General features: G+C 59.5%; 61 protein-coding genes (2 of these 61 only partly in view). 37 read left to right on the top strand and 24 right to left on the bottom strand.

What is annotated here, in order from left to right:
• From LOY68_RS00560 to LOY68_RS00535, 6 genes are all read left to right on the top strand, one after another.
• On the top strand, positions 1–1,454 hold the 3' portion of the coding sequence (locus LOY68_RS00560) for an acetyl-CoA hydrolase/transferase family protein (protein ID WP_054047914.1). The gene continues 40 nt to the left of window position 1, outside the view; only the last 1,454 of its 1,494 coding nucleotides appear in the window; its start codon lies off the left edge, out of view; it ends in the stop codon at positions 1,452–1,454.
• Between the two features lie 319 nt (positions 1,455–1,773).
• Complete coding sequence (locus LOY68_RS00555) at positions 1,774–1,989, top strand: DUF1127 domain-containing protein (RefSeq protein ID WP_030129620.1); 216 nt, start codon at positions 1,774–1,776, stop codon at positions 1,987–1,989.
• 300 nt (positions 1,990–2,289) lie between these two features.
• Complete coding sequence (locus LOY68_RS00550; protein WP_054047916.1) at positions 2,290–2,607, top strand: DUF2388 domain-containing protein; 318 nt, start codon at positions 2,290–2,292, stop codon at positions 2,605–2,607.
• Positions 2,608–2,714: 107 nt separating this feature from the next.
• Positions 2,715–3,032, top strand: coding sequence for a DUF2388 domain-containing protein (locus LOY68_RS00545; protein WP_163910464.1), 318 nt, complete (start codon positions 2,715–2,717; stop codon positions 3,030–3,032).
• Positions 3,033–3,059: 27 nt separating this feature from the next.
• Entirely contained in the window at positions 3,060–3,380 is a 321-nt protein-coding gene (locus LOY68_RS00540) for a DUF2388 domain-containing protein (RefSeq protein ID WP_265042405.1), read from the top strand.
• Complete coding sequence (locus LOY68_RS00535) at positions 3,377–5,338, top strand: DUF4105 domain-containing protein (RefSeq protein WP_265042404.1); 1,962 nt, start codon at positions 3,377–3,379, stop codon at positions 5,336–5,338. The genes LOY68_RS00540 and LOY68_RS00535 overlap by 4 nt, the downstream gene beginning before the upstream one ends.
• A 123-nt stretch (positions 5,339–5,461) precedes the next feature.
• On the opposite strand, the gene LOY68_RS00530 is transcribed toward LOY68_RS00535, so the two are convergent.
• From LOY68_RS00530 to trpB, 3 genes are all read right to left on the bottom strand, one after another.
• A complete protein-coding gene (locus tag LOY68_RS00530) occupies positions 5,462–5,920 on the bottom strand; it encodes an RcnB family protein (protein ID WP_265042403.1) in 459 nt (152 codons plus the stop codon).
• A 121-nt stretch (positions 5,921–6,041) separates the two neighbouring features.
• Positions 6,042–6,854: a tryptophan synthase subunit alpha gene (gene trpA / locus LOY68_RS00525; protein WP_133835136.1), complete on the bottom strand. Its 813-nt coding sequence runs from the start codon at positions 6,852–6,854 to the stop codon at positions 6,042–6,044.
• Complete coding sequence (gene trpB, locus LOY68_RS00520) at positions 6,854–8,089, bottom strand: tryptophan synthase subunit beta (RefSeq protein ID WP_265042402.1); 1,236 nt, start codon at positions 8,087–8,089, stop codon at positions 6,854–6,856. Before trpB ends, trpA begins: the two co-directional genes overlap by 1 nt.
• Before the next feature lie 112 nt (positions 8,090–8,201).
• On the opposite strand from trpB, the gene LOY68_RS00515 reads away from it, so the two are divergent.
• The gene (locus LOY68_RS00515) at positions 8,202–9,095 is read left to right on the top strand and encodes a LysR family transcriptional regulator (protein ID WP_054617210.1); all 894 of its coding nucleotides are present in this window, start codon (positions 8,202–8,204) and stop codon (positions 9,093–9,095) included.
• Here LOY68_RS00515 and LOY68_RS00510 read toward each other — a convergent pair.
• Positions 9,092–9,418: a DUF883 family protein gene (locus LOY68_RS00510; protein ID WP_054047930.1), complete on the bottom strand. Its 327-nt coding sequence runs from the start codon at positions 9,416–9,418 to the stop codon at positions 9,092–9,094. The genes LOY68_RS00515 and LOY68_RS00510 overlap by 4 nt on opposite strands.
• A 157-nt stretch (positions 9,419–9,575) precedes the next feature.
• On the opposite strand from LOY68_RS00510, the gene LOY68_RS00505 reads away from it, so the two are divergent.
• Both LOY68_RS00505 and LOY68_RS00500 read left to right on the top strand, forming a co-directional pair.
• Positions 9,576–9,791 (top strand): dodecin, encoded by a 216-nt coding sequence (locus LOY68_RS00505; protein ID WP_054047931.1) that lies wholly within the window; start codon positions 9,576–9,578, stop codon positions 9,789–9,791.
• A gap of 122 nt (positions 9,792–9,913) precedes the next feature.
• On the top strand, positions 9,914–10,135 hold the full coding sequence (locus tag LOY68_RS00500; protein ID WP_163910467.1) for a DUF1161 domain-containing protein: 222 nt from the start codon (positions 9,914–9,916) through the stop codon (positions 10,133–10,135).
• Between the two features lie 68 nt (positions 10,136–10,203).
• Here the strand turns inward: LOY68_RS00500 and LOY68_RS00495 are convergent, their stop codons facing one another.
• Complete coding sequence (locus LOY68_RS00495) at positions 10,204–11,205, bottom strand: LLM class flavin-dependent oxidoreductase (RefSeq protein ID WP_163910468.1); 1,002 nt, start codon at positions 11,203–11,205, stop codon at positions 10,204–10,206.
• A 240-nt stretch (positions 11,206–11,445) separates the two neighbouring features.
• On the opposite strand from LOY68_RS00495, the gene LOY68_RS00490 reads away from it, so the two are divergent.
• Together LOY68_RS00490 and LOY68_RS00485 are read left to right on the top strand one after the other, a co-directional pair.
• A complete protein-coding gene (locus LOY68_RS00490; protein ID WP_046044847.1) occupies positions 11,446–11,877 on the top strand; it encodes an OsmC family protein in 432 nt (143 codons plus the stop codon).
• Positions 11,878–12,126: 249 nt separating this feature from the next.
• Complete coding sequence (locus LOY68_RS00485) at positions 12,127–12,366, top strand: DUF1161 domain-containing protein (RefSeq protein WP_054617208.1); 240 nt, start codon at positions 12,127–12,129, stop codon at positions 12,364–12,366.
• Between the two features lie 6 nt (positions 12,367–12,372).
• On the opposite strand, the gene LOY68_RS00480 is transcribed toward LOY68_RS00485, so the two are convergent.
• Together LOY68_RS00480 and LOY68_RS00475 are read right to left on the bottom strand one after the other, a co-directional pair.
• Complete coding sequence (locus LOY68_RS00480) at positions 12,373–12,792, bottom strand: hypothetical protein (protein ID WP_163910469.1); 420 nt, start codon at positions 12,790–12,792, stop codon at positions 12,373–12,375.
• 40 nt (positions 12,793–12,832) lie between these two features.
• Positions 12,833–13,255 carry a hypothetical protein gene (locus LOY68_RS00475; protein ID WP_054047941.1) on the bottom strand — a complete coding sequence of 141 codons (423 nt, stop codon included), beginning with the start codon at positions 13,253–13,255 and terminating at the stop codon, positions 12,833–12,835.
• Positions 13,256–13,316: 61 nt separating this feature from the next.
• On the opposite strand from LOY68_RS00475, the gene LOY68_RS00470 reads away from it, so the two are divergent.
• A complete protein-coding gene (locus tag LOY68_RS00470; RefSeq protein WP_265042401.1) occupies positions 13,317–14,393 on the top strand; it encodes an aminopeptidase in 1,077 nt (358 codons plus the stop codon).
• A 100-nt stretch (positions 14,394–14,493) separates the two neighbouring features.
• Here the strand turns inward: LOY68_RS00470 and LOY68_RS00465 are convergent, their stop codons facing one another.
• The 3 genes from LOY68_RS00465 to LOY68_RS00455 form a co-directional block, all read right to left on the bottom strand.
• Positions 14,494–14,952, bottom strand: a complete 459-nt coding sequence (locus LOY68_RS00465; protein WP_265042400.1) for an REP-associated tyrosine transposase — start codon at positions 14,950–14,952, stop codon at positions 14,494–14,496.
• A gap of 171 nt (positions 14,953–15,123) precedes the next feature.
• Positions 15,124–15,774 carry an HAD family hydrolase gene (locus LOY68_RS00460; RefSeq protein ID WP_265042399.1) on the bottom strand — a complete coding sequence of 217 codons (651 nt, stop codon included), beginning with the start codon at positions 15,772–15,774 and terminating at the stop codon, positions 15,124–15,126.
• 28 nt (positions 15,775–15,802) lie between these two features.
• On the bottom strand, positions 15,803–16,348 hold the full coding sequence (locus tag LOY68_RS00455) for a gamma carbonic anhydrase family protein (protein ID WP_265042398.1): 546 nt from the start codon (positions 16,346–16,348) through the stop codon (positions 15,803–15,805).
• 62 nt (positions 16,349–16,410) lie between these two features.
• Here LOY68_RS00455 and prlC point away from each other — a divergent pair, with 62 nt between their 5' ends.
• Positions 16,411–18,489: an oligopeptidase A gene (gene prlC / locus LOY68_RS00450; protein ID WP_265042397.1), complete on the top strand. Its 2,079-nt coding sequence runs from the start codon at positions 16,411–16,413 to the stop codon at positions 18,487–18,489.
• Positions 18,486–18,773, top strand: coding sequence for a YheV family putative zinc ribbon protein (locus LOY68_RS00445; RefSeq protein WP_054047949.1), 288 nt, complete (start codon positions 18,486–18,488; stop codon positions 18,771–18,773). The genes prlC and LOY68_RS00445 overlap by 4 nt, the downstream gene beginning before the upstream one ends.
• A 136-nt stretch (positions 18,774–18,909) precedes the next feature.
• Here LOY68_RS00445 and LOY68_RS00440 read toward each other — a convergent pair whose 3' ends face one another.
• Positions 18,910–19,557: a tyrosine-protein phosphatase gene (locus LOY68_RS00440; protein ID WP_265042396.1), complete on the bottom strand. Its 648-nt coding sequence runs from the start codon at positions 19,555–19,557 to the stop codon at positions 18,910–18,912.
• A gap of 297 nt (positions 19,558–19,854) precedes the next feature.
• On the opposite strand from LOY68_RS00440, the gene LOY68_RS00435 reads away from it, so the two are divergent.
• Genes LOY68_RS00435 through LOY68_RS00425 form a run of 3 tightly spaced genes read left to right on the top strand, consistent with a single transcriptional unit; the run spans position 19,855 to position 23,699 of the window.
• Positions 19,855–20,595, top strand: a complete 741-nt coding sequence (locus tag LOY68_RS00435; protein WP_265042395.1) for a gluconate 2-dehydrogenase subunit 3 family protein — start codon at positions 19,855–19,857, stop codon at positions 20,593–20,595.
• 2 nt (positions 20,596–20,597) lie between these two features.
• Entirely contained in the window at positions 20,598–22,382 is a 1,785-nt protein-coding gene (locus LOY68_RS00430; protein WP_054617203.1) for a GMC family oxidoreductase, read from the top strand.
• A 12-nt stretch (positions 22,383–22,394) separates the two neighbouring features.
• The gene (locus LOY68_RS00425; RefSeq protein WP_265042394.1) at positions 22,395–23,699 is read left to right on the top strand and encodes a c-type cytochrome; all 1,305 of its coding nucleotides are present in this window, start codon (positions 22,395–22,397) and stop codon (positions 23,697–23,699) included.
• Between the two features lie 60 nt (positions 23,700–23,759).
• Here LOY68_RS00425 and LOY68_RS00420 read toward each other — a convergent pair whose 3' ends face one another.
• The gene (locus LOY68_RS00420) at positions 23,760–24,065 is read right to left on the bottom strand and encodes a hypothetical protein (RefSeq protein WP_163910476.1); all 306 of its coding nucleotides are present in this window, start codon (positions 24,063–24,065) and stop codon (positions 23,760–23,762) included.
• A 228-nt stretch (positions 24,066–24,293) separates the two neighbouring features.
• On the opposite strand from LOY68_RS00420, the gene LOY68_RS00415 reads away from it, so the two are divergent.
• From LOY68_RS00415 to LOY68_RS00405, 3 genes are all read left to right on the top strand, one after another.
• Complete coding sequence (locus LOY68_RS00415; protein WP_265042392.1) at positions 24,294–25,352, top strand: PA0069 family radical SAM protein; 1,059 nt, start codon at positions 24,294–24,296, stop codon at positions 25,350–25,352.
• A 242-nt stretch (positions 25,353–25,594) separates the two neighbouring features.
• On the top strand, positions 25,595–26,326 hold the full coding sequence (locus tag LOY68_RS00410; RefSeq protein ID WP_163910478.1) for a carbonic anhydrase: 732 nt from the start codon (positions 25,595–25,597) through the stop codon (positions 26,324–26,326).
• 89 nt (positions 26,327–26,415) lie between these two features.
• Entirely contained in the window at positions 26,416–27,942 is a 1,527-nt protein-coding gene (locus LOY68_RS00405; RefSeq protein WP_265042390.1) for a SulP family inorganic anion transporter, read from the top strand.
• A 94-nt stretch (positions 27,943–28,036) separates the two neighbouring features.
• Here LOY68_RS00405 and LOY68_RS00400 read toward each other — a convergent pair whose 3' ends face one another.
• The gene (locus LOY68_RS00400) at positions 28,037–28,687 is read right to left on the bottom strand and encodes a hypothetical protein (RefSeq protein WP_054047968.1); all 651 of its coding nucleotides are present in this window, start codon (positions 28,685–28,687) and stop codon (positions 28,037–28,039) included.
• Between the two features lie 372 nt (positions 28,688–29,059).
• Between LOY68_RS00400 and coxB the strand changes: the two genes are divergently transcribed.
• From coxB to LOY68_RS00380, 4 genes are all read left to right on the top strand, one after another.
• On the top strand, positions 29,060–30,187 hold the full coding sequence (gene coxB / locus LOY68_RS00395) for a cytochrome c oxidase subunit II (RefSeq protein ID WP_265042388.1): 1,128 nt from the start codon (positions 29,060–29,062) through the stop codon (positions 30,185–30,187).
• Positions 30,188–30,269: 82 nt separating this feature from the next.
• Positions 30,270–31,859, top strand: coding sequence for a cytochrome c oxidase subunit I (gene ctaD, locus LOY68_RS00390; RefSeq protein ID WP_163910481.1), 1,590 nt, complete (start codon positions 30,270–30,272; stop codon positions 31,857–31,859).
• A gap of 126 nt (positions 31,860–31,985) precedes the next feature.
• Positions 31,986–32,543, top strand: coding sequence for a cytochrome c oxidase assembly protein (locus LOY68_RS00385; RefSeq protein WP_054617196.1), 558 nt, complete (start codon positions 31,986–31,988; stop codon positions 32,541–32,543).
• Positions 32,544–32,575: 32 nt separating this feature from the next.
• The gene (locus LOY68_RS00380) at positions 32,576–33,463 is read left to right on the top strand and encodes a cytochrome c oxidase subunit 3 (protein ID WP_163910482.1); all 888 of its coding nucleotides are present in this window, start codon (positions 32,576–32,578) and stop codon (positions 33,461–33,463) included.
• A gap of 4 nt (positions 33,464–33,467) precedes the next feature.
• Here the strand turns inward: LOY68_RS00380 and LOY68_RS00375 are convergent, their stop codons facing one another.
• Positions 33,468–33,671, bottom strand: coding sequence for a twin transmembrane helix small protein (locus tag LOY68_RS00375; RefSeq protein ID WP_133835164.1), 204 nt, complete (start codon positions 33,669–33,671; stop codon positions 33,468–33,470).
• A 70-nt stretch (positions 33,672–33,741) separates the two neighbouring features.
• Between LOY68_RS00375 and LOY68_RS00370 the strand changes: the two genes are divergently transcribed.
• The 5 genes from LOY68_RS00370 to LOY68_RS00350 are packed head-to-tail and all read left to right on the top strand — an operon-like array spanning position 33,742 to position 37,650.
• Positions 33,742–34,482 carry an SURF1 family protein gene (locus LOY68_RS00370; protein WP_265042383.1) on the top strand — a complete coding sequence of 247 codons (741 nt, stop codon included), beginning with the start codon at positions 33,742–33,744 and terminating at the stop codon, positions 34,480–34,482.
• On the top strand, positions 34,448–35,041 hold the full coding sequence (locus LOY68_RS00365; RefSeq protein WP_054048727.1) for a hypothetical protein: 594 nt from the start codon (positions 34,448–34,450) through the stop codon (positions 35,039–35,041). Before LOY68_RS00370 ends, LOY68_RS00365 begins: the two co-directional genes overlap by 35 nt.
• Positions 35,042–35,051: 10 nt before the next feature.
• Positions 35,052–36,131, top strand: coding sequence for a COX15/CtaA family protein (locus tag LOY68_RS00360; protein WP_054047982.1), 1,080 nt, complete (start codon positions 35,052–35,054; stop codon positions 36,129–36,131).
• Positions 36,119–37,018: a heme o synthase gene (gene cyoE, locus LOY68_RS00355; RefSeq protein WP_054047984.1), complete on the top strand. Its 900-nt coding sequence runs from the start codon at positions 36,119–36,121 to the stop codon at positions 37,016–37,018. The genes LOY68_RS00360 and cyoE overlap by 13 nt, the downstream gene beginning before the upstream one ends.
• Positions 37,015–37,650 carry an SCO family protein gene (locus LOY68_RS00350; RefSeq protein ID WP_163910484.1) on the top strand — a complete coding sequence of 212 codons (636 nt, stop codon included), beginning with the start codon at positions 37,015–37,017 and terminating at the stop codon, positions 37,648–37,650. The genes cyoE and LOY68_RS00350 overlap by 4 nt, the downstream gene beginning before the upstream one ends.
• A 149-nt stretch (positions 37,651–37,799) precedes the next feature.
• Here the strand turns inward: LOY68_RS00350 and LOY68_RS00345 are convergent, their stop codons facing one another.
• The 3 genes from LOY68_RS00345 to LOY68_RS00335 form a co-directional block, all read right to left on the bottom strand.
• Positions 37,800–38,573 (bottom strand): MetQ/NlpA family ABC transporter substrate-binding protein, encoded by a 774-nt coding sequence (locus tag LOY68_RS00345; protein WP_265042378.1) that lies wholly within the window; start codon positions 38,571–38,573, stop codon positions 37,800–37,802.
• Positions 38,574–38,650: 77 nt separating this feature from the next.
• A complete protein-coding gene (locus LOY68_RS00340; protein ID WP_265042377.1) occupies positions 38,651–39,325 on the bottom strand; it encodes a methionine ABC transporter permease in 675 nt (224 codons plus the stop codon).
• Positions 39,325–40,332 (bottom strand): methionine ABC transporter ATP-binding protein, encoded by a 1,008-nt coding sequence (locus LOY68_RS00335; protein WP_054047992.1) that lies wholly within the window; start codon positions 40,330–40,332, stop codon positions 39,325–39,327. The genes LOY68_RS00340 and LOY68_RS00335 overlap by 1 nt, the downstream gene beginning before the upstream one ends.
• A 264-nt stretch (positions 40,333–40,596) precedes the next feature.
• Between LOY68_RS00335 and katE the strand changes: the two genes are divergently transcribed.
• On the top strand, positions 40,597–42,735 hold the full coding sequence (gene katE / locus LOY68_RS00330) for a catalase HPII (protein ID WP_265042374.1): 2,139 nt from the start codon (positions 40,597–40,599) through the stop codon (positions 42,733–42,735).
• Between the two features lie 96 nt (positions 42,736–42,831).
• On the opposite strand, the gene LOY68_RS00325 is transcribed toward katE, so the two are convergent.
• The 4 genes from LOY68_RS00325 to zur are packed head-to-tail and all read right to left on the bottom strand — an operon-like array spanning position 42,832 to position 45,634.
• The gene (locus tag LOY68_RS00325; protein WP_265042372.1) at positions 42,832–43,548 is read right to left on the bottom strand and encodes a PA5502 family lipoprotein; all 717 of its coding nucleotides are present in this window, start codon (positions 43,546–43,548) and stop codon (positions 42,832–42,834) included.
• Between the two features lie 37 nt (positions 43,549–43,585).
• Positions 43,586–44,374, bottom strand: coding sequence for a zinc ABC transporter permease subunit ZnuB (gene znuB, locus LOY68_RS00320; RefSeq protein WP_054047998.1), 789 nt, complete (start codon positions 44,372–44,374; stop codon positions 43,586–43,588).
• Complete coding sequence (gene znuC, locus LOY68_RS00315; RefSeq protein WP_163910488.1) at positions 44,367–45,152, bottom strand: zinc ABC transporter ATP-binding protein ZnuC; 786 nt, start codon at positions 45,150–45,152, stop codon at positions 44,367–44,369. Before znuC ends, znuB begins: the two co-directional genes overlap by 8 nt.
• On the bottom strand, positions 45,152–45,634 hold the full coding sequence (zur, locus tag LOY68_RS00310) for a zinc uptake transcriptional repressor Zur (RefSeq protein ID WP_123408492.1): 483 nt from the start codon (positions 45,632–45,634) through the stop codon (positions 45,152–45,154). Before zur ends, znuC begins: the two co-directional genes overlap by 1 nt.
• Before the next feature lie 66 nt (positions 45,635–45,700).
• On the opposite strand from zur, the gene znuA reads away from it, so the two are divergent.
• Positions 45,701–46,621: a zinc ABC transporter substrate-binding protein ZnuA gene (znuA, locus tag LOY68_RS00305; RefSeq protein WP_265042369.1), complete on the top strand. Its 921-nt coding sequence runs from the start codon at positions 45,701–45,703 to the stop codon at positions 46,619–46,621.
• 93 nt (positions 46,622–46,714) lie between these two features.
• On the opposite strand, the gene LOY68_RS00300 is transcribed toward znuA, so the two are convergent.
• A complete protein-coding gene (locus LOY68_RS00300) occupies positions 46,715–47,665 on the bottom strand; it encodes a homoserine kinase (RefSeq protein ID WP_265042368.1) in 951 nt (316 codons plus the stop codon).
• Positions 47,666–47,727: 62 nt separating this feature from the next.
• Positions 47,728–48,024 (bottom strand): DUF2782 domain-containing protein, encoded by a 297-nt coding sequence (locus tag LOY68_RS00295; protein ID WP_163910491.1) that lies wholly within the window; start codon positions 48,022–48,024, stop codon positions 47,728–47,730.
• A gap of 74 nt (positions 48,025–48,098) precedes the next feature.
• Between LOY68_RS00295 and polA the strand changes: the two genes are divergently transcribed.
• Complete coding sequence (gene polA, locus LOY68_RS00290; protein WP_265042366.1) at positions 48,099–50,870, top strand: DNA polymerase I; 2,772 nt, start codon at positions 48,099–48,101, stop codon at positions 50,868–50,870.
• A gap of 290 nt (positions 50,871–51,160) precedes the next feature.
• Here polA and yihA read toward each other — a convergent pair whose 3' ends face one another.
• Entirely contained in the window at positions 51,161–51,811 is a 651-nt protein-coding gene (gene yihA / locus LOY68_RS00285) for a ribosome biogenesis GTP-binding protein YihA/YsxC (protein WP_265042364.1), read from the bottom strand.
• Between the two features lie 191 nt (positions 51,812–52,002).
• Here yihA and LOY68_RS00280 point away from each other — a divergent pair, with 191 nt between their 5' ends.
• From LOY68_RS00280 to LOY68_RS00260, 5 genes are all read left to right on the top strand, one after another.
• Positions 52,003–52,293 carry a c-type cytochrome gene (locus tag LOY68_RS00280; protein ID WP_054048012.1) on the top strand — a complete coding sequence of 97 codons (291 nt, stop codon included), beginning with the start codon at positions 52,003–52,005 and terminating at the stop codon, positions 52,291–52,293.
• Positions 52,294–52,339: 46 nt separating this feature from the next.
• The gene (locus LOY68_RS00275) at positions 52,340–52,951 is read left to right on the top strand and encodes a c-type cytochrome (RefSeq protein ID WP_054048014.1); all 612 of its coding nucleotides are present in this window, start codon (positions 52,340–52,342) and stop codon (positions 52,949–52,951) included.
• A gap of 200 nt (positions 52,952–53,151) precedes the next feature.
• The gene (locus LOY68_RS00270; protein WP_054048016.1) at positions 53,152–53,793 is read left to right on the top strand and encodes a thiol:disulfide interchange protein DsbA/DsbL; all 642 of its coding nucleotides are present in this window, start codon (positions 53,152–53,154) and stop codon (positions 53,791–53,793) included.
• Positions 53,794–53,807: 14 nt separating this feature from the next.
• Entirely contained in the window at positions 53,808–54,686 is an 879-nt protein-coding gene (locus LOY68_RS00265; protein ID WP_163910493.1) for an endonuclease/exonuclease/phosphatase family protein, read from the top strand.
• Positions 54,683–54,769 carry the 5' end (the start) of a diguanylate cyclase gene (locus tag LOY68_RS00260; protein WP_265042359.1) on the top strand. The gene runs 1,977 nt beyond the window's last position, so 87 of the gene's 2,064 nt are visible here — the first part of the coding sequence; its start codon is at positions 54,683–54,685; its stop codon lies beyond the right edge, outside the window. Before LOY68_RS00265 ends, LOY68_RS00260 begins: the two co-directional genes overlap by 4 nt.

Genomic DNA, 54,769 nt, shown 5'->3' with positions numbered 1-54,769 from the left:
AGGTGATGAGCGCCGCTGACGCTGCCGCTCTGATTGAGGACGGCATGACCGTCGGCATGAGCGGTTTCACCCGCGCCGGCGAAGCCAAGGCTGTGCCGCACGCATTGGCCGAGCGCGCCAAAATCACTCCGCTGAAAATCACCTTGATGACCGGCGCGAGCCTGGGCAACGACCTCGATAAACAGCTGACCGAAGCCGGCGTCCTGTCGCGGCGCATGCCGTTCCAGGTCGACAGCACCCTGCGCAAGGCGATCAACGCCGGCGAAGTCATGTTCATCGACCAGCATTTGTCGGAAACCGTTGAGATGCTGCGCAACCAGCAACTCACACGACCGGACATCGCGGTGATTGAAGCCGTGGCGATTACCGAGCAGGGCCATATCGTGCCGACTACGTCGGTGGGCAACTCGGCCAGCTTCGCGATCTTCGCCAAGCACGTCATCGTCGAGATCAACATGGCGCATAACCCGAACCTCGAAGGGTTGCACGACATCTATATCCCGACCTACCGCCCGACCCGCACGCCGATTCCACTGGTGAAGGTCGACGATCGCATTGGCAGCACTGCCATCCCGATCCCGCCGGAGAAGATTGTTGCGATCGTGATCACCAACCAATCCGACTCGCCATCTACCGTGCTGCCACCGGACACTGACACCCAGGCCATCGCCGATCACCTGATCGACTTCTTCAAACAGGAAGTGGCTGCCGGGCGCATGACCAACAAGCTGGGGCCGTTGCAGGCCGGGATCGGCACCATCGCCAACTCGGTGATGTGTGGCTTGATCGACTCGCCGTTCGAAGACCTGACGATGTATTCGGAAGTGTTGCAGGATTCGACGTTCGACCTGATCGATGCCGGCAAGCTGAGTTTTGCCTCGGGCAGTTCGATCACTCTGTCGGCGCGGCGCAATGCTGATGTGTTCGGCAATCTGGAGCATTACAAAGACAAGCTTGTGTTGCGCCCTCAGGAAATATCCAACCATCCGGAAGTGGTGCGGCGCCTGGGCATCATCGGCATTAATACGGCGCTGGAGTTCGACCTGTACGGCAACGTCAACTCCACCCATGTCTGCGGCACGCGGATGATGAACGGCATTGGCGGTTCGGGTGACTTCGCGCGCAATGCGCACCTGTCGATCTTCGTCACCAAGTCGATCGCCAAGGGCGGCGCGATTTCCAGCGTGGTGCCGATGGTCAGCCACGTCGACCACACCGAGCATGACGTTGACATCCTGGTGACCGAGATCGGCCTGGCCGACCTGAGAGGCCTGGCGCCGCGGGAGCGAGCCCGGGTGGTCATCGACAACTGTGTGCACCCGGACTATCGCGAAGCCCTGAATAACTACTTCACAGCCGCCTGTGCCATTGGCGGACACACCCCGCACATCCTGCGTGATGCCCTGAGCTGGCACATCAACCTGGAAGAAACCGGGCGGATGCTGGCGGTCTGATCGACCCAAATAACAGCTGACGCAAACACAGTTGCGTCAGTTGCTACTCGCAACACCCTTTCCTGTCGAAAACTGTACTGCTGTACTGGTCTTTTCCTACCGTAATCTCCTACATTTCCGAGTCGATACGCCTAAAATGCACCTATTTAGTGCGGACAAGTACAGTTGCCTCAATTTCGACCAGTACACCCCCTATAAACAGTTAATTGATCCCTCACAATACAAGTGAACTGTATCTAGAGGGACTGGCTAAACAGGAGGATCATTGGCATCAGTTAAACCACTACCTAATCCCGCCACAAGCGGAAGGATGTCAACCATGGAACGTACACTCAGTTCCGAACTGTTCTTCGAAGATACCGCTGCAAAAACCCAGGCTTCCATGCCTCTTCGCGTTATCGCCAACCTGATGTTGTGGCAGCGCCGCATTACCAGCCGCCATCAACTGGCTCGTCTGGATTCGCGTCTGCTGGCTGATGCCGGGATTAGCGAAGCACAACGCTACGAAGAGCTGAGCAAGCCGTTCTGGCGCTAAGTAGCGTCGCTGGCTCTGACCTGTAGGGTCCACCGCCAGCAACCCGAATTGAACAAACAAGACCCGTCGTGGGAAACCACGACGGGTTTTGTCGTTTCAGAGTCCTTGAAAAGCCAAACCAGTACAGTTTTATTAAAAATGGAATAGACCAGTACACTGTCATTTCATCCATCTGCGCTGTTCCATTCCCTGCGCACCAGCCTAATATCCAATCAGAACGTGGCGAACGCCGTATGACAGGCGTCTGACCTTTCAGACACTGCGCCACCTCTCAATCGGTTTATCCAAAGGAGCTACCCCATGTCCCGTCTTCGTCTGCTGAGCGCTGCAGCCCTGCTCGCCGTGGCTGCCAACGCCAACGCCACCAGCTTTATCGTGACCACCGACGCCGTCGTTGGCGCGCTCAAATCCAGTTCCGACGCAACTTCCGATGTCTCCTCTTCGCTGCGCGACAACAAGATCGTGCGTGCCGCTCGTGATGACGCCGCCAGCTTCGTTGCCAGCAACGGCGATATTCGCGGCGTGAAACTGGAAAGCGCATTCGACGAGATCCGCCACCAGGCACCTCAGTTGAACGCGACTGACGCACAGTTGGCCCAAGCCATTCTGGCGATCTAAGCATCAGCGCAACGGCGGGACACGCCCATCGTGTCCCAATGTTTCGGCGCTGGCTCTAGTCCGGGCATTGCGCTAGCCTTGGGACTCGTTTCCAGCTATCGAGTCTCATGCGTTTTCTTTCGAATCTGTTGCTCACGCAAGCGATGTTCGTGGCCTGCTGGTCGGGATCGGCCCATGCCTTCGACGCTTTCAATCTCTCGACACAAGGCACTGTGGTCAGCGGTTATGCCACAAGCATGGTGACCTCCGCGCCCTTCGACCATAAACTGCTGATCGCCGCTCAGGATGACGCCGCGGCGTTCATTGCCAGTGACGGCCAACTGCGAGGAGCGCAACTGGAATCCGCCCTGGATTATCTGCGTCGGACCCAGCCAAAACTTCATGCCAGCGACCTTGAACTGGCACAGGCAATTCTCGTCCAATAGTTACCATCGTTCCTCCGGAGTCGTTCCATGCGTAGCCCGCTGATTGCTGCCACCCTTGGCCTGCTGTTGTTGGCCGACATGGCCCAGGCGCACACCCTGGTTGCCACCAGTAACATGATCATCCGTGCCACCCAGCGCACGCTTGATTTCACATCCGACACCACCACCTCCATTCGCGATTCGAAAATCGTCCGCGAAGCCCATGACGACGCCGCCAGTTTTGTCGCCAGCGATGGCGAGATTCGTGGTGCGCACCTGGAAGCGGCCATCAACACCTTGCGCACCCGCGTACCGGAAGCCCGCGACGCCAGTGATCAGGTTCTCGCCGAAGCCATCCTCGCACTGTGAGGCGGCTTAGTGCCTGGCTGCTGGCCGGGGTGGTGTTGCTGCTTGGCAACACCGCCCAGGCCGGCCTGCAATTACGCCTCAAGACCGACGGTCTGAGCCCCGCGCAAGTGCAGGCCAGCCAGGCGCTACTCGATGAAGCCATGCAGGCATTGCCGCCGCGCTTCGTCGAGCAACTGGATCGGCGCATCGATGTCGGCTGGACCGACGAAATGCCCAGCAACGCTTACGGCCAGGCGTCGCTGGTGTCCGAACTCGATCTGAATCGCAACTTGCTCGCCAGCCTCACCGATGGCAGCGCTGCGACCAAAAAGACCTACCGCCCCCACGGCACCGTGCGCCGGGAAATGCTGGCCACGGTCCTGCACGAACTCACCCATATTTATGATCGCTCGCGTCTGTGGCCAGATGCCGAGCGCACGCTGATCCAGCGCTGCACCCAACGCAACAGCAGCTCCGGGCTGATCGGCATCCCCGACCAGTGCCGCGGCCAGACCACACGACGCTTTACCCTCAGCGACGACCCACGCCTGCTGGACCTGGCCGGCTGGCCGCAATACGTCGGCCGGCGTGGCGAGCGCGAACAGCACAACCGGCAAGTCGCCCGCAGCCCGGACATCTACGAGACCACCAATCCCAAGGAATTCGTCGCGGTCAACATGGAGTATTTCCTCCTCGACCCGAGCTACGCCTGCCGACGTCCTGCGCTGTACCGCTACTACAAGGACCATTTCGGCTGGGCGCCCGCCGCCAAAGACACCTGCGCCAAGACCTTCGCGTTCCTGAATGCCGGCAACGACTTCGCCAAGACACCCTTGGGCCAGGTCGACCCGGAGCGGGTCTATGCCGTGGACTACCTGCTGGCCGAAGCCAACCAGAACTGGGTCAGCCGCTGGGGCCACAGCATGTTGCGTCTGGTGATTTGCGCGCCGGGCCGTCCACGTGGACCGGATTGTCGCTTGGATCTGGACCAACACCTGGTGCTGTCCTACCGCGCCTTCGTCGGCGACGTACAGCTATCGAGTTGGGACGGATTGGTCGGCAAATACCCATCGCGCCTGTTTGTCTTGCCGTTGGCCCAAGTCATCGATGAATACACCAAGACCGAACTGCGCAGCCTCGCCTCGGTGCCGTTAAACCTGTCGCGCACCGAAATCGAAGAAGTGGTGGAACACGCCGCGGAAATGCACTGGAGTTACGACGGCAACTACTTCTTCCTGTCCAACAACTGTGCGGTGGAAAGCCTGAAACTGCTGCGCAGCGGCAGCAACAATGCGCAACTGACCGGGCTGGACAGCATCATGCCCAACGGCTTGTTAGAAGTGCTCAAGGGTCGCGGACTGGCGGACACCAGCGTGCTGGACGATCCACGCGAGGCTCTGCGGCTGGGTTATCGCTTCGACTCCTTCCGCGATCGCTATCAAGCGATGTTCGAAGTGTTGAAGAAACACTTGCCGATCAAGCAGGCCACCGTCGAAGACTGGTTGTCATTGAGCGCTGAAGAACGGCGTAAATGGATCGATCAGGCTGATTTGCGCACCAGCGCGGCATTGCTGTTGCTGGAGCAGGCCAGTTTCCGTCGACAGCTACAGTTGGCCCAGGATGAAGTGAAGCAGCGCTATCTGGGCGCTCGTGAACTGAAGAACGGCGGCATGGACAAGGCCAACGCGACCTTGCAGCAGATTCTCGCCAACAGCGGCTTCCTCAGTCGCCCCGCCGAATTGCTCGGCTCAGGTGGTTATGGTTTGCCACAGCCGAGCGAGTCGGCGCGACTGGAGTCGGAAACCAGCCTGCGCCAGAAACAGCTGCAATCGCTGACCGGGGATCTGGATAAGGAAGTGCGAGCGTTGCTGGAACCGAGCCGTGCGGCGGAGATTGCAGCTAACGAAGCCAATTTGAAGCAGGTTGGCGAGCATTTGCGGGCGCTGCATAAAGCGGCGGGCGGGTTGGAGTTGCCTTGACATAAAAGCAAAAGATCGCAGCCTTCGGCAGCTCCTACATGGGAATACGTACCCCGTAGGAGCTGCCGAAGGCTGCGATCTTTTTTGTGGCACAGCGCGCAATGCGCTGTGCCGATGCAGTCCTTAATTCAACACGTTATCCAAAATCTCATAAACAATCCCGGTCCCCACGGCGATCAGCACGATATCGCTACCGGCCCGACGCCACTCGTAACCCTGATATTGCGGCAACCGGCCCAGCGCTCGGCCATCCAGGCGTTCGCCGTAATAACCGTGAGGCAATGGGCGACCACGCTCAAGTCGAATGCCTGGAGGCGGCGGCGCACCGCGTACGAAATAACCATGATTGTCACGAATGGTCTGGCGCACCGGGCCAAAATCGCGTGGCGGAGGGCCACCGCGATGGTTGTCCTGCGGGCCACGGTGATCGTCGCCACGATTGTCACCACGGTTATCGTGTTGGCCCTGCTGCGGGCCGCCGTGGTCGTGATCGTCGCGCTGGTCGGCGCTGGCGTGCAGCAACGGGGTCGCACTGAGCATCAGTACGCCCAGGCTGGCAATCAGACGTTTCGGCATTTTCATCGGGGGTTTCCTCACTGCACAAACAGCAAAAAGGGATTCAGAACGGTGTCCTGAATCCCTCGGTCTTGCTGTTTAGTGTGTGGGGCGAGGCGCTAATTCCTCTGTATCAAGAACTTTACCTTCAGCTGACCCGGGCCTTACGCACGCCCTCGGAAAGCGCGGCGCAAAGGCTCAGCACGCCGTCGATGGCCTGGTCCGGCGTCGAGGCATTGGCGATGTGATCGATCAGTGCCGAACCCACCACCACACCGTCTGCCAGACGCGCGATGGACGCCGCTTGCTCCGGAGTACGAATCCCGAAACCAATGCTGATCGGCAGGTCGGTGTGGCGACGCAAACGCGCAACCGCTTCCTCTACGTGTTCCAGCGTTGCCGCACCCGCACCGGTCACACCGGCAACGGACACGTAGTAGACGAAGCCGGAGCTGCCATTCAAAACGGTCGGCAGGCGCACATCATCGGTGGTCGGCGTGGTCAGGCGAATGAAGTCCAGGCCCGCGGCTTGAGCCGGATCGCACAGCTCGCCGTTATGTTCCGGCGGCAGATCCACAACGATCAGACCGTCAACGCCGGCCTCTTTGGCGTCGGCGATGAAGCGCGGCACGCCGTACATGTGGATCGGGTTGAAGTAACCCATCAGCACCAGCGGCGTCTCGGTGTTGCCTTCACGGAACTCGCGAACCATTTGCAGGGTTTTCGCCAGGTTCTGCTTGGCGCCCAAGGCGCGGATGTTGGCCAACTGGATCGCCGGGCCGTCGGCCATCGGGTCGGTGAAGGGCATGCCCAGCTCGATCACGTCGGCGCCAGCGCCCGGCAAGCCTTTGAGGATGGCGAGCGAGGTGTCATAGCTCGGGTCGCCGGCGGTGACGAAGGTCACCAGGGCGGCGCGGTTCTGTTCCTTGAGTTCGGCAAAGCGCGTTTGCAGGCGGCTCATCAGTGTTTCTCCTGCTTAGACTGCACTTGTTGGGAGTTTTCCATGTGGTGCATCACGGTTTGCATGTCTTTGTCGCCACGGCCGGACAGGTTGACCACCATCAGGTGATCCTTCGGCAGGTTCGGTGCGCGTTTGAACACTTCGGCCAGGGCGTGGGCGCTTTCCAGTGCAGGAATAATCCCTTCCAGGCGGCAGCATTTGTGGAACGCATCAAGGGCTTCGTCGTCGGTCACCGAGGTGTATTGGACGCGGCCGATGTCATGCAACCAGGCGTGTTCAGGGCCGATACCCGGGTAATCGAGGCCGGCGGAGATCGAATGCGCGTCGATGATCTGGCCGTCGTCGTCCTGCAACAGGAACGTGCGGTTGCCGTGCAACACACCCGGTACGCCGCCGTTCAGGCTGGCCGCATGTTTGCCGGTTTCGATACCGTAACCAGCCGCTTCGACACCGATGATTTCCACGCTCTTGTCGTCGAGGAACGGGTGGAACAAGCCCATCGCGTTAGAACCACCGCCGATGCACGCCACCAGGGAGTCCGGCAGGCGGCCTTCCTGATCTTGCAATTGGGTACGGGTTTCCTTGCCGATCACGGCCTGGAAGTCGCGAACCATGGCTGGATACGGATGCGGACCGGCGACGGTGCCGATCAGGTAGAAGGTGCTGTCGACGTTGGTCACCCAGTCACGCAGCGCTTCGTTCATTGCATCTTTCAGCGTGCCGGTGCCGGCCACTACCGGGATCACTTCAGCGCCCAGCAGCTTCATGCGGAACACGTTGGCCTGCTGACGCTCGATGTCAGTGGTGCCCATGTAGATCACGCAGTCCAGACCGAAACGTGCGGCCACGGTGGCGGTCGCCACGCCGTGCATGCCAGCGCCGGTCTCGGCGATGATGCGTTTCTTACCCATGCGCCGCGCCAGCAGGATCTGGCCGATGCAGTTGTTGATCTTGTGCGCGCCGGTGTGGTTCAGCTCTTCGCGCTTGAGGTAAATCTTCGCGCCGCCGCAGAATTCGGTCAGACGCTCAGCGTAATAAAGCGGACTTGGACGACCGACATAGTCGCGCTGGAAGTAGGCCAATTCTTCTTTGAATGCCGGATCTTCCTTGGCCAATTCGTATTCACGGGCCAGGTCGAGGATCAACGGCATCAGGGTTTCGGCGACGTAACGGCCGCCGAACGAGCCAAACAGGCCGTTGGCATCGGGGCCGTTGCGCAGATTAGTCTGGGTCATGGGTCGCTCCAGTTGGATTCGTGTGATGACAATGACGCTCACTCTACCCCTGACGTTGCACCCTGAAAACCGATAAGATCGCCGAAACCTGTCAGGAAAACTCACAGATCCCATGAGCCACGACCTCCCCCCGCTGAACGCCCTTCGCGCTTTCGAAGCCACTGCCCGCCTGAACAGCGTCAGTCAGGCTGCTGAACAGCTGCACGTCACCCATGGCGCGGTCAGCCGGCAACTCAAGGTGCTTGAAGAACACCTTGGCGTTGCCCTGTTCATCAAGGACGGACGTGGCCTTAAACTCACAGATGCCGGGATTCGTTTACGCGATGCCAGTGCCGAGGCCTTCGAGCGATTGCGCACCGTTTGCGCCGAACTGACCCAAAGCACCGCCGATGCGCCCTTCGTACTTGGTTGCTCGGGGAGTTTGTTGGCGCGCTGGTTTATTCCGCGCCTCGGGCGGCTGAATGCGGACCTGCCGGACCTGCGCCTGCACCTTTCGGCCGGAGAAGGTGATCTCGATCCGCGCCGCCCGGGACTGGACGCCTTGCTGGTGTTTGCCGAACCGCCGTGGCCAGCGGACATGCAAGTCTATGAACTGGCCAGCGAACGTATCGGCCCGGTCATGAGCCCACGCTTCGCCGGTTTCGAAAGACTGCAACAGGCGCCGGCCAGCGCACTATTGACCGAACCACTGCTGCACACCACCTCACGCCCGCAAGCCTGGCCAAGTTGGGCACAGCAAAGCGGCCTCGACGCCAAGGCGTTGAAGTACGGTCAGGGTTTCGAGCATTTGTATTATTTGCTGGAAGCGGCGGTGGCAGGGCTGGGTGTGGCGATTGCCCCTGAGCCGCTGGTGGCCGAGGATTTGAAGGCCGGCCGCCTGGTCGCGCCGTGGGGTTTCAGTGAAACCCCGGCGCAACTGGCGTTGTGGCTACCCAAGCGCGCCGCGGACGGGCGCGCTCGGCAGTTGGCGCAGTGGCTCAAGAATGAGCTGCGCCAAGCGGATTAGTCGCCGCGTTTGCACAACAGGTAAGCCGCGAGCAGACCCAGTGCACCAACGGCGACACCGGCTGTAGTCCAAGGGTGTTCCTGGGCGTAGTCCCGGGTTGCGATCCCGGTTTCGCGGGTTTTCACTTTGACTTCTTCGTAGGCATCGCTCAGCAGGTGGCGAGAATGTTTCAGCGCGTTCTCGGCATTGCTTTTCAGGGCCTTGAGGGTTTTACGCGACTCGTCCGAGGCGTCGTCCTTCAGGTTTTCCAGCGACTTGAGAAGACTCTCGATCTCGGCTTCCATGCTTTGCAATGAGGCTTTACGTAAAGAGGTGTTGGCCATGGTGGCTCTCCTTCATTGGTGATGAGTAGCGTGTGTTGGTTGGGACTTCAGGGGTTTGAGAAAGTGCAGTAAATCTGAACTTTGCTGTGGGAATAGCCGACAGAAGTAATACGAAAAATCACTGCTAGGCTGTATTTCATACCCCAAGGAGAACGCTATGACTGATCACCACACCTACAAGAAAGTCGAGCTGGTCGGCTCGTCCCCTACCAGCATCGAAGATGCGATCAACAACGCGCTGGCCGAAGCCAGCAAAAGCCTCAAGCATCTGGAATGGTTCGAAGTGACCGAGACCCGCGGCCACATCAAGGACGGCAAGGCAGCCCATTTCCAGGTGACCTTGAAAGTCGGGTTCCGGATTGCCAGCAGCTGAGTTTGAGCTAGTCTTCTGAACTTGCGCGCTGGCCGAGTGCCATAGGGAATGGCAAAGCGCTACATGTGTGCACCCGGCTGCTTGCCGGGTGCCCCTATTGATCCGACCAGGGAATGCGACCGATGAAGAAGTTTATTTTGGCAGTAGGTTTGTTGAGCCTTGCAGGAACGGCCTTTGCTGACGGCAAGTCGTGTGAAGAGCTGAAAGCGGAAATTGCCGCGAAACTGGACGCCAAGGGCGTTGCCGGTTATTCGCTGGAAATCGCCGATAAAGGCGCGGAAGCTGGCGGCAAAGTCGTCGGTACCTGTGAGAAAGGCACCAAAGTCATCGTCTACACCAAGTAGGCTGATTCCTGCTCAAATGAAAAAGCCGACGCATTGGCGTCGGCTTTTTTGTGCCCGCGAATTACGCGTCAGCCCTTCATGACCTGCGCCAGCAACTCGTAGGAATGTATGCGATCGGCGTGTTCGTACAGGTCGCTGGTAAAGATCAACTCGTCAGCCTGGGTCTGCTCGATCAGCACTTCCAGCTTGGCGCGGATTTTCTGCGGGCTGCCGACCATCGCCAGACCAAGGAAATCGCCCACCGCTTCTTTCTCGTGCGGCAACCACAGGCCATCCATGGTTTTCACTGGTGGACGTTGCACCAGGCTCTGGCCGCGCATCAACGCCAGGATGCGTTGGTAGACCGAGGTCGCCAGATAATCGGCCTGTTCGTCGGTGTCGGCCGCCACCAATGGCACGCCGAGCATCACGTAGGGCTTGTCCAAAACCGCCGACGGCTTGAAGTGATTGCGATAGACGCGAATCGCCTCATGCATGAAACGCGGTGCGAAATGCGAGGCGAAGGCGTAGGGCAAACCGCGTTCACCCGCCAGTTGCGCACTGAACAGGCTCGAACCCAACAACCACACCGGGACATTGGTACCGGTGCCGGGCATCGCGATGATCCGTTGATCCGGCGTGCGCGGGCCGAGGTAGCGCACCAGCTCTGCAACGTCTTCGGGGAAGTCATCAGCACTGCCGGAGCGTTCACGGCGCAGCGCGCGGGCGGTCATCTGATCGGAACCCGGCGCACGGCCGAGGCCCAGGTCGATACGGCCGGGGTACAGGCTTTCCAGAGTACCGAACTGTTCGGCGATCACCAACGGCGCGTGGTTGGGCAGCATCACACCACCGGAACCGACGCGAATCGTCGAAGTGCCGCCGGCCAGATAACCGAGCAACACCGAGGTCGCGGAACTGGCGATGCCGTCCATGTTGTGGTGTTCAGCCACCCAAAAGCGGGTGTAGCCGAATTTTTCGACGTGCTGCGCCAGGTCCAGGGAATTGCGCAGCGACTGGGCTGCGCTGCCGTTCTCCCGCACGGGCACCAAGTCGAGGGTGGAGTACTTGATTTCGGACAATCGTTTCATAAACCTGCTTCTCCAATGGGCCGCAGGTTTTTTTCACGAGTGAAAACCTGCCGAGTCTAAAAGCGTTACCTATGCAATGAGGGCATATACCCGAGTTTCAATAGCAGAGACGAATTTGCTTACCAGATAAGCGGTTTGATCCGACAAGGTGAACTTTGCCAAGTCTTCTATCCTCAGAACCCTTAGCAACCGAAAACCACGAAGGCGCGACATTCCGCGCCGGATCTTGAGGAGGCAGACATGGCTATCACGAAGAAAGCATCGGCTCATTGGGAAGGTGACCTGAAAACCGGCATCGGTTCGATTTCCACGGAAACCGGTGTTCTCAGAGAAGCACCCTATGGCTTCAAGGCCCGTTTCGAAGGCGGCAAAGGCACCAATCCGGAAGAGCTGATCGGCGCAGCCCACGCGGGTTGTTTCTCCATGGCGTTCTCGATGATCCTCGGCGATGCGGGCCTCAAGGCTGACAGCATCGATACCAATGCCGAAGTTACGCTGGATCAGGTCGACGGTGGTTTTGCGATTACCGCGGTGAAACTGATTCTCAAGGCAAAAATCCCCGGGGCGACCCAGGCGCAGTTTGAAGAGCTGAGCAACAAGGCCAAAGAAGGCTGCCCGGTGTCCAAGGTGCTGAATGCCAAGATCAGCCTGGATGCTACGTTGATTAGCTGATCTTGATATGGCTTTGAATCGGCGCTGATTGCACTGGCGCCTTCGCGAGCAAGCCCGCTCCCACATTTGGAATGCATTTCAAATGTGGGAGCGGGCTTGCTCGCGAAGGTGACCTCATAAACGACACAACTCCACGGCTGAAACGGTAGGTTGTGACTGATATCAGAACTCCCCTCGCAAAACTGTGGTCGAATAAATGACAGCAGCTTCAGCGCATAGACATGCGCGCTGCCTCAAGGGAGCTTCACCATGAAACGTTTTGCCTTGGCGATTATCTGTTGCGCGCTGGCCACTTCGGCACTGGCCGCGACCAAAGACTGCGAAGAACTCAAGAATGAGATCGAGATCAAGATTCAGGCCAACGCGGTGCCTTCCTACACCCTGGAAATCGTCACCAAGGAAGAAGCCGCCAAGCACGACGTAGCGATGATCGTTGGTACTTGCGAAAACGGCACCAAAGCCATCATCTACCAAAAGAACGATCGTTGATCCGACTCAGATGATGCAGAGGACCTCCCGGTCTTCAGCCACGATCTCCCGCTTGGCGTTGTACAGCCGGGCGCTGGGGGTAAAGGCCAGGGAGCGACCTTCCAGCGTGTAACGCTGGCCGGCTTCGAACTGGTCGTAGCGAATGGTCAGGTAGCACAGCCGCTCCGAAGAGTCGTTCAAGAACCCCGATCCACCCGTGAACACTTCAAAGTCGAAGCGCACCTTCAGCTCATGGCTGCCGGGAGTAACCTGAAAGAAGCGCCCGTCTGTCAGTCGCTGGTTATCCAGGCGCTCAGCCATCATCAACTTGCCACCGGGGGTCGGTGTCGACATGTCGACCCAGGCCATCTGCGGGTCGACGGCCGGCAGCGGACTCAGGCAACCGGAAAGAGCGCTCGCCCCGAGCAACAGCAATAACCTGCGCATGATGAATGTCCCGATGATTGGTCATTCAGCATAACGCCGATCACGTGCGTTGGCAGCCTGCGGGTGTGGCTTGCCCAATGACTTTTCGCTGCTGGTCGTAGAGTTTTGCCCACGGCCGGAAACCGATATTCCCCGCTTGCAGCTGATAACGCTGACCGGCGTTGAAGTCCTTGAATTTCACACTGAGCTGGCAATCACGCCACAACGGCTCGGAATCAGGGCCGATATTGGTGGGTTCGACGGCGAACTGGTAACGAACCTTCAATTCATGGCTACCAGGTTGCACTTCAAAGAAGCGCTTGTCGGTGGCGGCCTTGTCATCGACCTTCAACGCTTGCAACGCCGAATCTTCCTGCTTTGAAGCCAGGTCGATCCACGCCTGGGACGGGTCAGGATCGGGCATTCCGAATCCGGCACAACCGGCCAGCGTCAACAGGCCTCCTGTCAGCATCAACTTGCGCATAGCGGAGCTCCAGTGTGGCGGGATAGTCTTGTGGGCAGACTTTCCAGGGATGTTTTTTATTGTGATCAGGCCGTTTTCAAGCCTTGGGTTACTTGATCGCGTTTTGCGCGTTTTGTTTCCGGGTGTGTTGTTTTTGTTGCTCAACGGTTGCGCCAGCGTCAGCTACTACAGCCAGTTGGCCAATGGTCAGCTGCAATTGCTGCGGGCCCGAGAGCCGGTGACCAAGGTGATTGCCGATCCCCAACGCGATCCGAAACTGCGTGCGCACCTGACCCAGTCGCAAAAGGCCCGGGTGTTTGCCAGCCAGCAGTTGCACCTGCCGGATAACCAGAGCTATCGCCTGTACGCCGACATTGGCCGGCCCTATGTAGTCTGGAATGTCTTTGTCACGCCGGAATTTTCCCTGAAGCCGCAAAACCATTGCTTCCCCATCGCCGGTTGCGTCGCCTATCGCGGTTACTACAGCCAGAGCGCGGCCCGTGGCGAAGCAGCGTTGCAGCGACTGCAAGGCATGGACGTGTCGATCGGCGGGGTCGAGGCCTACTCGACGCTGGGCTGGTTCAACGACCCGATCATCAGCTCGATGATGAATTGGGGCGATGAGCGACTGGCGACGCTGATCTTTCATGAACTGGCGCATCAACGTTTTTATGTGAAGGACGACACCGAGTTCAACGAATCCTTTGCCACGTTCGTCGAGCAGGAAGGCACCCGGCAATGGCGCGCCAGCCGTGGGCTTGCCCCGGAAAACGGCGCGACGCTGCAACAACGCGATCAGCTCACTCAACTGGTTCTGGACACCCGCACACGCCTTGAACGCCTGTACGCCCAACCCCTGCCGGTCGAGCAGATGCGCCAGCGCAAAGCCGAAGAATTCGAACGAATGCGCAGCGACTATCGGGCGATGCGTGACAGCCAATGGAACGGGGACAAACGCTATGACGCGTGGATCAACGCACCATTGAACAATGCCAAGCTGCTGCCGTTTGGTTTGTACGACCAATGGGTACCGGCGTTTGCGGCGTTGTTCAAGCAGGTTGGTGGGGATTGGGTGAGGTTTTATGCCGAGGTGGAGAAGCTGGGCGGGTTGTCGGTTGTTGAGCGCAAGGCGGCGTTGAAAGAGTTGGCAGAGTCGTAGATTAGCGGTGGCTGATCCGGCCTCTTCGCGGGCAAGCCTCGCTCCTACAAATGAATGAAACCTGTAGGAGCGAGGCTTGCCCGCGAAGGCGTCGTTAATGTCACAACCAAATCGCATCCCACAACGGGTAATCCCCAGCCTTCGAGACCAATCCCGCACGTATAGGGTTGCAAACGATATATCGAGCAACTGCCTGCAAATCCTCTTCCTTGCGAATGGCGCGATCATGATAGCCATGCTGCCAAACCGGCCCCTGGCGCCCTATCGCGCGATTTAGCGTCACAGCGATGCGTGATTTGGTCCGAGCCATCAATGTGGGCAGTTGAGTGTTCTGCAACTCGATGAGCCAATGGAAATGATCGGGCATGACGACCCAGGCTAATGACGTCGCGAACCCTTCTCGCTCAGCCGTTCTAAAGGCGTCTATCACCAAACGCCCGCACTTGAAGTCATGAAACAACGGCTCTCGATTGAGAATTACGGCCGTCAGTAGATAAATCTGCCCGGACTCCGAATGTCGTCCAGCGCGTAATCGACGGGCATGTTTGAGCTCTGGCAATGCTGATCCTCCTTGATCGTGGCCTGAGCCTCGAAGGCTAGAACGATAAGAAGGGATTGGAGTGAAAACAGTTGCTCAGGATGTGTCTGGGAGGACGCCTTCGCGGGCAAGCCTCGCTCCTACAGTCCACGTGATCTGTAGGAGCGAGGCTTGCCCGCGAAAGAGCTTTATCTAACGCTGCAAAAACGCCTGATGCATCTCTTCCAGCGTTTCGAAGTGATACGCCGGTGCTTCGGCGCTCAGTTCTTCGCGGCTGCCGAAGCCGTACCCCACGGCCGCTGCGTCCAGGCTGTTGCTCCGGGCGCCGATCAAGTCGTGTTTGCGATCGCCGATCATCAGGGTGCTGGCCGGGTCCAGGCCTTCTTCGGCGATCAAATGGGCAATCAGCTCGACCTTGTTGGTCCGCGTGCCGTCCAGTTCGCTGCCGTAAATCACTTTGAAGTGTTTGGCGAAGTCGAAGTGGCGGGCGATCTCGCGGGCGAATACCCAGGGTTTGGAGGTGGCGATATACAGCTGTCGTCCTTGCCCGCTCAGGGTTTCCAGCAGCGGTGTCACGCCTTCAAACACGCGGTTTTCATACAGGCCGGTAACTTTGAAACGCTCACGATAGAAATTCACCGCTTCCCAGGCCTTGGGTTCGTCGAACCCGTAGAACTGCATGAACGCCTGCAACAGCGGTGGGCCGATGAAGTGCTCCAGTTTGGTCAGGTCGGGCTCATCGATGCCCAGTTTGGCCAAGGCAAATTGAATCGAGCGGGTAATGCCCTCGCGTGGGTCGGTCAGGGTGCCATCGAGGTCGAACAAAACAGTTTGGTAATGCATGAAAATTCCTGGGCTAGAGTGAGACGCTTCAGACCTTGTCGTAGCCTTCGGCCAGATGCAGGTCCTTGAGCTTCACGTAGTTCGCCGCGCTGTAGGTGAAAAAGGCGTTTTCCTTGTCAGTCAGTGGCCGGATCTGTTTCACCGGGCTGCCGACATACAGGAAACCGCTTTCCAGACGCTTGCCCGGCGGCACCAGGCTGCCGGCGCCGATGATCACATCGTCTTCGACCACCGCACCGTCCATGACGATGCTGCCCATGCCGATCAACACTCGGCTGCCCACCGAACAACCGTGCAGCATGACCTTGTGCGCGATGGTCACGTCATCACCGATCAAGCACGGAAAGCCATCGGGATTGAACGGCCCGGCGTGGGTGATGTGCAGCACGCAGCCATCCTGGACGCTGGTGCGCGCACCGACGCGGATGCGGTGCATGTCGCCGCGGATCACTGTCAGCGGCCAGACGGAGCTGTCTTCGCCGATTTCTACGTCGCCGATTACCACCGCCGAACCGTCGACAAAAGCGCCTTTGCCCAGTAGCGGCGTGTGGTTCAGATACTTGCGAAGGGACACGATAGGTTCTCTCTCTGTCGCTGATAGCTGCGGTGAGTGTCGATTGTAATTAAGATGGGGCAATGTTTCTTCCAGCCAAGGTGCCAACCGTGAGCGTGAACAACCCTCTTTTGCAGTCCTACGACCTGCCGCCGTTCTCGGCGATCCGTGCCGAACACGTGCAACCGGCGATTGAACAGATCCTGGCTGACAACCGCGCCGCCATTATCGAGATCCTCAAAACCCAGGGCAAACAACCGACCTGGGCCGGCCTGGTGCTGGCGATGGACGAACTCAATGATCGCCTGGGCGCGGCCTGGAGCCCGGTCAGCCACTTGAACGCCGTGTGCAACAGCGCTGAATTGCGTGAAGCCTACGAGTCCTGCCTGCCGGCCTTGAGCGCCTACTCCACCGAGATGGGCCAGAACCGCGAACTGTTCCAGGCTTTCGAAGCCCTGGCCAACAGCCCGGAAGCGGCCGGTTTCGATGTGGCGCAAAAAACTATCCTGGAACACGCCCTGCGTGACTTCCGCCTGTCGGGTATCGACCTGCCGGAAGCCGAACAGAAGCGTTACGCCGAAGTGCAGAGCAAGCTCTCGGAACTGGGCAGCCGCTTCTCCAACCAGTTGCTCGACGCGACTCAAGCCTGGACCAAGCACGTCACCGACGAAGCGACCCTCGCCGGCCTGACCGATTCGGCCAAGGCGCAAATGGCTGCCGCAGCACAGGCCAAAGGTCTGGAAGGTTTCCTGATTACCCTGGAATTCCCGAGCTACTACGCGGTGATGACCTACGCCCAGGACCGCGCCCTGCGCGAAGAAGTCTACGCCGCCTACTGCACCCGTGCATCGGACCAAGGCCCGAATGCCGGTCAGAACGACAACAGCCCGGTGATGGAAGAAATCCTCGACCTGCGTCAGGAACTGGCCAAGCTGCTGGGTTTCGCCAGCTTTTCGGAACTGAGTCTGGCCACCAAAATGGCCGAATCCAGCGATCAGGTTCTAAGTTTCCTACGTGACCTGGCCAAGCGCAGCAAACCGTTTGCCGCTCAGGACCTGGAACAGCTCAAGGCCTACGCCGCCGAACAAGGCTGCCCGGACCTGCAAAGCTGGGACAGCGGTTTCTACGGTGAAAAACTCCGTGAACAGCGCTACAGCGTTGCCCAGGAAGCACTGCGCGCCTACTTCCCGATCGACAAAGTGCTGGGCGGCCTGTTCGCCATCGTTCAGCGCCTGTACGGCATCGAGATCGCCGAGCAGCAAGGCTTCGACACCTGGCACCCGGATGTTCGCCTGTTCGAAATCAAGGAAAACGGCCAGCACGTCGGCCGCTTCTTCTTCGACCTTTATGCCCGCGCCAACAAGCGCGGCGGTGCGTGGATGGACGGCGCCCGTGACCGTCGTCGCAATGCCGCAGGTGCGCTGCAAAGCCCGGTGGCCAATCTGGTGTGCAACTTCACCCCGGCGGACAGCGGCAAGCCTGCGCTGCTGACCCACGATGAAGTCACCACTCTGTTCCACGAATTCGGCCATGGCCTGCATCACCTGCTGACCCGCGTCGAGCATGCCGGCGTATCCGGCATCAACGGCGTGGCGTGGGATGCGGTCGAGTTGCCAAGCCAGTTCATGGAAAACTGGTGCTGGGAGCCTGAAGGCCTGGCGCTGATTTCCGGTCACTACGAAACCGGCGAACCACTGCCGCAAGACCTGTTGGGCAAAATGCTCGCGGCGAAGAACTTCCAGTCCGGCCTGATGATGGTGCGCCAACTGGAGTTTTCGCTGTTCGACTTCGAACTGCACGCCACTCACGGCGACGGTCGTAGCGTGTTGCAAGTGCTTGAAGGCGTGCGCGACGAGGTGTCGGTCATGCGTCCGCCGGCTTACAACCGCTTCCCGAACAGCTTCGCGCACATCTTTGCCGGCGGTTACGCGGCGGGTTACTACAGCTACAAGTGGGCTGAAGTGCTGTCGGCCGATGCCTTCTCGAAGTTCGAAGAAGACGGCGTGCTCAATGCCGAAACCGGTCGCGCGTTCCGCGAAGCGATCCTGGCGCGCGGCGGTTCTCAGGAACCGATGGTGCTGTTCGTCGACTTCCGTGGCCGTGCGCCAACGATTGACGCACTCTTGCGCCACAGCGGCCTGAGTGAGGACGCGGCAGCATGAGCGAGGGGCCTGTGATCACGAAAAAACGCTTTATCGCCGGGGCGGTCTGCCCGGCGTGCAGCGAGCCGGACAAATTGATGATGTGGAACGAAGACGAGGTCCCGCACCGTGAGTGCGTGGCCTGCGGTTATTCCGACACGCTCAATGAACAAGGTTTATCGGTGCCCAAGGAATTGGGCACGCGGGTCAACGTTTCGGCACTGAAAGCGCCGGACGCCAAGGTTCAGGCAGTGCAATTCTTCCCGAACCCGAAGCTGAAGAAAAAGCCTGACGAGCAACATTGAGTGATCCCCATGTGGGAGCGGCGGTGCGACGATTCGACTTGCTCGCGAAGGCGGTGTGTCATCCAGCATTGATGTTGACTGACACACCGCCTTCGCGAGCAAGCCCGCTCCCACAGGGTTGCAGCATTGAAATTTCCTACTTTTCGACATTCGCCGATTTAAACCAGCTCTGCATCGAGCACATGGCGAACGGGCTGGTGCTGCAATCACCGTTGGCCAACGCCGTGCGCAATTTGTCGGCATCGGCCTGCATCATGTAGCGAACGCCGTCCTTGAAGTGAGTGCTGTCACCAAAACCGCCCTCGGTCATTTCATTCAGGGCGTCTTCCTTGCTCCAGCCCTGCACCACCACCCGGTACATCGCCGCCATCAGGCCAGTGCGATCGGAACCGTGTTTGCAATGCATCAGCACCGGGCCTTTGGCTTCGGCGGCCTGAATCGCGCGAAGCGCGGCGATCACCTGCGCGTCATCCACGTGATTGGTGCGATATGGCAGTTGGACCAGGTTGATGCCAGGCGAGGATAGCCAGCTCTTGTCTGACTCCGGCAAGAAGCTGATGACGGTGCCTACCTTGAGTTTTTCCAGCAGCGGCACGACCCCGCTGTCCGGCAATGCGCTGCGGTAGAGGGTCGGTGACATCTGGTAGAGGTTGTATTTCGCGTCCACCGACTGCGCCCATTCAGCAGGTCGCGGCGATGTGGCGTCGTCGGCAAAGGCCAATGACAGATTGAAAAACGCAATCAACGACAGGCACATCGCTGGGACAAGACGGGTGTTGGGCATGCTGGGCGACCGTAAAGGAAGAAGCGGATTAATGACACTCAGCTTCAGCCTTGAGCGGTCAAAGCGCTGTGAGCCGCCTGTCAAAGAATCGTGAATCCATCGACTTTCGTCGCAAAAGCCCGGTTTATTTCGGCTGAATCGGTTCAACCTGATACTTAGCCTGCTACCATTTGTTACCAAAGTTTGCAGAGATACGGCGTTTCTCACCGATCGCCGAGGTCCGCATTCCTGCCAAAACGAAAAGCCATTCGCCGAAATGGCTAAAAAACCATCAATGCCTGATGAGGTGCACCTCCCATGTCTGATCAAGATCGAGACAACCCGCGGCGTGAGTTTTTGCGCAAATCCCTGACCTTGATCCCGGTGGTCACCGTCGCCAGCACCGCGCTGGGCAGCTCCGTACTGCTCGCCGCGCCAGAATCGGCGCCGGCCAATCCTGGCAAAACACCCGTCAGCACCAGCACCTATGAACCGACCTACTTCACCGCCGAAGAATGGACGTTCATCAAGGCTGCCGTCGCTCAACTGATCCCGAGCGATGCCCAAGGGCCAGGCGCCCTGGAAGCCGGCGTGCCGGAATACATCGACCGGCAGATGAACACCCCGTACGCCGCCGGCGCCCTGTGGTTCATGCAAGGACCGTTCAACGCCGACGCTCCGGCGGAGATGGGCTGGCAGAGCAAACTTGTACCCAAAGAGATCTATCGCTTGGGCATTGCCGCTGCGGATGCTTGGTCGAAAGCCTTCAACGGTAAAGTATTTGCCGAGCAAGACAGCGCTACCCGAGACGATTTGCTCAAGCAACTCGAAGCCGGGAAGCCTGAGTTCGACAGCGTCCCGTCGAAGATTTTCTTCAACTTGCTGCTGCAAAACACCAAGGAAGGGTTCTTCTGCGACCCGATCCACGGCGGCAACAAAGGCATGGTCGGCTGGACCATGATCGGCTTCCCCGGCGCCCGCGCCGATTTCATGGATTGGGTGGAACGCAACGAGCAATACCCCTTCCCGGCAGTTTCGATTCGCGGCGAGAGGGCATAAGCATGGCGACGGTAATGAAGAAGGTCGACGCAGTGATCGTCGGTTTTGGCTGGACCGGCGCGATCATGGCCAAAGAGCTGACAGAAGCCGGCCTGAACGTGTTGGCGCTGGAGCGCGGACCGATGCAGGACACTTACCCTGACGGCAACTATCCCCAGGTGATCGACGAACTCACCTACAGCGTGCGTAAGAAACTTTTCCAGGACATCTCCAAAGAGACCGTGACCATTCGCCATAGCGTGAATGACATTGCGCTACCGAACCGTCAGCTCGGCGCCTTCCTGCCCGGCAACGGGGTTGGTGGCGCGGGCCTGCATTGGTCCGGCGTGCACTTTCGGGTCGATCCGATCGAGTTGCGGATGCGCAGCCATTACGAAGAGCGCTACGGCAAAAGCTTCATCCCCAAGGACATGACCATCCAGGACTTCGGCGTCAGCTATGAAGAGCTGGAACCGTTTTTCGATTACGCCGAGAAGGTATTCGGCACCTCGGGTCAGGCCTGGACGGTGAACGGTCAACGGGTCGGCGAAGGCAAGGGCGGCAACCCTTACGCGCCGGATCGCTCGAACCCGTTCCCGTTGGAATCCCAGAAGAACACGGTTTCCGCACAGCTGTTTCAGAAAGCCGCTACAGCCGTAGGTTACAAACCCTACAACCTGCCGTCGGCTAATACGTCCGGCCCGTACACCAATCCTTACGGCGCGCAGATGGGCCCATGCAACTTCTGCGGTTTTTGCAGCGGTTACGTTTGCTACATGTACTCCAAGGCGTCGCCCAACGTGAACATTCTGCCGGCCCTCAAGCCGCTGCCGAATTTCGAACTACGGCCTAATTCCCACGTGCTGCGGGTCAATCTCGACAGCACCAAGAGCAAAGCCACCGGCGTGACTTACATCGATGGCCAGGGCCGGGAAATCGAGCAACCGGCAGATCTGGTGATCCTCGGTGCGTTCCAGTTCCACAACGTGCGATTGATGCTGCTTTCCGGCATCGGCAAGCCTTACGACCCAATCAGCGGTGAAGGCGTGGTCGGCAAGAACTTCGCATACCAGAACATGGCCACCATCAAGGCGTTCTTCGACAAGGACACCCACACCAACAACTTCATCGGTGCCGGCGGCAATGGCGTGGCAATTGATGATTTCAACGCCGACAACTTCGACCACGGGCCGCACGGCTTCGTCGGCGGCTCGCCGATGTGGGTCAACCAGGCCGGCAGCCGGCCGATTGCCGGGACCTCCAACCCGCCCGGCACCCCGGCTTGGGGCAGCGCCTGGAAACGCGCCACCGCTGATTACTACACCCACCAAGTGTCGATGGACGCCCACGGCGCGCATCAGTCCTACCGTGGCAACTACCTGGATCTCGACCCGGTTTACCGCGATGCCTACGGCTTGCCGCTGCTGCGGATGACGTTCGACTGGCAGGAAAACGACATCAAGATGAACCGCTTCATGGTCGAAAAAATGGGCAAGATTGCCGAAGCGATGGGCCCGAAAGCCATCGCCGTGATCGGCAAGAAAGTCGGTGATCACTTCAACACCGCGTCTTACCAGACCACTCACCTCAACGGTGGCGCGATCATGGGCACCGATCCGAAAACCAGCGCCCTGAACCGATACCTTCAGAGCTGGGACGTGCACAACGTATTCGTCCCAGGCGCGTCTGCTTTCCCACAAGGCTTGGGCTACAACCCTACGGGCCTGGTCGCCGCATTGACCTACTGGTCGGCCCGGGCGATCCGTGAGCAGTACCTGAAAAACCCCGGCCCGCTGGTTCAGGCTTAAGGAGCGATGACCATGAAAGCACTCGTTATCGCGACTTTGGCCCTGCTCGGCAGCGGCTCGATCAACGCCGCAGAAGTTGATCAAAATTTGATCAAGCAAGGCGAATACCTCGCCCGTGCCGGCGACTGTGTGGCCTGTCACACCGCCAAGGACGGCAAGCCGTTCGCTGGCGGCTTGCCGATGGAAACGCCGATCGGGACAATCTATTCCACCAACATCACCCCGGACAAAACCGGCCTGGGCGACTACAGCTTCGAAGACTTCGACAAAGCCGTACGGCATGGCGTCGCCAAAAACGGTAGTACTTTGTACCCGGCGATGCCGTATCCGTCCTACGCCAGCGTCACTGAACCCGACATGCAAGCCTTGTACGCCTACTTCATGTACGGCGTGGCGCCGGTGGCTCAGGAGAACAAGGCCAGCGACATTCCCTGGCCCTTGAGCATGCGCTGGCCGCTGATGGGTTGGCGCTGGATGTTTGCCCCAGCGGTGGCGGACTACAAGGCAGCGCCCGGCGCAGATGCCGTGGTCAGTCGTGGGGCTTATCTGGTGGAAGGCCTGGGACATTGCGGCGCTTGCCATACGCCGCGTGCCCTGACCATGCAGGAAAAATCCTTGAATGCCGGCGAAGGCAGTACCTTTCTGTCAGGCAGTGCGCCACTGGAAGGCTGGATCGCGAAAAGCCTTCGCGGTGATCACAAGGACGGTCTCGGCAGTTGGAGCGAAGAGCAACTGGTGCAATTCCTCAAGACCGGGCGCAGCGACCGCAGTGCGGTGTTCGGCGGCATGAGCGATGTGGTCACCCACAGCATGCAGTACATGACCGACGCCGACCTGAGCGCGATTGCCCGCTACCTCAAGTCCCTGCCGGCCAATGACCCCAACGACCAGCCGCACCAGTACGACAAACAAGTCGCCCAGGCGCTATGGAAAGGTGACGACAGCAAGCCAGGCGCTTCGGTGTACATCGACAACTGCGCGGCCTGCCACCGTACCGACGGTCACGGTTATACGCGGGTGTTCCCGGCGTTGGCGGGCAACCCGGTGTTGCAGTCGGAGGACCCAACGTCGCTGATTCACATCGTGCTCAAGGGCGGCACATTGCCGGCCACGCACACGGCGCCATCGACCTTCACCATGCCCGGATTCGCCTGGCGGTTGTCGGATCAGGAAGTGGCAGATGTCGTTACCTTCATCAGCACTAGTTGGGGGAATAAAGGAACGACGGTAAAGTCCGGCGATGTAGCCAAACTGCGCAAGGATGATATGAAAACAACTTCCGGCGACGATCTTGGCCAACTCACTCAGCATAACTAAGCTGTCGTGATGAGTTGAACCTGCATGAGTGATCATGCAGGTTTAATCAATTGTCGAGGATCAAGGATTGACGATAGCGGAATAGGCCTTGGCCAGAACCAGCAGTTTTTCCTTGTCATCACTATCGATATCACCGTCACCGTCCACATCACTGCGTACGGTCCGGATGTTGAAGGATCGGCCGCCATCCGCCGAAACTGCCGTGACATAGACGGAATCCACCAGGGCTTCGGTCTGTTCATCATTGACAGCGTCCCAGCCCAGTTCCTTACGAGCAAGTTGCATCGATACTTGTGTTTCGTTCGGGTTAACGATACTCGGGGCCAACAATTGCAAAAAAATACCGCGTTGATTAAACATAGACATTTATTAATTCCATTTAATAAGTAATACACGAAGGTTTTCGTGTGCGACGGATACTACTTACTCCACTACATAACAACCTACTGTTTATATGTTTCCCATGATGACGACAGATCTCGTTATTACTCGGCCAATGCCAAAACCGCTTTGATACGACAGATCGCCGAACGGCACTGGCTGTATTCTCAGCGCTCCTATACTGTATGTGCATACAGCTCGGAGCAACGAATCATGGCCACCCCTCTTCCGCCACGCGGCCGCGGCACCGCCACCAATCCGCACAACCGTTTCGCGCCGAATCGTTCGGTGGCCGAGGATGACGGTTGGTATCAGGAAGCGCCGCTGACCCAAGGCACCGAGGTGCGCATCGAGACGGCGAAAACCATCATCACCCGCAACAATTCGCCGGACTTGCCCTTCGACCGTTCGATCAATCCCTATCGCGGCTGCGAGCACGGCTGCATCTATTGCTACGCGCGGCCCAGCCACGCTTATTGGGATATGTCGCCGGGGCTGGATTTCGAAACCAAGCTGATCGCCAAGACCAACGCCGCCGACGTGCTGGAGGAACAACTCAGCAAACGCGGCTATCAATGTGCGCCGATCAATCTGGGCTCCAACACCGATCCCTATCAGCCGATCGAGCGCGAACACAAAATCACCCGCCAAACCCTGGAAGTGCTGCTGCGCTACCGTCATCCGATGACCATCATCACCAAGGGCTCGCTGATCCTGCGCGATCTGGACCTGCTGGCCGAGCTCGCCGAACAGCGGCTGGTGGCGGTGATGATCAGCCTCACCACCCTGGACGATGAGCTCAAGCGCATTCTCGAACCCCGGGCCGCAGCGCCCAAGGCCCGGCTGCGGGCGATCCGGGTAATGCGCGAGGCCGGGATCCCGGTGGGAGTCCTGTGTTCGCCGATGATTCCGATGATCAACGACAGCGAACTCGAAAGCCTGCTTACCGAGGCTCACGCTGCCGGCGCCCAGAGCGCGGCGTATATGATGTTGCGCTTGCCGCTCGAAGTCGCACCGCTGTTCGAAGAATGGCTGGCCGCCCACTACCCGCAACGAGCGTCCCATGTGCTGAGCCTGATCCGCCAGAGTCGTGGCGGCGAGCTCTACGACAGTCGCTTTGGTGCGCGGATGCGCGGTGAAGGGCCGTTCGCCGATCTACTGGCGCAACGTTTTGCAAAAACCATCAAGCGCCTGGGGCTCAATCGGCGTGAAGGGTTTAATCTGGACTGCGATGCCTTCTGTCCGCCGGGTCGCCAAATGTCTTTGATTTGAGGACAATTGGCCTAAGGTTGAGTGGCAGGGAAAGCAAGATGCCATTATCCAGTCACATTTTTTGTGACCTGGAACACACGTTCTAGAGCGGTTGATTCAGTTTGAGTTAAGTTTCGACGGTTACCTTGTTCATCGAGTGACTGACGGGTCTGGATTTACGACCTGGACGTTTTTTAAACAGCCACTGGCTTCATATCGGATAAAACGGGACACTTTCCCAACTCCGTCAAAGAGGATGAATCATGAGTGACAAGGATAAACAGCCGTTGGCTGCGTCGGCTTCAGCCCACCACGAGGCGGAATCCGCCGATGCAGCGCTGCAGCATATCGTTGACGGCTTTTTGCATTTTCATCACGAGATCTTTCCGCAGCAGGAAGAACTCTTCAAGAAACTCGCCACGGCCCAGAATCCCAGGGCAATGTTCATCACCTGCGCCGATTCGCGCATCGTGCCGGAGCTGATTACCCAAAGCTCCCCAGGCGATCTGTTCGTGACCCGCAACGTCGGCAACGTTGTGCCGCCTTACGGGCAAATGAACGGCGGGGTTTCCACCGCCATCGAATACGCCGTACTGGCCCTCGGTGTGCAGCACATCATCATTTGCGGGCACTCCGATTGCGGCGCCATGCGCGCAGTGCTCAACCCGCAGAGCCTGGAAAAAATGCCCACGGTCAAAGCCTGGCTGCGGCACGCCGAAGTGGCGAAAACCATGGTCCAGGAAAACTGCAATTGCGCTAACGAAGGCGAAAGCATGCACATCCTCACCGAAGAGAATGTGATCGCCCAGCTGCAGCATCTGCGCACGCATCCATCGGTGGCCTCGCGCATGGCCAACGGTCAGCTGTTTATCCATGGTTGGGTCTACAGCATCGAAACCAGCGAAATCCGAGCTTATGACGCGGATCAGGGGTGTTTCCTGCCTCTGGATGGTAGTCATCCGATTCCGGTGGCGACGCCTAAAGCGCGCTTCTAAATCCTCCTAAATCCCTGTGTGGTTTAGCCATGGCTGCTTATTGAGCAGCCTGGCTTTGCCACGCCTGAAAAAAATTCGGGAGAATCCCTATGCGTGCTGCGCAACTGAAAGCTGTTCTGCCACGGGAGCTGCTGGCGTCCGTGGTTGTGTTCCTCGTGGCCCTGCCCTTGTGCATGGGTATCGCCATCGCCTCGGGGTTGCCGCCGGCCAAAGGCCTGATCACCGGGATCATCGGTGGTCTGGTGGTGGGCTGGATTGCCGGCTCACCGCTGCAAGTCAGTGGTCCGGCCGCAGGTCTGGCGGTGTTGGTGTTCGAGTTGGTGCGCCAGCATGGTGTTGCCATGCTCGGGCCGATCCTGTTGCTGGCGGGTTTGCTGCAACTGCTGGCCGGGCGCTTCAAATTGGGCTGTTGGTTCCGGGTGACGGCGCCGGCGGTGGTCTACGGCATGCTCGCCGGGATTGGCGTGCTGATTGTGCTATCACAGGTGCATGTGATGCTCGACGCCGTGCCCAAACCGTCGGGGCTGGATAACCTCGCGGCCTTCCCGGCTGCGGTGCTTCAAGCCTTGCCGTCCTTTGGCTGGCAGGCTGGTCTGCTCGGGCTGTCGACGATTGCGGTGATGTGGCTGTGGGAAAAATTCCGCCCTCACGCCCTGCGATTCGTTCCCGGTGCCTTGCTCGGTGTCGGTCTGGCGACGGTCGCCAGCCTGATGCTCGCCTTGCAGGTCAAACGCGTAGAAGTGCCGGCCAACCTGGCGGAAGCCATCGACTGGCTGAAACCGGCGGACCTGCTCAACCTGGCCGATCCGACGATCCTGATCGCCGCATTTGCCGTGGCCTTTATTGCCAGCGCCGAAACCCTCCTCTCGGCCGCCGCCGTGGACCGCATGCACAGCGGTGAGCGTTCGGACTTCGACCGGGAATTGTCGGCGCAAGGCGTGGGCAACATGCTCTGCGGTTTGCTCGGTGCCTTGCCAATGACCGGCGTGATCGTGCGCAGTTCGGCCAACGTCCAGGCTGGTGCGACCACACGCTACTCGGCGATCTTCCACGGCCTGTGGCTGCTGGCGTTCGTGCTGTTGCTGTCCAGCGTGCTGCAAAGCATTCCGGTGGCGAGCCTCGCGGGTGTGCTGGTCTACACCGGTTTCAAACTGGTCGACCTCAAGGCCTTTCGTGGTTTGGGCCGTTATGGCCGGATGCCGATGTTCACCTACGCGGCGACTGCCCTGGCGATCATCTTCACCGACCTGCTGACCGGCGTGCTGATCGGTTTCGGCCTGACGCTGGCCAAACTGGCTTGGAAAGCTTCGAGGCTGAAAATCAGCCTGATCGACCTGCCCAAGGACGGCGAAATGGAACTGCGCTTGATCGGCGCGGCGACCTTTCTCAAGGTTCCGGCGCTGACCCAGGTGCTGGGCAGTATTCCAGCAGGCGCGACGGTGCATGTGCCGCTCAATAACCTGAGCTACATCGACCATTCGTGTCTGGAGTTGCTTGAGGAGTGGGGCCGGGCGAATGCGGCGAAGGGTTCGAAGCTGCTGATTGAAGCGCGGGGGTTGAAGCGCAGATTGGAAGGCAGATTGCGCACCACGTCCGGCGTAGGTTCAGCCGGATAAATAACCTGTAGGAGCGAGGCTTGCCCGCGAAGCTTTTGGCGGACTTGAGGACGCCTTCGCGGGCAAGCCTCGCTCCTACAGGGGATGTGTCGCTTTACGCAGCCGGCTGATCCAGCTCCAGGCCCACGCCTAACTGGCGCGACAGGCACGGCCAGCGTTTCCACGCGGCGCCGGTGTCCGGGCTGTTGAGTTTCTCGCGGTAGGCCTCCACCGATTCCAGCGCGAAACTGTCTTCGTTAAGCATCTCGTCCACAGCGTGATGCACCGCCTCATCCAGTTGGTTGGCGAATTCTTCGCCGATCAATTGGTGGGCAATCAGGTTGGCGACAGTCATGTCCAATGGGATCAGTGGCTGGCCAAAATGCTTGATGTACAGGTCATTGACCTCTTCGACCAACCGATGCGCCAGATACGCTTCGTCCAGCAGGCTGTCCAGGCCGATATGCCCGGCCATGATCGCCGGCGGCTGGAGGAAGAACTGCTCGGCGATTTTCAGCACCGGTTTGATCTGCGATTCGATGCCCGCTTCCCGTGCGACATCATTGGCGGCGTCCAGCAGGTCCGGCACTTGCTCGATGTAGGCGGTCACAAACCGGGTCATCACGCCGTTGGCGTCAACGTCCGGCAGTTGGATGGCAGCGTGCAGGTGCGGCAGTTGGGTTTCCAGTTGACGAGTTAACAGGCCGGTCTCGGCCTCGTGTTGTTGGGCTTTTTGGATCTGCTCGCGCAATGCGGCGGTGTTCATGAAAACTCCAGGAAACAAAGGCAATGAAATAGGGAAGACATAACTTAGCTGGCTTATGAAAGTTGCTAAGACGCATTTGTCATAATTGTTTCATCCTTGAGACACCAAAGTTATATCGATTTGCCACCACTCGTCGCGCATCGTTCTCCATTCGTGGCCTTGAGCGCAAGTCCCGGCTGTTTCAGATCATTTACGCCATCACATTGCGAGGTGACAGTCGCTGTCTATACTCGGGTGGGAATGGAGTTAGCTGATGACGCCCGACTGCATGTGCAGCAAGGCTCGGCGATTCAAGTTCGTAGTCTGAAAAAGCCGCTCCCTTGCCGCTGGTGTTAGCCGGCGGGATAACAAGAACGATAAGGGGAACCCGCAATGATGCGACATCCACACGTCTGGATGGGCCTCCTGTTGTGGTCAATTTTCAGCCAGGCACAAGCGGCCTGGACTGTGAATATGGCGCCAGGAGCGACTGAAATCAGTCACGCAGTATTCGACCTGCACATGACCATTTTCTGGATCTGTGTAGTCATCGGCATCATCGTCTTCGGCGCCATGTTCTGGTCGATGATGGTCCACCGTCGCTCGACCGGGCAGGTGGCCGCCAAATTTCATGAAAGCACCACCGTCGAAATTCTCTGGACCATCGTGCCCTTCATCATCCTGGTGGCCATGGCGGTTCCCGCTACTGCGACACTGATCAAGATGTACGACGCCAGTGAACCGGATATCGATATCCAGATCACCGGCTACCAGTGGAAGTGGCACTACAAATACCTGGGCCAGGACGTCGAGTTCTTCAGCAACCTGGCCACCCCCCAGGATCAAATCCACAACAAGGAAGCCAAGGGCGAGCACTACTTGCTCGAGGTCGACAAACCCTTGGTGCTGCCGATCGGCGCCAAGATCCGGTTTCTGGTGACCTCGGCTGACGTTATCCACTCGTGGTGGGTGCCGGCCTTCGCGGTCAAGCGCGATGCGATTCCGGGGTTCGTCAACGAAGCCTGGACCCGCGTCGACAAGCCCGGCATCTACCGTGGCCAGTGCGCCGAGTTGTGCGGCAAGGATCACGGCTTCATGCCGATCGTGGTCGAGGTCAAGGAAAAGGCCGACTACGACAAGTGGCTGGCGGAGCGCAAGGCTGAAGCCCTGCAGCTCAAAGAGCTGACCAGCAAGGAATGGACCCTCGACGAGCTCAAAGAGCGCGGCGACAAGATCTACCACACCACCTGCGTAGCCTGTCACCAGGCCGAAGGCCAGGGCCTGCCGCCGATGTTCCCGGCGCTCAAAGGCTCGAAAATCGCTACCGGACCGAAAGAAGGTCACCTGAGCATTGTCTTCCACGGCAAGCCCGGCACCGCCATGGCCGCGTTCGGCAAGCAGCTCTCGGAAGTCGATATCGCAGCGGTCGTGACCTATGAACGTAACGCCTGGGGCAACAACAAGGGCGACATGGTCACGCCTAAAGAAGTGCTGGAGCTGAAACAGGCGGAAAGCAAATGACCCGGTCTATCGCGTACGTAAGGAACCGGTCGGGGCAGCGCGCCCCGGCCTGCCCAGCCCATTCGTTCTCAGGAGAACGGCCATGAGTGCTGTCATCGATGATCATGGTCACGCCACCGACCACGCCCACGGCCCCGCCAAGGGCCTGATGCGCTGGGTGCTGACCACCAACCACAAGGACATCGGCACGCTGTACCTGTGGTTTGCGTTTTCCATGTTCCTGCTGGGCGGCTCGTTCGCCATGGTGATTCGCGCCGAGCTGTTCCAGCCCGGCCTGCAAATCGTCGAACCGGCGTTCTTCAACCAGATGACCACCATGCACGGCCTGGTGATGGTGTTCGGTGCGGTGATGCCGGCGTTTGTCGGCCTCGCCAACTGGATGATCCCGTTGATGATCGGCGCGCCGGACATGGCCCTGCCACGGATGAACAACTTCAGCTTCTGGCTGTTGCCGGCGGCGTTCATCCTGCTGGTGTCGACCCTGTTCACCGCCGGCGGCGGGCCGAACTTCGGCTGGACCTTCTACGCCCCGCTCTCCACCACCTACGCCCCGGAAAGCGTGACGTTCTTCATCTTCGCCATTCACTTGATGGGGATCAGTTCGATCATGGGTGCGATCAACGTGATCGCGACCATCCTTAACCTGCGCGCCCCCGGCATGACGTTGATGAAAATGCCACTGTTCGTCTGGACTTGGCTGATCACCGCGTTCCTGCTGATCGCGGTGATGCCGGTGCTGGCCGGGTGCGTGACGATGATGCTGATGGATATCCACTTCGGCACCAGCTTCTTCAGTGCCGCCGGTGGCGGTGACCCGGTGCTGTTCCAGCATGTGTTCTGGTTCTTCGGGCATCCCGAGGTGTACATCATGATCCTGCCGGCCTTCGGGGCTGTCAGCTCGATCATCCCGACCTTCTCGCGCAAGCCGCTGTTCGGCTACACCTCGATGGTCTACGCCACGGCGAGCATTGCGTTCCTGTCGTTTATCGTCTGGGCGCACCACATGTTCGTGGTCGGCATTCCACTGGTGGGCGAACTGTTCTTCATGTACGCCACGTTGCTGATCGCAGTGCCGACCGGGGTGAAAGTGTTCAACTGGGCGAGCACCATGTGGCAAGGCTCGCTGACCTTCGAGACGCCGATGCTGTTCGCCGTGGCGTTCGTGATCCTGTTCTCCATCGGCGGTTTCTCCGGGCTGATGCTGGCCATCGCGCCAGCGGACTTCCAGTACCAGGACACCTACTTCGTGGTCGCGCATTTCCACTACGTGCTGGTGCCGGGGGCGATCTTCGGGATCTTCGCCTCGGCGTACTACTGGCTGCCGAAATGGACCGGCCACATGTACGACGAAACCCTCGGCAAGCTGCATTTCTGGCTGTCGTTCGTGGGCATGAACCTGACCTTCTTCCCGATGCACTTCGTGGGGCTGGCGGGCATGCCGCGACGGATTCCGGACTACAACCTGCAATTCGCCGACTTCAACATGGTGTCGTCGGTGGGTGCGTTCATGTTCGGCACCACGCAGCTGTTCTTCCTGTTCATCGTGATCAAGACCATCCGCGGCGGCCCGCCTGCACCGGCCAAACCGTGGGAAGGGGCCGAAGGCCTGGAGTGGAGCGTGCCGTCGCCGGCGCCGTATCACACCTTTACCACGCCGCCGGAAGTGAAATGAACACCACAACTCCTGTGGGAGCGAGCCTGCTCGCGAAGAACGATGACGCGGTGTATCTGCTAAACCGCGGTGTCTGCTTCGCGAGCAGGCTCGCTCCCACAGGGTTCGGTGTGGAGGGTCAATGCCATGGCTGACTCGATCTCGCTGAAAAAACTTGTCACCCGCCTGCTGCTGGTGGTGGTCGCAATGTTTGTCTTCGGATTCGCTTTGGTGCCGATCTACGACGTGATGTGCAAGGCGTTCGGCATCAACGGCAAAACCTCCGGGCAGTACGAAGGCGAGCAAGTGGTGGATACCTCGCGCCAGGTGCGGGTGCAGTTTCTGTCGATGAACAACGCCGACATGGTCTGGGAGTTCTACCCCAAGGGTAATGAGCTGACAGCGCATCCGGGGGCGGTGAACGAGATGATTTTCGTCGCGTACAACCCCACCGATCACCCGATGAGCGCACAAGCCGTGCCGAGTATCGCGCCCAGCGAGGCGGCGGCGTATTTCCACAAGACCGAATGTTTCTGCTTTACCCAGCAAGTGCTGCAGCCCGGTCAACGGATCGAGATGCCGGTACGTTTCATCGTTGACCGTGACATGCCCAAGGAAGTGAAGCACCTGACGCTGTCTTACACGCTGTTCGATATCACCGCACGTCATCCGCCCGTGGCTGTTGCTGCAAGCACCGGCGGATAGGCGTTAAGCGTGCCCGATAAGGAGAACAATAAATGGCAACTCATGAACACTATTTCGTACCGGCCCAGAGCAAATGGCCGATCATCGCCACGGTCGGCATGTTCGTCACCGTGTTCGGCCTGGCGACCTGGTTCAACGACCTGAAGGCGGCGCGGCCGGAATCCCACGGTCCGCTGATCTTCTTCGTCGGCGGACTGCTGCTGGCCTACATGCTGTTCGGCTGGTTCGGCACGGTGATCAAGGAAAGTCGCGGCGGCTTGTACAGCGCACAAATGGACCGCTCGTTTCGCTGGGGCATGAGCTGGTTCATCTTCTCCGAAGTGATGTTCTTCATCGCCTTCTTCGGCGCGCTGTTTTATGTGCGCCATGTCTCCGGCCCTGCGCTCGGTGGCGAAGGCACGAAAGGCATCGCCCACATGCTGTGGCCGAACTTCGAATTCGTCTGGCCATTGCTCAACAACCCCGATTCGAAACTGTTCCCGCCGCCCAAGGAAGTCATCAGCCCCTGGGGCCTGCCGCTGATCAACACCATTTTGCTGGTCAGCTCCAGCGTCACCGTGACCATCGCCCACCATGCGCTGAAGAAGGGCCATCGCGGTGCACTGAAAATCTGGCTGGCGATCACCGTGCTGCTGGGCTGCGGCTTCCTCGCCCTGCAGGCCGAGGAATACATGCACGCCTACCACGAACTGGGGCTGACCCTCGGTTCGGGCATCTACGGCGCAACGTTCTTCATGCTCACCGGTTTCCACGGCGCCCACGTGACCATCGGCACCATCATCCTGTTTGTGATGCTGATGCGGGTCATGCGCGGGCACTTTGATAACGAGCACCAGTTCGGCTTCGAAGCGGCGAGTTGGTATTGGCACTTCGTCGATGTGGTGTGGATCGGACTGTTCGTTTTCGTCTACGTGCTGTGAGGCGTTACCACGGCGCGTGAGAAACCAGTTGGCCGCTGAAAAAGCCCCAGGCGATCAAGCCGACGGTGGTGGCGGCCAGGGCAACACGAATGCTCAAGGCAATGACGAGGCGGTTTGAGCTGCTGTCGTCCTTGACCAGAAAAAACAGGCCGCTGAACAGGCTGACAACCGTGGCAATCAGCATCAGGACGATGGCTGCTTTGAGCATGGTGAGACTCCGGGGGAAAGGCGATGCATTTGAGTATAGCTATCGCGATCACCGACTTTCTGGCGCTGTCATGAAGCGCTTCCGGCCGGGCATCGTGCCGACGATTGTAGTCGCGCTGCTGTTGCCGCTGCTGGTGTCACTCGGGTTCTGGCAGCTGAGCCGGGGCGCAGAGAAAAGCGCGCTGCTGCAAAGCTACGCCGAGCGCCGGGCGGCCGAACCGATGGCCAGCTCCGAGCTGCTGAACACACAAGATCCAGCCTTTCGCCGGGTGCGCCTGCACGGTCAGTTCGATGCCGAGCACAGTTTGTTGCTGGACAACCGCCAGCGCGACGGCAAGGTCGGGGTCGAGTTGCTGCAACCGTTCCACGATCAGGCCACGGGGCTCTGGCTGCTGGTCAATCGCGGCTGGCTGCCGTGGCCGGACCGGCGCACCCCGCCGCAATTCAAGACACCCGCCGAAGCCTTGAGCCTCGACGCGTGGGTCTACGTTTCCCCCGGTACAACCTTCCAATTGCACTCCGACCCGAGCACCACTACCTGGCCGCAACTGGTGACCGCCATTGAACCGGCCAAGCTCTGGACCGCGCTGAACCGCGAAGGCTTCGCCTACGAATTACGTGAAGAAAACGGACCTGCGTCCTACCAGGCCGATTGGCCGGTGGTGGCCATGGGGCCGGAAAAACACATCGCTTATGCCGTGCAGTGGTTCGCCATGGCGATCGCCCTGCTCGGCCTTTTTATCTATCTCGGCTGGCACAACGCAAAGGAGAAACACCATGGGAGCGGCCATGAATCCACCCAGCATGTCTGAGACGAAACCGCCGGCGAGTCGGCGCAAGGGTCGCCTGCAACTGCTGCTGATTGTGCTGGGCGTGGTGGGTCCGATGATCCTCGCCACCGGCATGTACAAGCTGAATTTCTGGGTGCCGGACGGTCGCAGCTATCACGGCGAACTGATCGGCAACGGCCAGACCCGCGCCGACCTCGGCGTGCAGGCGCAAGAAGATCGCTGGCAGATGCTGGTGACCGCGCCCAAGGATTGCTCGGTGGACTGCCAGCAATTGGTCTATCTGGCGCGGCAAATCCAGATCGGCCTCGGCCGCGATGCTTCCCGCGCCAGCCACGCCCTGGCCGCCGCGCAACCGCTGAGCAGCGATTACGAAGCCAAGCTGACCCGCGAATATCCGCAACTGCAACGCTACCCGATGGACCTGACCACGTTCAGTAAAACCACGGGCGACAAGACTGCGCCGCAGCTGTGGATCATCGACCCACACGGCAATCTGGTGCTGCGCTACGACCCGACGGTCAAGGGCAAGGACCTGCTGAACGATCTGCGTCATCTGCTGAAACTGTCGAACATCGGATAAGGGCATCGTCATGGCCAAACCTGGATTTCGCCTCGCGCTGTTTGCCACCTTGCTGGCACTGATTGTGGTGTTGCTCGGCGCCTACACCCGCCTGACCCACGCCGGCCTCGGCTGCCCGGACTGGCCGGGTTGCTATGGCTTTATCAGCGTGCCGAAAAGCGAAGCCCAACTGGCCCATGCCGAACTGCATTTCCCTGACACACCAGTGGTGGCCCACAAGGGCTGGAACGAGATGATCCACCGCTACTTCGCCGGCACCCTGGGGCTGTTGATTTCGGTACTGGCCGGTCGCGCCTGGGTGCATCGTCGGCATCCTGGGCAACCGGTGAAGTTGCCGCTGTTTCTGCTTGGCGTGGTGTTCGCCCAAGCCGCGTTTGGCATGTGGACGGTGACGCTCAAGCTCTGGCCGCAGGTGGTGACAGGACATTTACTCGGCGGTTTTGCGACCTTGAGTCTGTTGTTTTTGCTCACCCTGCGGCTGTCCGGCGTATTGCCCGCGCTGACGGTGCCAAAGCGTTTGCAGTACTGGGCGACCGCAGGCTTGTTGTTGGTGATTCTGCAAATCGCCCTCGGTGGCTGGGTCAGCTCCAACTACGCGGCGGTGGCGTGTATCGACTTCCCGACCTGCCACGGTCAATGGCTGCCTCCGGCTGATTTCGCCAACGGCTTTCACCTGACCCAACACATCGGCCCCAATTACCTCGGCGGGCAACTGGACAGCGATGCCCGCACGGCGATTCACCTGACTCATCGCATCGGCGCCTTGCTGGTGACGCTGGTGCTGCTCGGTCTGGCGTGGCAACTGAAAGTGGTCGGCATGACGCGCCTGGCTGGCCTGGTGCTGATCGCTCTTGGCGCACAAATCACCCTGGGCATCAGCAACGTACTGTTTCACCTGCCGCTGCCCATCGCCGTCGCCCACAACGCGGGCGGTGCGGCGCTGTTGCTGACGATGGTGCTGGTCAATTATCACGCGCGGACCAGTCTGGTTCGGGTCAAGCAACAAGCTCCTGCACGCTGGCGCTTCAGCCCGCGTAAACATTCAGCCGGGCCCATAACAATAAAAGGAGAGATGCCATGGCGATTCTGATCGGCGAACGTCACAGTCAGGCGATCTGGCGGGATTATCTGGAATTGACCAAACCGAAAGTGGTGGTGCTGATGCTCATCACTTCCCTGGTGGGCATGTTCCTCGCGACCCGCGCCGGAGTGCCGTGGACGGTGCTGATATTCGGCAATCTGGGGATCGCGCTGTGTGCCGGCGGCGCGGCGGCGGTCAATCATGTGGTGGACCGGCGCATCGATGCGGTCATGGCCCGAACCCACAAGCGGCCACTGGCTGAAGGCCGGGTTTCGCCCGCAGCGGCGCTGACGTTTGCCTTGGTGCTGGCCGTGCTGGGGCAGGCTTTCCTATTGGCCTTCACCAACCCGCTGACAGCTTGGCTGACCCTCGCCTCGCTGCTCGGTTACGCGGTGGTCTACACCGGTTTCCTCAAACGCGCGACGCCGCAGAACATCGTCATCGGCGGCCTCGCCGGTGCAGCCCCGCCGCTGCTCGGCTGGACTGCGGCGACCGGGCATATCGGCGCCGAACCGTTGCTGCTGGTGCTGATCATCTTCGCCTGGACCCCGCCGCACTTCTGGGCCCTGGCCATCCACCGCAAAGAGGAATACGCCAAGGCTGACATCCCGATGTTGCCGGTGACCCATGGCGAGCACTACACCAAAGTGCATATCCTGCTTTATACCTTCGCGCTGCTGGCGGTCAGCCTGATGCCGTACGTGATTCACATGAGCGGCGTGCTCTACCTGGTTTGTGCCCTCGGTCTAGGCGCGAGGTTTCTGCAATGGGCCGTGGTGCTGTACCGTGGCACTCGGCCGCACGCGGCGATCAACACCTTCAAGTACTCTATCTGGTACTTGTTCCTGCTGTTTATCGCCCTGCTCGTAGACCACTACTTACTGTTGAACCTATGACTCGAACTCAGAAAACCGTCTTCATCCTCGTCGCCCTGATCGCGCTGGTTTTGGGCCTGACCGTCAACAAGGTGCTGTCCGGCAAAGGCCAGGGTGACCCGACGGCACTGATCGACGCGGGCATCATCCTGCTGCCGCAAAGCCGTAACCTGCCGGACGTGACGATGACCGACCAGGACGGCAAGCCAGTGACGGTCAACCAGCTGAAAGACAAGTGGAGCCTGCTGTTCTTCGGCTACACCTTCTGCCCGGACATCTGCCCGACCACCCTCGCCCAGCTGCGTCAGATCAAAAGTGAACTGCCGCCTGAAGCGGCGGCCAAGTTGCAGGTCATCCTGGTCAGCGTCGACCCGAACCGCGACACACCCAAGCAGCTCAAGCAGTACTTGGGCTACTTCGATCCGCAGTTCCAGGGTTTGACTGCCGCCTCGGTGGATGACATCCAGAAACTGGCGAATGCGGTGAGTATTCCGTTCATTCCAGCGGACACCAGCAAGCCGAACTACACGGTGGATCACAGCGGCAACCTCGCGGTGATCGGGCCGGACGGCACCCAGCGCGGGTTCATTCGCGCACCGTTGAACAACGTGAAACTGGTGGCGCAGTTGCCGGTGATGCTCAAGCGCAACTAAGCATCACGCAGTTCTGTAGGAGCCAGGATTGCCGGCGAAGGCGTCAGTGAAATTGCCTTCGCCGGCAAGCCTGGCTCCTACAGGGGACGGTGTTTCAGGCACAAAAAAGGGGACGCTCATGGCGTCCCCTTTTTCGTTGCATTCGCGAATCAGAACGCCGGCAATACCGCGCCTTTGTACTTCTCCAGAATGAACGCTTTCACTTCCGGACTGTGCAAAGCAGCCACCAGTTTCTTCATCGCGTCGCTGTCCTTGTCGTCCGGACGGGCCACGAGGATGTTCACGTAAGGCGAGTCGTTGCCTTCGATGACCAGCGCATCCTTGGACGGATCAAGCTTGGCTTCCAGCGCGTAGTTGGTGTTGATCAGCGCCAGGTCGACCTGGGTCAGCACGCGCGGGATGGTCGCGGCTTCCAGTTCACGGAATTTCAGGTCCTTGGCATTCTCGGTGATGTCTTTGGTGGTCGAGAGGATGTTGTTCGAATCCTTCAACTTGATCAGGCCAGCCTTCGCCAGCAGCAACAGCGCACGGCCGCCATTCGTGGCGTCGTTCGGGATCACCACGTTGGCGCCGCCTGGCAGTTCGGTCAGCGCTTTGTACTTGCTGGAGTAAGCGCCCAGCGGTTCCAGATGCACACCGGCAACGGCGACCAGGTTGGTGCCCTTGGCCTTGTTGAACTCATCCAGGTACGGCTGGTGCTGGAAGAAGTTGGCGTCCAGGCGTTTCTCGGCAACCTGCACGTTCGGCTGGATGTAGTCGGTGAACACCTTGACCTGCAGGTTCACGCCTTCTTTGGCCAGGGCCGGCTTCACGAACTCCAGAATCTCCGCGTGCGGAACCGGAGTGGCCGCAACGGTCAGGGTTTCATCGGCGTGGGCGGAAAATGCGGCTACGGCAGCCAATGCGACGACTAGTTTTTTCATTCAGCTAACTCCTTGTGGGCGCCCGTTTGGCGCCTGCCAGCGAATGGCCGGCTCATGTCTTAAATTACGAGAACTGTTTATTTCCTGGAGAAATGCACGACCAGCTTGTCGCCAACCATTTGCAGCACTTGCACCAGCACCAGCAACAGCACCACGGTGACGATCATCACATCGGTCTGGAAACGCTGGTAGCCGAAACGGATCGCCAGGTCGCCCAGACCACCGGCACCGACCACACCGGCCATCGCCGTGTAGGACACCAGTGTAATAGCCGTCACGGTAATCGCCGCGTAAATGCCCGGACGGGCTTCTGGCAGCAAGGCGTTCATGATGATCTGCTTGGTCGTCGCGCCCATGGCCTGGGTCGCTTCGATGATGCCGCGATCCACTTCACGCAGGGCGGTTTCCACCAGTCGCCCGAAGAACGGCGTGGCGCCCACCACCAGTGGTGGAATCGCGCCCGCAACGCCGAGCGAGGTGCCGGTGATCAGCACGGTGAAGGGGATCATCACGATCAACAGGATGATGAACGGCAGCGAACGCAGGATGTTCACCACCAGCGACAACACCGCGTAGACACCTCTGGATTCCAGCAGCTGACGCGGGCTGCACAGGAACAGCAGCACACCCAGTGGCAGGCCCAGCAAAATCGTGAACAACAGCGAACCGCCGAGCATCAACAGCGTGTCGCCGGTGGCCAGCCAGATTTCGAACCAATCAATATTGGCGAAGAAACTCATGAAGGCATCCATTAGCGCAGCACCTCCATGTGGACGTCAGCCGCGGTGAAGAGGCCGAACGCCGCTTCCATGTCACCGCCGGTGACGGCAAGGGTCAGTTGCCCGTAAGGGACGTCTTTGATGCGATCGATACGACCGGCCAGGATGCTGTAGTCCACACCGGTTTCCCGAGCGACGGTACCCAGCAATGGCGCGTAGGTTGCTTGGCCCTGGAACGTCAGACGCACGATTCGGCCCGGTACGTGGGCGAAGTCGTCACGCTGTTCGCTTTCGTCGATCTGCTCGTCTTCTTGCACGAAGCGTTTGGTGGTCGGGTGCTTGGGGTGCAGGAACACCTCGGCCACCGAACCTTGCTCGACGATCACGCCGGCATCCATCACCGCCACTTGGTCGCAGACCCGACGGATCACGTCCATCTCGTGGGTGATCAATACGATAGTCAGTTTCAGCTCACGGTTGATCTCGGCCAGCAATTGCAGGACCGACGCCGTGGTCTGTGGGTCGAGAGCGCTGGTGGCTTCGTCGCACAGCAGGATCTTCGGCTTGGTCGCCAGGGCGCGGGCAATGCCGACGCGCTGCTTCTGGCCGCCGGACAATTGCGCCGGGTACTTCTTGGCGTGGTCGGACAAACCAACGCGCTTAAGCAACTCGGCCACACGCTGGTCGATCTCGCTGCGGGACAGTTCACCGGCCAGCGTCAGCGGCAGCGCGACGTTGTCGGCCACGGTCTTGGACGCCAGCAGATTGAAGTGCTGGAAAATCATCCCGACTTGCTGACGGAAACGCCGCAGGCTATTGGCATCCAGCGCGGTGACCTCTTCGCCATCGACGAAGATCTTGCCGCCACTGGAATTTTCCAGGCGATTGATCAGACGCAGCAGGGTACTTTTTCCCGCGCCAGAATGGCCGATCAGACCGAAGACCTGACCGTTCTCAATCGTCAGACTGGTCGGATGCAGGGCGGGAATATCCTTACCGGCGACGCGGTAAGTCTTATGGACGTTTTGAAACTCGATCACGTAGCGAACCTTGTGGGGCGCGTTGGAAAAGGATCAGCGGTTAGCCGGGCGCGCATTTTAGCCTGTCCGTATAGAGGTTATTAGCATTTATTCCGCATTCAACCTTCGATTTGGCAATAACGCGATCAAAGGTCAGAAAAAAGGAACGGCTAAAAACCCCATCAGTCACTAATAAGGCAACTCGAAAACGCCCCCGGTGCCGTGCCTGGGGAATGCACAAGAGTCCTGGCTACGGCGGGAATCGCAACGAGGAGTTTACGACTGATGAGTACTAAAAAACCTGCCGCTCCAAAAAGCGCACTGGCCGGGACCGATACCCTGGACCGCGGCAACACCAATACCAAGCTCGATAGCCTGGAAACATTCCGCTCTGACGCGACCGGGCAAGCCCTGCGCACTAATCAGGGCGTGAAGGTCTCGGATAACCAAAACAGCCTGAAGGTCGGCGCCCGCGGGCCGTCGCTGCTGGAAGACTTCATCATGCGTGAAAAGATCACGCATTTTGACCATGAACGCATTCCAGAGCGCATCGTCCACGCCCGTGGCACCGGCGCGCATGGTTTCTTCCAGACCTACGAAAACCATTCGGTCCTGACCAAGGCCGGATTCCTACAAGACCCGGGACAGAAAACTCCGGTCTTCGTGCGCTTTTCCACGGTGCAAGGCCCACGCGGGTCAGGCGATACCGTGCGTGACGTACGAGGTTTCGCCGTGAAGTTCTTCACCGACGAAGGCAACTTCGACCTGGTGGGCAACAACATGCCGGTGTTTTTCATTCAGGACGCGATCAAGTTTCCCGATTTCGTCCACGCTGTGAAACCCGAGCCGCACAACGAGATTCCTACCGGTGGCTCGGCCCATGACACGTTCTGGGACTTCGTCTCGCTGCAACCGGAATCCGCGCACATGGTCATCTGGGCCATGTCTGACCGGGCGATCCCGAAAAGCCTGCGCAGCATGCAGGGTTTTGGCGTGCACACGTTCCGCCTGGTGAATGCTGAAGGCAAATCACGCTTCGTCAAATTCCACTGGCGCCCTACCGCCGGCACTTGCTCGCTGGTGTGGGATGAGGCGCAGAAGCTTGCCGGTAAAGACACTGACTACCACCGTCGCGACCTCTGGGAGGCCATCGAAACCGGTGACTACCCCGAGTGGGAACTGGGCGTTCAAGTCATCGAGGAAGAGAACGAGCATAGCTTCGACTTCGACATCCTCGACCCGACCAAGCTGATACCGGAAGAAATCGTCCCGATCACGCCGCTGGGCAAAATGGTGCTGAACCGCAACCCGGACAACTTCTTCGCTGAAACCGAGCAAGTCGCGTTTTGCCCGGGGCACATCGTGCCGGGGATCGACTTCTCCAACGATCCGTTGCTGCAAGGCCGGTTGTTTTCCTACACCGATACGCAGATCAGCCGACTCGGCGGGCCGAATTTCCACGAAATCCCGATCAACCGTCCGGTCGCACCGTTCCACAACGGTCAGCGCGATGCGTTGCACCGCACCACCATCGACAAGGGTCGCGCGTCCTACGAGCCAAACTCGATTGATGGCGGCTGGCCGAAAGAAACACCGCCAGCAGCGCAGGACGGTGGTTTCGAGACGTACCCGGAGCGCATCGACGCGAACAAGATCCGTCAGCGCAGCGAGTCGTTCGGCGACCATTTCTCGCAGGCGCGGTTGTTCTTCAAGAGCATGAGCAAGCACGAGCAGGAACACATCATCGCCGCCTACAGCTTTGAGCTGGGCAAGGTTGAGCGGTTGTGGATTCGCGAGCGGCAGGTGAATGAAATCCTGGCCAATATCGACCTGGAACTGGCCAAGCGCGTCGCGCAGAACCTTGGTCTGCCAGCGCCGAAGGCCGGCACGGTCGAGGTGCGCAAAACCTCGCTGGATCACTCTCCGGCGCTGAGTCAGGCCAATTTGCTGCCAGAGAACATCAAGACTCGGAAAGTGGCGATTCTTGCGGCCAACGGCGTCGATGGTGCAGCGATTGATGCGCTGAAGAAAGCATTGGCAGCCGAGGGTGCTCACGCGAAATTGCTCGGCCCAACGTCCGCACCGGTCACGACAGCTGATGGCAAGTCACTGCCAGTGGATGCGTCGATGGAAGGCTTGCCGTCCGTAGCCTTCGATGCGGTGTACGTGCCGGGTGGCGCGGCGTCGATCAAGGCGTTGAGCACCGATGGCGTGGCGCTGCATTACGTGCTGGAGGCGTACAAACACCTGAAGGCGATCGCGTTGCATGGCGAGGCCAAGCAGTTACTGGATGTGTTGAAGCTGGAGGCGGATGCAGGGTTGATCGTTGGTGCGGATGCCAAGTTGTTCAAGGCGTTCTTTGCCGCGATTGGGCAGCATCGGGTTTGGGATCGGGAGCCTAAGGCCAAGGCGATTCCGGCTTAAGGTTCTTTATTGACTGGAAGGACGCCTTCGCGAGCAGGCTCGCTCCCACATTTGGAATGCATTTCAAATGTGGGAGCGAGCCTGCTCGCGAAGCTTTTAGGGCTTACGCGGAATCAACACCATCTGCGCCGGAATGTTGCGCAAAATCTGCTTGTGCAGCTTCAGGTCGAAATCTGAATCCAGTTTCTTCACCCGTTTGGTCAGCAATGTGGCCAGCCAAGGGAAATCCTGGGTGCGCGGTGCTTGAATGCTCACATCGCACTGGTAATTCACCACATCGGTGGCGATAGCATCCAGTTGCTTGCGAAGTTTGCTCATATCGTTGAGGTTCAACGCAATCGTTGTGCTTTCGGCGGTCGGGTCGATGACCTTTGCTTTCGGCCTGGCTTCGGCCGCCATCAGCGCCGCTTCAGCTTTATCCAACTCAGCCTTACGTGCATTGACGATGGCGTTGTTGACCCCACCGGTCAGCGCTGGAGCCTTAGGCATCAACGCCCGGGCGCGGCTCAAGGCAGTGGCGGCGGCATTCACATCGCCTTTTTGCAGCACGATCTGGCTGCGTTGCAGATAGGCTTCGGCCAGTTGCCGCTGGTACTGCACAAGCGATGGGTCGTTGGGCGACTCAGCCTGCAAGGTTGCCAATTGATCTTCGGCGGTGGCCAGCTCGCTGCTGGCCAGGTTTTGTTCCAGTTGTGCGATGGCCGCAGCCCGCGCATCGGGAACCTCGGGGGTCGCCGGTGGCGTACTTTGGCAAGCGCCGAGCAGCAGTGAAAATGCGACAAGGAGCAGATAACGGGAGGCGAACGGCTTCATTCCTGCGACTCTCTATTTGCGCAAAAAACGAGCAAGTCTACACCCCTCGACGGGGCAGGACAAAACTCAGCAGAAACAGCGCGGCGGCCGTCACCACAATCGACGGGCCCGCTGGGGTGTCCTTGAACCATGACAACGCCAGCCCGCCACACACCGCGAGCATGCCCAGCAGGCTTGCGCCCAGTGCCATCTGCTCCGGCGAGCGGGCGTGACGTTGTGCCGCAGCCGCCGGAATGATCAACAGCGAAGTAATCAGCAACACACCGACGATTTTCATCGCCACGGCGATCACCACGGCGATCAGCAGCATCAGGGTCAGGCGTAACGCCGCTACCGGCAAGCCTTCCACCGTGGCCAGCTCTTCGTGCACGGTGATCGCCAGCAATGGCCGCCACAACGTCACCAGCAACGCCAGCACCGCGGCGCTGCCGCCGAGGATCCAGGCCAGATCGGTCGGGCTGATCGCCAGCAGGTCGCCGAACAGATAGGCCATAAGGTCGATCCGCACTTCATGCATGAAGCTTAGTACCACCAGGCCCAGCGAGAGCGTGCTCGGTGCGAGAATTCCCAAAAGCGTGTCAGACGCCAGCGGTTGGCGCTGCTGCAAAGTCACCAGCAACACCGCCAGCAGCAGGCAGCCGACCGTGACCGCCACGGTAGGGCTGACATCCAGCAGGAAGCCCAGGGCCACGCCCAGCAGCGCAGCGTGGGACAAGGTGTCGCCGAAATAGGCCATGCGGCGCCAGACCACGAATGAACCCAACGGGCCCGCGACCAGCGCCAGGGCCAGACCTGCAAGCAGGGCGTAGAGCAGAAAATCAGCCATGCTTGCAGCTATCTCCGTGAACGTGAGGTTTGGCCGACGGGGCCGCGCTGACCACCGAGCCATGCAGGTCATGGGCGTGGTCATGATGGTGGTGATAAATCGCCAGGCTTTGTGCGTTCTTGCCGAACAGCTCGACGAACGCCGGATCGCCGCTGACGTGTTCCGGGTGCCCGGAGCAGCAGACGTGGCGATTCAGGCAAACCACCTGGTCGGTGGTGCTCATCACCAGGTGCAGATCGTGGGAAACCATCAACACGCCGCAACCGTGACGGTCGCGCAGGCGCGTGATCAGGCTGTACAACTCGGCCTGGCCGGCCACATCGACGCCTTGCACCGGCTCATCGAGCACCAGCAATTCCGGCTCGCGCAGCAGTGCCCGGGCCAGCAGCACGCGCTGCATTTCGCCACCGGAAACACTTTGCACCGGGCTGTCGATCACCTGTTCGGCACCGACTTCCTTGAGTGCCGCCAAGGCCCGCGCACGGTCCACGCCCGGCACCAGACGCAAGAAGCGCAGCACCGAGAGCGGCAGGGTCGGGTCGACGTGGAGTTTTTGCGGCATGTAGCCGACGCGCAGCTTCGGCTTGCGCCAGACACTGCCGCTGTCCGGCTTCAACAGGCCCAACACAGCGCGCACCAGCGTAGTTTTGCCAGCGCCGTTGGGGCCGATCAGCGTGACGATTTGCCCCGGCTCGACGCTCAGGTCGATGCTCTCCAGCACGCTTTGCCCGGCAAACGTGACGGCGACCTGTTCAAGACGGATCAACGCGTTGCTCATCAAGCCCCCTGGCAACCCGAGCAAAGCCCGACCACTTCAACGGTCTGGGCTTCCACGACAAATCCGACATCCTTGGCGCTGATCACGATCGCGTCGCTGATGGATTTCTGTTCCAGCTCGATAGCGGCGTGGCATTCGCGGCAGATCAGGAACTGGCCCTGGTGCGCATGTTCCGGATGATTGCAGCCGACGAAGGCGTTCAGCGAGGAGATGCGATGCACCAGGCCGTTTTCCAGCAGGAAATCCAGCGCGCGGTACACGGTCGGCGGCGCGGCGCGGCGACCATCCTGCTCGCTGAGCACCGCCAGTATGTCGTAGGCACCCAGCGGTTTATGGCTTTGCCACACCAGTTCCAGCACCCGCCGGCGCAAGGCGGTCAGGCGCAGGCCTTGACGTGCGCACAGGGCATCGGCCTCTGACAATGCGCTATGTACGCAATGGGAGTGGTCGTGGGGACGGCTGGCAATCGGTGTTTTAGGCATGAGCGGCGACGAGTTTTGTGAGAGACGTTATTATGTTACCCGTTCTCGCCTCTTCGAGTGGTCATCGTGTCCCGACTTTTTTCTATCTTTGTCGCATTTGTCGCAAGTTTCCTGCTGATCGGATCGGCCCACGCCGAAGTCAAAGTACTCACCAGCATCAAGCCGCTACAGCTGATTGCAGCGGCGGTGCAGGACGGTGTGGCGATTCCGGAAGTGTTGCTGCCACCGGGTGCTTCGCCACATAACTACGCCTTGCGCCCGTCCGACGTACGGAAGGTGCAGTCGGTGGATCTGGTGTACTGGATCGGCCCGGATATGGAAGGTTTCCTGCCCCGCGTGTTGAAAGGTCGTACGCTGCCGACTGTGGCGGTGCAGGATCTGCCAGGAATGAAACTGCGGCATTTCGCCGAAGATAGTCAGTCACACGCCGAAGATGCCGACGAACATGACCATGATCATCGTCCCGGCACCCTGGACGCGCATTTGTGGCTGTCGCCGATCAATGCTCGGGTGATCGCCACGAAAATGGCCGCAGACCTGAGTGTTGCCGATCCCGATAATGCGGCGCGCTATCAGAGCAACCTCAAGTCATTTGATGAGCGTCTGGATGCCTTGGACCTGCGCTTGAAGGCTCGCTTGGCGAGCGTTGCGGGTAAACCTTATTTCGTGTTCCACGAAGCGTTCGACTACTTCGAAGACGCCTACGGCCTCAAGCACACGGGCGTGTTCAGCGTCGCGGCTGAAGTGCAACCGGGCGCGCAGCATGTCGCGGCGATGCGTACGCGCTTGCAGGAAGTCGGCAAGACCTGTGTGTTCAGCGAACCACCGCTACGTCCGCGCCTGGCGGAAACCCTGGTGGCCGGCCTGCCGGTGAAACTGGCGGAGCTGGATGCGTTGGGCGGGTACACCCCGGCGACTGCTCAGGGGTATGAGCAAGTGTTGGAAAAGCTGGGGAATGATTTGGCGGGGTGTCTGGAGTCGTTGTAACCCGGACATCGGTGTCGACCCATTCGCGGGCAAGCCTCGCTCCTACAGGAAATTGCACCATCCCTGTAGGAGCGAGGCTTGCCCGCGAAGCTTTTAAAGGGCGAAAGGCAACGGCGTACTAACCTTCTGCCGCTGCGCCAAGCGCTGCTGAAACTCCATCGGATCGTGAATCAACACGTCCTGCCCGGCGAAAGACTCCGCCGCAATCAAGCGCGACAACCAGAACCGCACACACGCCACCCGCAGCATGGTCGGCCACAACTCGGCCTCGGCAGCGGTGAACGGCCGCAGCGCCGCATACGCGCCCAACAAGGCCCGCGCTCGCGGCCCATCGATCAAGCCTGCTTCGTCCGAACACCAGTCATTCAAGGCAATCGCCACGTCGTACAACATCGGCCCTGAGCAGGCGTTGTAGAAGTCGATCAACCCGGTCAGGTGCGTGCCTTCGAACATCGCGTTATCGCGGAACAGGTCGGCGTGGATATTGGCTCGCGGCAGCGCCAGAATCTTCGTCTTCTGCTGTGTGATTTCGTCCAGTGCCCGTTGCAACAGATCGCTTTGCTCGGCATTCAGGTGCGAGAGTAACTGCGTGCCCTCCTCCAGCATCCAGTCCAGCCCGCGATCAGTCTTGCGCTTGATCATGTTGGCCTGGGTCGCCAAATGCAGATGGCCGAGCAACTCGCCCACCTGGGAACAATGCTGGGCGTTGGCTTCCTTGATGTGCTTGCCCGCCAGACGTGGCTGCAACAATGCCGGTTTGCCGGCCAGCTCGCGCAAGGCCACGCCGTCGGTGGTGCGCAGCGCGTAGGGCACCGGCAGGTCGGCTTCATGCAATACGTCGAGCAGTTCGATGAAGAACGGCATTTCCTGTACCGGACCGCGCTCAACCAGGGTCAGGACAAATTCGCCCTGCTCCAGGCTGATAAAGAAATTGGTGTTTTCGCTACCGGCGGCAATCCCCTGGAAATCGAGCAGGCGGCCGAGCCCGTATGGGGCGAGAAAGGTTTCCAGCTCGGGCCGAGCCAGGGGGGTAAACACAGACATGGTTAAAAACTGCTCAGTTCGGGCGCCGCTATAAAAAAGCGGCGCCGATTAAAGTTAAGAAACTACTTCCAGGTAAAGATTTCCCACGCAGGGATCAGCATATCCGGCTGATCCGAGCGGATGTAATTCGCATCGGTCCCGTCCGCGCGCACCAGGAAATACGGAGGCCCCACCTTCGGCGTGACCTTGATTGCGTAAGTAAACCCGCCTTTCTTGTATTCCTGAATGACCTTGTCGCCTTCCGTGTGCGTGCTAATGGTAACTTCGGGCTCCGCCGACGGCGCGTCATCCGCCGCCATGACAGCCAATGGAACGGTTGCAAACAACCCAGCCAGCAACAGGCGATTTAGTGTGCGCATGATAACCTTGTCCCTTTGTCGTCAACGGTCCCGCTATTCTAGCGCCGGACCCGCCGAAAAGGTTGATCCTGCTCATGAGCCAAGCCCCCCTCGTCCTGGTGGACGGTTCTTCTTACCTGTATCGGGCCTTTCACGCCCTGCCACCGCTGACCACTTCCAAAGGCCTGCCGACCGGCGCGGTCAAAGGTGTGTTGAACATGCTCAAGAGTCTGCGCAAGCAGTACCCGGACAGCCCGTTCGCCGTGGTGTTCGACGCCAAGGGTGGGACCTTTCGCGATGACATGTACGCCGAATACAAGGCCAACCGTCCGAGCATGCCTGACGATATGCGCGTGCAGATCGAGCCACTGCACCAGAGCGTGATCGCCCTCGGCTTCCCGTTGTTGTGCGTCGAAGGCGTCGAGGCCGATGACGTGATCGGCACACTGGCCCGCAGCAGCGCGGCCGCCGACCGCCCGGTGGTGATCTCCACCGGCGACAAGGACATGGCGCAACTGGTCGATGGCCACATTACCTTGGTCAATACCATGACCGGTAGCGCGCTGGACGTGGACGGCGTGAAGGAGAAATTCGGCGTCGCTCCCGAGCAGATCATCGATTATCTGGCGCTGATGGGCGATTCGTCCGACAACATCCCGGGCGTTCCGGGCATCGGCCCGAAGACCGCTTCCGGCCTGTTGGTGGGCGTGAACGGCGGCTTGACCGAACTCTACGCGCAGCTCGACATCGTGCCGAGCCTGCCGATCCGCGGCGCCAAGACCCTGCCGGCCAAGCTTGAAGAGCACAAGGATATGGCCTTCCTCTCCTATAAGCTCGCGACCATCAAGATCGACGTGCCGCTGGACATTGGCCTCGATGACCTGCAAATGGGCCAGCCGGATCACGACAAGCTCGCCGAGCTCTACACCCTGCTGGAATTCAAGAGCTGGTTCGAAGACAACCAGCGCGATGCCAAGCGTTCCGGCCAGGAAGTCGTCGCGCCTGTTGTTGAAGAAGCGGCCGTCGCAACTGAACTCAAGTACACGACGATTCTTACCCAGGCGGATTTCGACGTCTGGCTGCAGAAGCTGAACGACGCCAAACTCTTCGCCTTCGACACCGAAACCACCGGTATCGACGCGCAACAGGCGCAACTGGTGGGCCTGTCGTTCGCGGTGCAAGCCAACGAAGCGGCCTACATCCCGCTGACCCACTCCTACATGGGCGTACCGGAGCAGCTGGATCGCGATACCGTATTGCGGGCGCTGAAACCGATTCTGGAAGACCCGAGCAAGCTGAAGGTCGGCCAGCACGCCAAGTTCGATATGAACATCCTGGCCAACTGCGCCATCGGCGGCGATCAGAGCTGCGGCATTACGGTGCAAGGCGTCGCTTTCGACACCATGCTCGAATCCTACGTGCTGGACTCCACCGCGACCCGCCACGACATGGACAGCCTGGCGCTCAAGTACCTGAACCACACGACCACCGGTTTTACCGACATCGCCGGCAAGGGCGCCAAGCAGCTGACCTTCGACCAGATCTCCCTGGAACTGGCCGGGCCATACGCCGCCGAAGATGCCGACGTGACCCTGCGCCTGCATCAAACCTTGCAGGCAAAGCTCAACGCGATTCCAAGCTTGAGCAAGGTCTTGAGCGAAATTGAAATGCCTTTGGTGCCGGTACTGGCGCGGATCGAGCGCCAAGGCGCGCTGGTGGATGCCGAGCTGCTGGGCATTCAGAGCGTTGAGCTGGGCAAGAAAATGGTCGAGCTGGAACGTGAGGCGTATGCCATCGCCGGCGAAGAATTCAACCTCGGCTCGCCGAAGCAATTGGGCGCGATCCTGTACGAAAAACTCGGTCTGCCCGTCCTCAGCAAAACCGCCAAGGGTCAGGCTTCGACCGCCGAAGCCGTGTTGGCCGAACTGGCTGACCAGGATTTCACGCTGCCCAAGGTACTGATGCAGTACCGCTCGATGAGCAAGCTGAAAAGCACTTATACCGATCGCTTGCCGGAGCAGATCAACCCGCGCACCGGGCGGATTCACACTTCTTATCACCAGGCGGTAGCAGCGACCGGACGCTTGTCCTCCAGCGATCCAAACCTGCAGAACATTCCGATCCGTACCGCAGAGGGCCGGCGGATTCGCCAGGCGTTCGTGGCGCCAAAAGGCTACAAACTGCTGGCGGCGGACTACTCGCAGATCGAACTGCGGATCATGGCGCACCTGGCCAAGGATGAAGGCTTGTTGCATGCCTTCCGCAACGACCTGGATGTGCACAAAGCGACCGCAGCCGAAGTTTTCGGGGTTGAGCTGACGGACGTGACTACCGATCAGCGTCGTAGCGCCAAGGCGATCAACTTCGGTCTGATCTACGGCATGAGCGCGTTTGGCCTGGCCAAACAGATCGGTGTCGACCGCAAGCAGTCCCAGGCGTACATCGACCGTTACTTCGCCCGCTATCCCGGCGTGCTGGCCTACATGGAACGCACCCGTACCCAGGCGGCCGAGCAGGGCTTCGTCGAGACCATTTTCGGTCGTCGCCTGTACTTGCCAGAGATCAATGCGAAAAACCCGGCCCTGCGTAAAGGTGCCGAGCGCACCGCGATCAACGCCCCGATGCAAGGCACTGCGGCGGACATCATCAAAAAGGCCATGGTGGCTGTGGATAACTGGCTGACGTCGTCAGGCCTGGACGCCAAAGTCATCCTGCAAGTACACGATGAATTGGTGCTTGAGGTACGCGAAGACCTGGTTGATCAAGTGCGTGAAGAAATTCGCACACACATGAGCAACGCCGTGACGCTGGACGTGCCGTTACTGGTCGAAGTCGGGGTAGGCAATAACTGGGACGAGGCTCACTAAGCCGTCTGAAAGAGGCCTTTTGCTGCGGCATAGTGCCGCGGCAAAAGGGCGAAGGGCGCTTAGTTCGAAAAATGCGCTGGGTTATTCCAAAGGCATTTGAAAAAATTCTGAACTAATCTCGTGAACCGCCACTCAGAGTTACTGAATGGCTGGTGAAGCCCTTCGATGCTCCTATGTTGTGTTAAGTGTTGGCAGATATCTGGACCCCGCCCTAACGGTCCGGAACTTGAACCCCGGAACTTCCCCCTCCCCATACGAAGTCCGGGGTTTTTTTTGCCTGCAGAAAAGCCCTATTCAGCACTCTGGGCAATCTCGGCGCCTTTGTCCTCCAATTCCATCCAGCCTGCCAATACAGTGTAGGCGTCTTCCAGGCCCATGCGTTTTGGCGCTGAGAACAACTGGATGCTGATCGCATCACCCCAGCCTTTACGAATGTCTGCCTGCACCTTGAGCAGGACGTTTTTCGCCGCGCCGTAGGTCAGCTTGTCCGCTTTGGTCAGCAAAATGTGCATCGGCATGCCAGCGGCAACAGCCCAATCGAGCATCAGCAAGTCGAAGTCGGTCATTGGATGACGAATGTCCATCATCAGAATCAGACCTTTCAAACTCTCGCGACCACCCAGATAAGCTTCCAGGTGACGCTGCCAGTGCAGCTTCAGCGGAATGGGTACTTTTGCATAACCGTAGCCCGGCAGGTCGACCAGACGCCGATCATCGTCTAGCTTGAAGAAGTTCAACAACTGCGTGCGACCCGGAGTTTTCGAGGTCCGCGCCAGGCTGGCGTGAGTCAGGGTGTTCAGCGCGCTGGATTTACCGGCGTTGGAACGCCCGGCGAAGGCTACTTCAAAGCCTTCGTCGTCCGGACATTGGTCGACTTTGGCAGCGCTGAGCATGAAGGTGGACTGTTGGCACAGGCCGAGGATGGGGTTCTTGAGTTGCATGGGATTTCCGATGTGGGCGGCGCCGGGAATGGACGCGGCAAGCGGTGTCGTTTCCGTTTCAGTAGCGCCAGTATATAATGCCGCAGATTTTGTGTGCGCTTTGTCCCAGCGTAGGATGAAGTTCACGAGAGCGATTGACCTTGATTGCGCATTAGAACGCAGAACGCTCTCTACCCTGAAAAGGTCGTTTTATGACGAAATGGCTGCTAGCTGCCGGTGTCTTGATGCCGCTTTACAGCGCTCAGGCTACACAGGATCCGGAAGCTGTGTACAACCGTGTTTGTGGTGCCTGTCATTCCGGCCAACTACCCATGGCGCCTCAAAAGGGCGATCAGGAAGCTTGGACGCCGAGGTTGGCGAAAGGTATGGAGACGCTGGTGCAACACGTGACCCAGGGTTTCAAGGCGATGCCGCCGCGTGGTTTGTGCATGGACTGCAGTGCCGAGGATTACCAAGCCATCATCCACTGGATGAGCGAGTAAACCCGGCCCATAACTCTTTAACCCTTAGCCGTAGTTGGATTAGCTGATGAACAAATTGATCGTGAGTCTGCTGTTGACCGTGGGGATCTCCGGCATTGCCCATGCTGCAGGTGATGCAACAGCTGGCCAGGCGAAAGCCGCAGTCTGTGGCGCCTGTCATGGCCCGGATGGTAATAGCATGGCGCCTAACTTTCCAAAACTGGCAGGTCAGGGCGAGCGTTATCTGAACAAGCAGTTGCACGACATCAAGTCCGGCAAACGCACGGTACTCGAAATGACCGGCCTGCTGACCAACCTGAGCGATCAGGACCTGGCCGATATCGCCGCCTACTTCGCCAGCCAGAAAGGCAGCGTTGGCGCCGCCGACCCTAAAGTCGTGGCTCGCGGTGAAGCACTGTTCCGTGGCGGCGACCTGGCCAAGGGCCTGCCAGCCTGCACCGGCTGCCACTCGCCGAATGGCGCGGGTAACGCAGCCGCCGGCTTCCCTCACCTGGGTGGCCAGCACGCTCAATACATTGCCAAGCAACTGACCGACTTCCGCAAGGAAGAAGGCGGCCGCAACAACGACGGCGACACCAAAACCATGCAGACCATTGCCAAACGCCTGAGCGACGAAGACATCGCAGCGGTGTCCAGCTACATTCAGGGCCTGCACTAAGACCGGCAAATCGGGCGTTATGCGGGGCGTACATCTCCTGCAACGTTAACGCTCTATTAATCCGTCGCAGCAAGTATAAAAAGGGTGGCTTAGGCCGCCCTTTTTTGTGGCCGCTGCCGTTACACTACAGAACTCAAGCCCGCCAGGACCTGTCTGAAAACAGGTCGCGCGAGGCGACCAAAATTGTCCAGGAGTAAAGCATGCGTAATCTGATCATCAGCGCCGCACTCGTCGCTGCCAGCCTGTTCGGCATGAACGTCCAGGCCGCCGAAGCACCCGCGGCGCCTTACGTCGAACTGACCAACCCTGTTCCAGTCGCGGTACCTGGCAAGATCGAAGTCGTGGAGCTGTTCTGGTACGGCTGCCCGCACTGCTACGCTTTTGAGCCGGTGATCAATCCGTGGGTTGAGAAATTGCCTTCCGACGTCAACTTCGTGCGTATTCCAGCCATGTTCGGCGGCCCTTGGGACGCTCACGGCCAGATGTTCCTGACCCTGGAAGCCATGGGCGTCGAGAACAAGGTTCACGCGGCAGTCTTCAACGCGATCCAGAAAGAACACAAACGCCTGACCGATCCGCAAGAAATGGCAGAATTCCTGGCCACTCAGGGCGTCGACAAGGACAAGTTCCTGGCCACCTTCAACTCCTTCGCCATCAAGGGCAAGATCGTCCAGGCCAAAGAGCTGGCGAAGAAATACGAAATCTCTGGCGTTCCAACCATGATCGTCAACGGCAAGTATCGCTTTGACGTAGGTTCCGCCGGCGGTGCCGAGCAAGCCCTGCAACTGGCCGACAAACTGGTCGACAAAGAGCGAGCGGCTAACAAGGCTGCCGCCAACTAAGCGCGGCTCCTGCCATGCGCCGCTGGGGTACTGAACGCGTCGTTGGCCTGCATGAACCGCAGGTCAACACGCATCATCTGGAATCGACGGGCCTGCCCGCAGACAGCCGTCTGCGTTTGCTCAGCTTCAATATCCAGGTCGGCATCAGTACCGAGCGCTATCGGCACTACCTGACCCGTGGCTGGCAACACTTGTTGCCGCACACCGGGCGTGCCGACAACCTGCAAAAGATCGGCAATCTGCTGGGCGACTTCGATCTGGTCGCCTTGCAGGAAGCCGATGGCGGCAGCCTGCGATCAGGCTACGTCAATCAGGTCGAACACCTGGCCCAACTGGGCGCCTTCCCCTACTGGTATCAACAACTCAATCGCAATCTCGGTCGCCTCGGCCAGCACAGCAATGGCGTGCTCAGCCGTCTGCGCCCGTGGGCGATTGAAGATCACCCGCTGCCGGGGCCCAAGGGTCGTGGGGCGATCCTGGTGCGCTTCGGCGAAGGTCCGGAGGCGCTGGTCGTCGTGATGATGCACCTGGCGCTTGGCGCTCGTGTGCGCAGCCTGCAACTGGCCTACATCCGCGAGCTGATCGGCGGCTACAAGCACCAGGTGCTGATGGGCGACATGAACACCCACGCCACTGACTTGCTGCAAAATTCCCCGTTGCGCGACCTCGGCCTGCTGGCCCCGCAACTGGAAGCGACGTTTCCCAGCTGGCGCCCGCAGCGCTGCCTGGACCATATTCTGCTCAGCCCGACCCTGACTCTGGAAAGGGTCGAAGTGCTGGCACATCCGATTTCCGATCACCTGCCGGTCGCGGTAGAGATTCGTTTGCCGGGTTCGCTCACGGCCGATGCATTCCCCGCGTTGAGTCCTGCCCCTCGCGGATCCCATGAATGAGCGACGAAGCACAGCGCTGGAAAGAGAAATACCTTAAAAGCATCGAACAACAGGAAAAACTCGAGCGTCGCTGGGACGCCCGG

It is taken from the genome of Pseudomonas sp. B21-053, from assembly GCF_026016365.1.
Taxonomy (GTDB): Bacteria; Pseudomonadota; Gammaproteobacteria; order Pseudomonadales; family Pseudomonadaceae; genus Aquipseudomonas; species Aquipseudomonas nunensis.
Note: the sequence above shows the minus strand (reverse complement) of the source record. Positions and strands in the feature narration are given on the sequence as shown.

Coding starts and splice junctions, on each gene's coding strand:
- LOY68_RS00555 (WP_030129620.1), top strand. CDS start 1,774: ATGGAACGTACACTCAGTTCCGAACTGTTCTTCGAAGATACCGCTGCA.
- LOY68_RS00550 (WP_054047916.1), top strand. CDS start 2,290: ATGTCCCGTCTTCGTCTGCTGAGCGCTGCAGCCCTGCTCGCCGTGGCT.
- LOY68_RS00545 (WP_163910464.1), top strand. CDS start 2,715: ATGCGTTTTCTTTCGAATCTGTTGCTCACGCAAGCGATGTTCGTGGCC.
- LOY68_RS00540 (WP_265042405.1), top strand. CDS start 3,060: ATGCGTAGCCCGCTGATTGCTGCCACCCTTGGCCTGCTGTTGTTGGCC.
- LOY68_RS00530 (WP_265042403.1), bottom strand. CDS start 5,920: ATGAAAATGCCGAAACGTCTGATTGCCAGCCTGGGCGTACTGATGCTC.
- trpA (WP_133835136.1), bottom strand. CDS start 6,854: ATGAGCCGCCTGCAAACGCGCTTTGCCGAACTCAAGGAACAGAACCGC.
- trpB (WP_265042402.1), bottom strand. CDS start 8,089: ATGACCCAGACTAATCTGCGCAACGGCCCCGATGCCAACGGCCTGTTT.
- LOY68_RS00515 (WP_054617210.1), top strand. CDS start 8,202: ATGAGCCACGACCTCCCCCCGCTGAACGCCCTTCGCGCTTTCGAAGCC.
- LOY68_RS00510 (WP_054047930.1), bottom strand. CDS start 9,418: ATGGCCAACACCTCTTTACGTAAAGCCTCATTGCAAAGCATGGAAGCC.
- LOY68_RS00505 (WP_054047931.1), top strand. CDS start 9,576: ATGACTGATCACCACACCTACAAGAAAGTCGAGCTGGTCGGCTCGTCC.
- LOY68_RS00500 (WP_163910467.1), top strand. CDS start 9,914: ATGAAGAAGTTTATTTTGGCAGTAGGTTTGTTGAGCCTTGCAGGAACG.
- LOY68_RS00495 (WP_163910468.1), bottom strand. CDS start 11,205: ATGAAACGATTGTCCGAAATCAAGTACTCCACCCTCGACTTGGTGCCC.
- LOY68_RS00490 (WP_046044847.1), top strand. CDS start 11,446: ATGGCTATCACGAAGAAAGCATCGGCTCATTGGGAAGGTGACCTGAAA.
- LOY68_RS00485 (WP_054617208.1), top strand. CDS start 12,127: ATGAAACGTTTTGCCTTGGCGATTATCTGTTGCGCGCTGGCCACTTCG.
- LOY68_RS00480 (WP_163910469.1), bottom strand. CDS start 12,792: ATGCGCAGGTTATTGCTGTTGCTCGGGGCGAGCGCTCTTTCCGGTTGC.
- LOY68_RS00475 (WP_054047941.1), bottom strand. CDS start 13,255: ATGCGCAAGTTGATGCTGACAGGAGGCCTGTTGACGCTGGCCGGTTGT.
- LOY68_RS00460 (WP_265042399.1), bottom strand. CDS start 15,774: ATGCATTACCAAACTGTTTTGTTCGACCTCGATGGCACCCTGACCGAC.
- prlC (WP_265042397.1), top strand. CDS start 16,411: ATGTTTCTTCCAGCCAAGGTGCCAACCGTGAGCGTGAACAACCCTCTT.
- LOY68_RS00445 (WP_054047949.1), top strand. CDS start 18,486: ATGAGCGAGGGGCCTGTGATCACGAAAAAACGCTTTATCGCCGGGGCG.
- LOY68_RS00440 (WP_265042396.1), bottom strand. CDS start 19,557: ATGCCCAACACCCGTCTTGTCCCAGCGATGTGCCTGTCGTTGATTGCG.
- LOY68_RS00435 (WP_265042395.1), top strand. CDS start 19,855: ATGTCTGATCAAGATCGAGACAACCCGCGGCGTGAGTTTTTGCGCAAA.
- LOY68_RS00430 (WP_054617203.1), top strand. CDS start 20,598: ATGGCGACGGTAATGAAGAAGGTCGACGCAGTGATCGTCGGTTTTGGC.
- LOY68_RS00425 (WP_265042394.1), top strand. CDS start 22,395: ATGAAAGCACTCGTTATCGCGACTTTGGCCCTGCTCGGCAGCGGCTCG.
- LOY68_RS00420 (WP_163910476.1), bottom strand. CDS start 24,065: ATGTCTATGTTTAATCAACGCGGTATTTTTTTGCAATTGTTGGCCCCG.
- LOY68_RS00415 (WP_265042392.1), top strand. CDS start 24,294: ATGGCCACCCCTCTTCCGCCACGCGGCCGCGGCACCGCCACCAATCCG.
- LOY68_RS00410 (WP_163910478.1), top strand. CDS start 25,595: ATGAGTGACAAGGATAAACAGCCGTTGGCTGCGTCGGCTTCAGCCCAC.
- LOY68_RS00405 (WP_265042390.1), top strand. CDS start 26,416: ATGCGTGCTGCGCAACTGAAAGCTGTTCTGCCACGGGAGCTGCTGGCG.
- LOY68_RS00400 (WP_054047968.1), bottom strand. CDS start 28,687: ATGAACACCGCCGCATTGCGCGAGCAGATCCAAAAAGCCCAACAACAC.
- coxB (WP_265042388.1), top strand. CDS start 29,060: ATGATGCGACATCCACACGTCTGGATGGGCCTCCTGTTGTGGTCAATT.
- ctaD (WP_163910481.1), top strand. CDS start 30,270: ATGAGTGCTGTCATCGATGATCATGGTCACGCCACCGACCACGCCCAC.
- LOY68_RS00385 (WP_054617196.1), top strand. CDS start 31,986: ATGGCTGACTCGATCTCGCTGAAAAAACTTGTCACCCGCCTGCTGCTG.
- LOY68_RS00380 (WP_163910482.1), top strand. CDS start 32,576: ATGGCAACTCATGAACACTATTTCGTACCGGCCCAGAGCAAATGGCCG.
- LOY68_RS00375 (WP_133835164.1), bottom strand. CDS start 33,671: ATGCTCAAAGCAGCCATCGTCCTGATGCTGATTGCCACGGTTGTCAGC.
- LOY68_RS00370 (WP_265042383.1), top strand. CDS start 33,742: ATGAAGCGCTTCCGGCCGGGCATCGTGCCGACGATTGTAGTCGCGCTG.
- LOY68_RS00365 (WP_054048727.1), top strand. CDS start 34,448: ATGGGAGCGGCCATGAATCCACCCAGCATGTCTGAGACGAAACCGCCG.
- LOY68_RS00360 (WP_054047982.1), top strand. CDS start 35,052: ATGGCCAAACCTGGATTTCGCCTCGCGCTGTTTGCCACCTTGCTGGCA.
- cyoE (WP_054047984.1), top strand. CDS start 36,119: ATGGCGATTCTGATCGGCGAACGTCACAGTCAGGCGATCTGGCGGGAT.
- LOY68_RS00350 (WP_163910484.1), top strand. CDS start 37,015: ATGACTCGAACTCAGAAAACCGTCTTCATCCTCGTCGCCCTGATCGCG.
- LOY68_RS00345 (WP_265042378.1), bottom strand. CDS start 38,573: ATGAAAAAACTAGTCGTCGCATTGGCTGCCGTAGCCGCATTTTCCGCC.
- LOY68_RS00340 (WP_265042377.1), bottom strand. CDS start 39,325: ATGGATGCCTTCATGAGTTTCTTCGCCAATATTGATTGGTTCGAAATC.
- katE (WP_265042374.1), top strand. CDS start 40,597: ATGAGTACTAAAAAACCTGCCGCTCCAAAAAGCGCACTGGCCGGGACC.
- LOY68_RS00325 (WP_265042372.1), bottom strand. CDS start 43,548: ATGAAGCCGTTCGCCTCCCGTTATCTGCTCCTTGTCGCATTTTCACTG.
- znuB (WP_054047998.1), bottom strand. CDS start 44,374: ATGGCTGATTTTCTGCTCTACGCCCTGCTTGCAGGTCTGGCCCTGGCG.
- znuC (WP_163910488.1), bottom strand. CDS start 45,152: ATGAGCAACGCGTTGATCCGTCTTGAACAGGTCGCCGTCACGTTTGCC.
- zur (WP_123408492.1), bottom strand. CDS start 45,634: ATGCCTAAAACACCGATTGCCAGCCGTCCCCACGACCACTCCCATTGC.
- LOY68_RS00300 (WP_265042368.1), bottom strand. CDS start 47,665: ATGTCTGTGTTTACCCCCCTGGCTCGGCCCGAGCTGGAAACCTTTCTC.
- LOY68_RS00295 (WP_163910491.1), bottom strand. CDS start 48,024: ATGCGCACACTAAATCGCCTGTTGCTGGCTGGGTTGTTTGCAACCGTT.
- polA (WP_265042366.1), top strand. CDS start 48,099: ATGAGCCAAGCCCCCCTCGTCCTGGTGGACGGTTCTTCTTACCTGTAT.
- yihA (WP_265042364.1), bottom strand. CDS start 51,811: ATGCAACTCAAGAACCCCATCCTCGGCCTGTGCCAACAGTCCACCTTC.
- LOY68_RS00280 (WP_054048012.1), top strand. CDS start 52,003: ATGACGAAATGGCTGCTAGCTGCCGGTGTCTTGATGCCGCTTTACAGC.
- LOY68_RS00275 (WP_054048014.1), top strand. CDS start 52,340: ATGAACAAATTGATCGTGAGTCTGCTGTTGACCGTGGGGATCTCCGGC.
- LOY68_RS00270 (WP_054048016.1), top strand. CDS start 53,152: ATGCGTAATCTGATCATCAGCGCCGCACTCGTCGCTGCCAGCCTGTTC.
- LOY68_RS00265 (WP_163910493.1), top strand. CDS start 53,808: ATGCGCCGCTGGGGTACTGAACGCGTCGTTGGCCTGCATGAACCGCAG.